Origin of the sequence: Actinosynnema sp. NPDC050801, from assembly GCF_040673975.1 — a bacterium.
Taxonomy (GTDB): domain Bacteria; phylum Actinomycetota; class Actinomycetes; order Mycobacteriales; family Pseudonocardiaceae; genus Actinosynnema.
Genome location: NZ_JBFAQZ010000009.1, coordinates 272,554 through 320,963, shown reverse-complemented (window position 1 = coordinate 320,963; position 48,410 = coordinate 272,554). Strand labels below are relative to the sequence as shown.

40 protein-coding genes, 2 rRNA genes and 1 pseudogene (1 of these 43 running past the window's edge) are annotated in these 48,410 nt (G+C 71.9%); 29 read left to right on the top strand and 14 right to left on the bottom strand.

The features are described 5' to 3' along the window. Window positions 1-99: ribosomal RNA gene (locus AB0K14_RS22395) — 23S ribosomal RNA — on the top strand; the annotation flags it as partial. Window positions 100-219: 120 nt separating this feature from the next. Beyond that, window positions 220-336: ribosomal RNA gene (rrf, locus tag AB0K14_RS22390) — 5S ribosomal RNA — on the top strand. A gap of 54 nt (window positions 337-390) precedes the next feature. Here the strand turns inward: rrf and AB0K14_RS22385 are convergent. After that, complete coding sequence (locus AB0K14_RS22385; RefSeq protein ID WP_360455577.1) at window positions 391-3,507, bottom strand: CHAT domain-containing protein; 3,117 nt, start codon at window positions 3,505-3,507, stop codon at window positions 391-393. 74 nt (window positions 3,508-3,581) lie between these two features. Here AB0K14_RS22385 and dgt point away from each other — a divergent pair, with 74 nt between their 5' ends. Then, window positions 3,582-5,147 carry a dGTP triphosphohydrolase gene (gene dgt / locus AB0K14_RS22380; RefSeq protein ID WP_360455574.1) on the top strand — a complete coding sequence of 522 codons (1,566 nt, stop codon included), beginning with the start codon at window positions 3,582-3,584 and terminating at the stop codon, window positions 5,145-5,147. Window positions 5,148-5,311: 164 nt separating this feature from the next. Then, window positions 5,312-8,080, top strand: coding sequence for a S8 family serine peptidase (locus AB0K14_RS22375; RefSeq protein WP_360455571.1), 2,769 nt, complete (start codon window positions 5,312-5,314; stop codon window positions 8,078-8,080). 65 nt (window positions 8,081-8,145) lie between these two features. Here the strand turns inward: AB0K14_RS22375 and AB0K14_RS22370 are convergent, their stop codons facing one another. Beyond that, complete coding sequence (locus AB0K14_RS22370; protein WP_360455568.1) at window positions 8,146-9,123, bottom strand: hypothetical protein; 978 nt, start codon at window positions 9,121-9,123, stop codon at window positions 8,146-8,148. Between the two features lie 368 nt (window positions 9,124-9,491). Here AB0K14_RS22370 and AB0K14_RS22365 point away from each other — a divergent pair, with 368 nt between their 5' ends. From AB0K14_RS22365 to AB0K14_RS22350, 4 genes are all read left to right on the top strand, one after another. Beyond that, window positions 9,492-10,067: a hypothetical protein gene (locus AB0K14_RS22365; protein ID WP_360455565.1), complete on the top strand. Its 576-nt coding sequence runs from the start codon at window positions 9,492-9,494 to the stop codon at window positions 10,065-10,067. After that, window positions 10,064-10,744: an acVLRF1 family peptidyl-tRNA hydrolase gene (locus tag AB0K14_RS22360; RefSeq protein ID WP_360455562.1), complete on the top strand. Its 681-nt coding sequence runs from the start codon at window positions 10,064-10,066 to the stop codon at window positions 10,742-10,744. Before AB0K14_RS22365 ends, AB0K14_RS22360 begins: the two co-directional genes overlap by 4 nt. An 81-nt stretch (window positions 10,745-10,825) precedes the next feature. Continuing rightward, on the top strand, window positions 10,826-11,236 hold the full coding sequence (locus AB0K14_RS22355; RefSeq protein ID WP_360455559.1) for a hypothetical protein: 411 nt from the start codon (window positions 10,826-10,828) through the stop codon (window positions 11,234-11,236). Between the two features lie 4 nt (window positions 11,237-11,240). Then, window positions 11,241-11,756, top strand: coding sequence for a SigE family RNA polymerase sigma factor (locus tag AB0K14_RS22350; protein WP_360455556.1), 516 nt, complete (start codon window positions 11,241-11,243; stop codon window positions 11,754-11,756). A gap of 111 nt (window positions 11,757-11,867) precedes the next feature. Here AB0K14_RS22350 and AB0K14_RS22345 read toward each other — a convergent pair whose 3' ends face one another. Beyond that, on the bottom strand, window positions 11,868-12,233 hold the full coding sequence (locus AB0K14_RS22345; protein WP_360455553.1) for a hypothetical protein: 366 nt from the start codon (window positions 12,231-12,233) through the stop codon (window positions 11,868-11,870). A 381-nt stretch (window positions 12,234-12,614) separates the two neighbouring features. Here AB0K14_RS22345 and AB0K14_RS22340 point away from each other — a divergent pair. Further along, window positions 12,615-12,752: pseudogene (locus AB0K14_RS22340) on the top strand (IS5/IS1182 family transposase); the annotation flags it as partial. A gap of 79 nt (window positions 12,753-12,831) precedes the next feature. Here AB0K14_RS22340 and AB0K14_RS22335 read toward each other — a convergent pair. Beyond that, a complete protein-coding gene (locus AB0K14_RS22335; protein ID WP_360455550.1) occupies window positions 12,832-13,605 on the bottom strand; it encodes an SDR family oxidoreductase in 774 nt (257 codons plus the stop codon). A 141-nt stretch (window positions 13,606-13,746) separates the two neighbouring features. On the opposite strand from AB0K14_RS22335, the gene AB0K14_RS22330 reads away from it, so the two are divergent. From AB0K14_RS22330 to AB0K14_RS22315, 4 genes are all read left to right on the top strand, one after another. Further along, window positions 13,747-15,375 (top strand): ABC-F family ATP-binding cassette domain-containing protein, encoded by a 1,629-nt coding sequence (locus AB0K14_RS22330; RefSeq protein ID WP_360455547.1) that lies wholly within the window; start codon window positions 13,747-13,749, stop codon window positions 15,373-15,375. A 120-nt stretch (window positions 15,376-15,495) separates the two neighbouring features. After that, entirely contained in the window at window positions 15,496-15,762 is a 267-nt protein-coding gene (locus AB0K14_RS22325) for a helix-turn-helix domain-containing protein (protein ID WP_219910853.1), read from the top strand. A 66-nt stretch (window positions 15,763-15,828) separates the two neighbouring features. After that, a complete protein-coding gene (locus tag AB0K14_RS22320) occupies window positions 15,829-16,644 on the top strand; it encodes an enoyl-CoA hydratase/isomerase family protein (RefSeq protein WP_360455542.1) in 816 nt (271 codons plus the stop codon). 535 nt (window positions 16,645-17,179) lie between these two features. After that, window positions 17,180-19,105, top strand: coding sequence for an ABC transporter ATP-binding protein (locus tag AB0K14_RS22315; RefSeq protein ID WP_360455600.1), 1,926 nt, complete (start codon window positions 17,180-17,182; stop codon window positions 19,103-19,105). A gap of 84 nt (window positions 19,106-19,189) precedes the next feature. On the opposite strand, the gene AB0K14_RS22310 is transcribed toward AB0K14_RS22315, so the two are convergent. Together AB0K14_RS22310 and AB0K14_RS22305 are read right to left on the bottom strand one after the other, a co-directional pair. Further along, window positions 19,190-20,758: a penicillin-binding transpeptidase domain-containing protein gene (locus AB0K14_RS22310; protein WP_360455539.1), complete on the bottom strand. Its 1,569-nt coding sequence runs from the start codon at window positions 20,756-20,758 to the stop codon at window positions 19,190-19,192. Window positions 20,759-20,819: 61 nt separating this feature from the next. Then, window positions 20,820-21,560 (bottom strand): SIS domain-containing protein, encoded by a 741-nt coding sequence (locus AB0K14_RS22305; protein ID WP_360455536.1) that lies wholly within the window; start codon window positions 21,558-21,560, stop codon window positions 20,820-20,822. Between the two features lie 104 nt (window positions 21,561-21,664). Here AB0K14_RS22305 and AB0K14_RS22300 point away from each other — a divergent pair, with 104 nt between their 5' ends. Then, entirely contained in the window at window positions 21,665-22,429 is a 765-nt protein-coding gene (locus AB0K14_RS22300) for a DeoR/GlpR family DNA-binding transcription regulator (RefSeq protein ID WP_360455533.1), read from the top strand. A gap of 1 nt (window position 22,430) precedes the next feature. Next, window positions 22,431-23,573 carry an MFS transporter gene (locus AB0K14_RS22295; RefSeq protein ID WP_360455597.1) on the top strand — a complete coding sequence of 381 codons (1,143 nt, stop codon included), beginning with the start codon at window positions 22,431-22,433 and terminating at the stop codon, window positions 23,571-23,573. 10 nt (window positions 23,574-23,583) lie between these two features. On the opposite strand, the gene AB0K14_RS22290 is transcribed toward AB0K14_RS22295, so the two are convergent. Together AB0K14_RS22290 and AB0K14_RS22285 are read right to left on the bottom strand one after the other, a co-directional pair. Then, window positions 23,584-25,716 (bottom strand): transglycosylase domain-containing protein, encoded by a 2,133-nt coding sequence (locus AB0K14_RS22290; protein ID WP_360455530.1) that lies wholly within the window; start codon window positions 25,714-25,716, stop codon window positions 23,584-23,586. 135 nt (window positions 25,717-25,851) lie between these two features. Then, window positions 25,852-26,238 (bottom strand): hypothetical protein, encoded by a 387-nt coding sequence (locus tag AB0K14_RS22285; protein ID WP_360455527.1) that lies wholly within the window; start codon window positions 26,236-26,238, stop codon window positions 25,852-25,854. 294 nt (window positions 26,239-26,532) lie between these two features. On the opposite strand from AB0K14_RS22285, the gene AB0K14_RS22280 reads away from it, so the two are divergent. Together AB0K14_RS22280 and AB0K14_RS22275 are read left to right on the top strand one after the other, a co-directional pair. Then, complete coding sequence (locus AB0K14_RS22280) at window positions 26,533-27,351, top strand: lysozyme (protein WP_360455524.1); 819 nt, start codon at window positions 26,533-26,535, stop codon at window positions 27,349-27,351. Between the two features lie 23 nt (window positions 27,352-27,374). Then, on the top strand, window positions 27,375-27,998 hold the full coding sequence (locus tag AB0K14_RS22275; protein WP_360455521.1) for a hypothetical protein: 624 nt from the start codon (window positions 27,375-27,377) through the stop codon (window positions 27,996-27,998). A 38-nt stretch (window positions 27,999-28,036) separates the two neighbouring features. Here AB0K14_RS22275 and AB0K14_RS22270 read toward each other — a convergent pair whose 3' ends face one another. The 3 genes from AB0K14_RS22270 to AB0K14_RS22260 are packed head-to-tail and all read right to left on the bottom strand — an operon-like array spanning window position 28,037 to window position 29,658. Further along, on the bottom strand, window positions 28,037-28,603 hold the full coding sequence (locus AB0K14_RS22270; protein WP_360455518.1) for a nucleotidyltransferase family protein: 567 nt from the start codon (window positions 28,601-28,603) through the stop codon (window positions 28,037-28,039). Window positions 28,604-28,607: 4 nt separating this feature from the next. Further along, complete coding sequence (locus AB0K14_RS22265) at window positions 28,608-28,805, bottom strand: helix-turn-helix transcriptional regulator (protein WP_360455515.1); 198 nt, start codon at window positions 28,803-28,805, stop codon at window positions 28,608-28,610. Between the two features lie 25 nt (window positions 28,806-28,830). After that, complete coding sequence (locus AB0K14_RS22260; protein ID WP_360455594.1) at window positions 28,831-29,658, bottom strand: alpha/beta hydrolase; 828 nt, start codon at window positions 29,656-29,658, stop codon at window positions 28,831-28,833. 311 nt (window positions 29,659-29,969) lie between these two features. On the opposite strand from AB0K14_RS22260, the gene shbA reads away from it, so the two are divergent. The 6 genes from shbA to AB0K14_RS22230 all read left to right on the top strand — a co-directional run bounded on the left by shbA (window position 29,970) and on the right by AB0K14_RS22230 (window position 37,379). Next, window positions 29,970-30,668 carry an RNA polymerase sigma factor ShbA gene (gene shbA / locus AB0K14_RS22255; protein ID WP_360455512.1) on the top strand — a complete coding sequence of 233 codons (699 nt, stop codon included), beginning with the start codon at window positions 29,970-29,972 and terminating at the stop codon, window positions 30,666-30,668. 172 nt (window positions 30,669-30,840) lie between these two features. Beyond that, window positions 30,841-31,878 (top strand): PfkB family carbohydrate kinase, encoded by a 1,038-nt coding sequence (locus AB0K14_RS22250; protein ID WP_360455591.1) that lies wholly within the window; start codon window positions 30,841-30,843, stop codon window positions 31,876-31,878. A 446-nt stretch (window positions 31,879-32,324) separates the two neighbouring features. Next, the gene (locus tag AB0K14_RS22245; protein ID WP_360455509.1) at window positions 32,325-34,439 is read left to right on the top strand and encodes a transglycosylase domain-containing protein; all 2,115 of its coding nucleotides are present in this window, start codon (window positions 32,325-32,327) and stop codon (window positions 34,437-34,439) included. Between the two features lie 408 nt (window positions 34,440-34,847). Beyond that, complete coding sequence (locus tag AB0K14_RS22240; protein WP_360455506.1) at window positions 34,848-35,657, top strand: M23 family metallopeptidase; 810 nt, start codon at window positions 34,848-34,850, stop codon at window positions 35,655-35,657. Window positions 35,658-35,844: 187 nt separating this feature from the next. Then, the gene (locus tag AB0K14_RS22235) at window positions 35,845-36,795 is read left to right on the top strand and encodes an LLM class F420-dependent oxidoreductase (RefSeq protein WP_360455503.1); all 951 of its coding nucleotides are present in this window, start codon (window positions 35,845-35,847) and stop codon (window positions 36,793-36,795) included. 2 nt (window positions 36,796-36,797) lie between these two features. Beyond that, entirely contained in the window at window positions 36,798-37,379 is a 582-nt protein-coding gene (locus tag AB0K14_RS22230) for a TetR/AcrR family transcriptional regulator (RefSeq protein ID WP_360455500.1), read from the top strand. A 59-nt stretch (window positions 37,380-37,438) separates the two neighbouring features. Here AB0K14_RS22230 and AB0K14_RS22225 read toward each other — a convergent pair whose 3' ends face one another. After that, window positions 37,439-37,903, bottom strand: coding sequence for a peroxiredoxin (locus tag AB0K14_RS22225; protein ID WP_360455497.1), 465 nt, complete (start codon window positions 37,901-37,903; stop codon window positions 37,439-37,441). 109 nt (window positions 37,904-38,012) lie between these two features. Here AB0K14_RS22225 and AB0K14_RS22220 point away from each other — a divergent pair, with 109 nt between their 5' ends. From AB0K14_RS22220 to treZ, 6 genes are all read left to right on the top strand, one after another. Further along, window positions 38,013-38,930: a LacI family DNA-binding transcriptional regulator gene (locus tag AB0K14_RS22220; protein ID WP_360455589.1), complete on the top strand. Its 918-nt coding sequence runs from the start codon at window positions 38,013-38,015 to the stop codon at window positions 38,928-38,930. A gap of 107 nt (window positions 38,931-39,037) precedes the next feature. Continuing rightward, window positions 39,038-40,927 carry a 4-alpha-glucanotransferase gene (gene malQ, locus AB0K14_RS22215; protein WP_360455494.1) on the top strand — a complete coding sequence of 630 codons (1,890 nt, stop codon included), beginning with the start codon at window positions 39,038-39,040 and terminating at the stop codon, window positions 40,925-40,927. An 88-nt stretch (window positions 40,928-41,015) separates the two neighbouring features. Further along, complete coding sequence (locus tag AB0K14_RS22210) at window positions 41,016-41,354, top strand: hypothetical protein (protein ID WP_360455491.1); 339 nt, start codon at window positions 41,016-41,018, stop codon at window positions 41,352-41,354. Window positions 41,355-41,405: 51 nt separating this feature from the next. After that, window positions 41,406-43,529, top strand: a complete 2,124-nt coding sequence (gene glgX, locus AB0K14_RS22205) for a glycogen debranching protein GlgX (protein WP_360455488.1) — start codon at window positions 41,406-41,408, stop codon at window positions 43,527-43,529. Between the two features lie 56 nt (window positions 43,530-43,585). Then, window positions 43,586-45,790, top strand: coding sequence for a malto-oligosyltrehalose synthase (treY, locus tag AB0K14_RS22200; protein WP_360455586.1), 2,205 nt, complete (start codon window positions 43,586-43,588; stop codon window positions 45,788-45,790). Between the two features lie 8 nt (window positions 45,791-45,798). After that, window positions 45,799-47,517 (top strand): malto-oligosyltrehalose trehalohydrolase, encoded by a 1,719-nt coding sequence (treZ, locus tag AB0K14_RS22195; protein ID WP_360455485.1) that lies wholly within the window; start codon window positions 45,799-45,801, stop codon window positions 47,515-47,517. Here treZ and AB0K14_RS22190 read toward each other — a convergent pair. Together AB0K14_RS22190 and AB0K14_RS22185 are read right to left on the bottom strand one after the other, a co-directional pair. Further along, complete coding sequence (locus AB0K14_RS22190) at window positions 47,505-48,008, bottom strand: ANTAR domain-containing protein (protein WP_360455482.1); 504 nt, start codon at window positions 48,006-48,008, stop codon at window positions 47,505-47,507. The two genes, treZ and AB0K14_RS22190, sit on opposite strands and share 13 nt — an antisense overlap. Window positions 48,009-48,271: 263 nt before the next feature. Further along, window positions 48,272-48,410, bottom strand: the end of a protein-coding gene (locus AB0K14_RS22185) for a VOC family protein (protein ID WP_360455479.1). The gene runs 221 nt beyond the window's last position; the window shows 139 of its 360 coding nt (coding positions 222-360); its start codon lies off the right edge, out of view; the stop codon is at window positions 48,272-48,274.

Here is a 48,410-nt window from a genome sequence, read left to right as displayed (position 1 = left end):
GGTTAAGGCCCCCAAGAGACTATTGGGTTGATAGGCCGGAGATGGAAGGTCGGTAACGGCTGGAGTTGACCGGTACTAATAGGCCGAGGACTTGTCACGAAAATGCTACGCATCCACTGTGCGGTTCTGAGAGAACCGAACCGGACCATCCAGGCCCGGACGATCCCCGGTGAGGGGTTGTCGGGTCGGGGTGCCTACGGGTTGGTAATTTCATAGTGTTTCGGTGGTCATAGCGGTTGGGGAACACCCGGTCCCATTCCGAACCCGGTAGTTAAGCCTTCCAGCGCCGATGGTACTGCACTCGTGAGGGTGTGGGAGAGTAGGACGCCGCCGAACAATTCTTCAGCCTTCAGGGGCATCCGTGGTCACGGGTGCCCCTGAAGGCTTTTTTCATGCCTTGCCCGAGCCGACGCAGATGAACGGCCGTCGCAACGGGTCCACCGCGACCGCTTTCGCGAGTGCCCGAGCCGGTGACAGGCCTGCGGCGAGCGCCTGGTGGAAGTCGTGCATGGCGATCGCCGTGGTTTCATCCCCCACACGGCCGATGGCGACGATGACCGTGCTGACGCCCGCGAGCAGCATGGCGTCAGCGAAGCCGAGGGCGTCACCATCCGGTTCCACGTGTCCGCCGGCGAGCTCGCAGGCCGCGAGCACCACCAGACCCGGCGGATGGTGCATCTCGCTGAACTCGTGCGCCAACAGCGGCCCGTCGATGAACTCCAACCTGGAGAACAGGGCGTTCTCCGGCTCGTTCACCGCAAAGGCCGCGAGGTGCACCACAGCGGCGCCGTCGCACGCCTTCAGCACCGCTGCGACCTTCGCCTGGTCGATGGGGAGCACCGTGGGGTCGACGTGGAGCCGGGCGAGGTCGTCGATCTCACGCGCAGCTGCGGGCACGCCCGGTCCTGCGGCGAGCACCACGCGGTCTGGTCGAGGCGGAGATGGAGCCGCTTCCGAGGTCAGCCATGCCGTGATCGACGGTGCCACGACGACCGACCTGCCCCTCAACGTCGCCAACGCCGACCACGTGACCGAGTAGAGGGGACCGGTGGGCACGACCACCAGGTCACGATCGGCGATGTGCTCTGCCAGCGGTCGCATGAGGAGCACGTCGAGTGTGTGCGCTTGCCGTTCGGCCGACGCCGCGATGACGGCCACCAACGAAGTGGCCAGGTCGTTCGGTGCCACGGCGTTGATGTCGGAGTACATCCGCCGAGCCGGTTCGACGATCACCTCGGCCGGACCGAGTTCGACGATCCGGGTTCCTTCAGCGGTCACGACGAGTGCGAACAGCTCGTCCGACACGGCGACGAAGCTGACCAGCGCGCGGTCGCCGACCACGTGCACCACCTGGTCGAGGGTGACCGCCTCGGCGACCGGTCGTGCCGGCGCGTACTTGAGGCGTTGGACCCGGGCTCGCTCGGTGAAGGTGAGCAGGGTGCCGGCCTCGCGCCGCCGCACGACCACGTCCAACGCGAGGTCGCGCAGCCGTCTGCGGTACAGCGCGCCGACCGGCACGGGACTGAGTTCGGCGGAACGCTCGTGGTTCACGAGTTCGAACGCGGTCTCCGCCTCGAACAGCACGTCGTCGCCCTTCCCGAGTTTGAACGCGATCTCCGCCCAGCACAGCTGGAGCAGGAGCCGGTAGTCGATCCGGGCGGATCGCCTGGCGGACGACTCCGGCATCAACGTGACCGCCAGGTCGACGTCGCCATTGGCGATCACGAGCCGCACGCCGAGCAGCAGCGCGAACGCGGCCTCGTCGGGCAGACCGGCCCTGGTCAGCTCGGCCGCCGTGGTGGACAACCGCTGGTAGGTCGTCGACCGCTCGTCCTCGGTCAGGCGGTCCGGCTCCGCGGTGAGCGCGGCGAGGTGCGTGAGCGCGCAGGTGGTCGCGGCCCGGTCGTCGCCGGCGTCGGTGAACCGGACCCGGGCGACGGCGGCGAGTCCGATGGCCCGGTCCGCGTTGCCCCTGGCCAACTCGGCCACGGCGTGGAGCTGGTCCAGCCTGGCCAGGAGCGGGTCGGTGGACCGCAGCCGCGCGCGCAGGTCGTCCAACAGCGAGCACGCCTCGGAGTAGAGGCCCGCCGCGATCATCGTCTCGGCCTGGTCGAGTTGGATGCGGTCCACGAGGTCGGACGCGGAGGTCCGACAGGTCTTGAGCGCTCGATCGAAGTACCGCAGGGCGCGCGGGATGTCACCGGCCATGCGTGTGAGCAGCGCCAAGTCGCGCTCGTACGCGCCGACCCGGTAGGCCGGCACGCCGCGCAGGGCCGCGTGCTTCGCCACGACGACGAGGTTGAGCCGTTCGGTCTCGAACCAGGCGGGCACGTCGGCGTCGAGCGCGGCGTGGGCCTTGGTCGCGTAGTGCTCGAACAACCGGCTGAACGCGCGGTCCGCCGCTTCCCGGTCGATCAGGGTTTCCGCCTGTTCGCGGGCGTACGCGGTGAGCAGGTCGTGCATGCCGAACCGCCCGTCCGCGCCGGCTTCCACCAGGTGCACGCGGGCGAGCGCGTCGAGCAGGCGGTCCGCCTGTGCCTCGTCCACCGAGGCGAGCACGGCGACCGACGCGGTGTCGTACCGCCTGCCGGGGTGCAGCCCGAGCACGCGGAACAGCTCGCGGCAGTCGTCGTCGAGCTGCCTGAACGACCACGAGAACACCGTGCGGATCGTGCGGTCGTCCTGGGCGAGGCCCAGCAGCCGCCGTTCGCCGGCCAGCTCGGTCACCAGTTCGCCCAGCGAGGCGCGCGGCCGGACCACGGCCACCTCGGCGGCGATCCTCAGCGCCAACGGCAGCCGTGCGCACAACTCCACCAGTGTGACCGCGTCGTCCGGGCTCTCGTCCACTCGGCGTCCGATCGAGGTGCGGAGCAGCCGCACGGCGTCGTCCGGTGGCAGGCGGTCGAGGTCGACACCTCGCGCGCCGTACCGGACCCGCAACTCCGGGAGGGCGTCCCGGCTGGTCACGATGACGAAGCAGCCCGGGCTCCCCGGCAGCAGCGGCAGGACCTGGCTCGCCGTGCGGGCGTTGTCCAGCACCACGAGCACGCGGCGGTCGGCCACCAGGCTGCGGTAGAGGGCGGCGCGTTCCTCGACGTCGTTCGGCACGTCTACGACGCTGAGCGCACGCAGGAACCCGGAGAGGACGTCACCGTGCTCCAGCGGCAGTTCCCGGTCGTAGCCGCGCAGGTCCACGTACAGCTGACCGTCCGGGAACCGGTCGCGCACGCGGTGCGCCCAGTGGATCGCCAACGCGGTCTTGCCGACGCCCGCCGTGCCGGAGACCGCGGAGACCACTACTGCGGTGAAGTGCTCGCCCAGCAGCGCGTCCAGCTCGGCCAGCTCGCTCTCACGGCCGGTGAAGTCGCCGATCGGCAGTGGCAACTGGCGTGGTCGCGGCGCACGCGGCGCGTGGAAGTGGATGCCGCCGGACACGTCCCGCGCCTGCACGAACGACTCGCCGGAACCGGAGAGCTCGTTCGAGTGGCCCGACTCCTCATGCCCCAAGCCGACCTCCCTCCGCCTCCTGCACGGTAGCGCCAACCCGGTGCGCCCGGCTCCGCGCGACTAAGTTCTCCGCCATGCACCACGAGACCGCCGACCCCCGAACGCAGCGCCGCTCCGGCGGGAACGCCGTGCAGGCCGACCTGGCCACGGTCCCGTTCCGCGTCGACCGGGACCGCGTGGCCAGCTCGCCGTTCTTCGCGCGCCTCGGCGGCGTCACGCAGGTCGTCAGCTCGACCGGCTCCGGTCTGCTGGTGCACAACCGCCTCACGCACAGCCTGAAGGTCGCCCAGGCGGCCCGCGCCATCGCCGAGCGCCTCAACACCCGCCCCGACGTGGCGAACCTGCTGGACAAGCTCGGCGGTTGCGACCCGGACGTGGTGGAGGCCGCTTCGCTGGCGCACGACCTGGGGCACCCGCCGTTCGGGCACCTCGGCGAGCAGGTCCTCGACCGGCTGGCCCGGCACCGGTTCGGGCTGTCGGACGGGTTCGAGGGCAACGCCCAGTCGTTCCGCATCGTCACGACCACCGACGTGCGGGGTCCGGCCGCGGTCGGGCTGGACCTCACCGTGGCGGTGCGCGCGGCGATGCTCAAGTACCCGTGGACGCGCCTGTCCTACCCGAAGCCGCACCCCAGGGACCTCCCGGCGCCGCCCCGTGGCGCGGCCGAGCCCGCCGACGCGCCGGGCACCGGTTCCGGCAAGTTCTCCGCCTACGTCACCGAGCTGGACGACGTCGAGCAGTCCCGCGCGTTCTACGCGGGCCGGTTGGAGCCGTGGCAGCAGACGGTGGAGGCGTCGGTCATGGACACCGCCGACGACATCGCCTACGCCATCCACGACCTGGAGGACTTCCACCGGGTCGGTGTGCTCCAGCACGCGGCGGTGTCCACCGAGCTGAACGCCTGGCTCGACCACGCCGTCGAGCTCGCGGGTCTGAGCCTGGCCGACCTCGCCGCCCAGGAACGCCGACCGGGTCGTTCGCTGGAGACCCTGCGCCGCCGGCTGCACGCCAAGGACTCGTGGGCGGTGCACGACGACGCGTTCGCGCACGCCGTGGCCAAGGTGCGCGCGGAGCTGGTCGACGGCCTGCTGGCGGTCCCGTTCGACGGCTCGGTGGAGGCCGAGCAGGCCGTCGCCGGGTTCTCCGCCCGCTGGACGCGCCGCCTGGTGGACTCGGTCGGCGTGGTCGAGGAGCCGACGACCCGCTCGGGGCACGTGGTGCTGGCCGTGCCGCAGTGGCACGAGGTGCAGGTGCTGAAGTTCGTGCACCGCCGGTTCGTGCTGCTCCGACCCGACCTCGCGCTGCACCAGCGCGGCCAGGCGCGGCTGCTCACCGCGCTGGTCGAGGCGTTGGAGCAGTGGGTCACCGACCGGCACGAGGCGAACCGGCTGCCGCGCCGGCTGCACGACCTGGTGGAGCTGGCGGGCGCCGAGTACGCCGCGCTCGCCCGGACGGACCCGTCGGTGCTCGTCGGCGCCACGGGGGAGACGCCGTCGGGCCCGGATGCCGTTCGGGCGCTGGCCCGCGGCCGGGCGGTGGTCGACTTCGTCGCCTCGCTCACCGACAACCAGGCCGCGGCGCTGCTCGACGCACTGTCCGGACGAACCGGTCAGCTGTGGACAGATGCTTTTGTACTGTGAAATGTGATGGATCCACCGTCTGTGAAGTAGGCCGAACGGTGGCAGACGGTACTTGGCCGTGCGCAATACGTTGACCCCTCGGTCGGATACATCCGACCGGAGGCCGCGTGCGTCGGGGGCACGCCAATCTGGGGGAGACGCCTGTGCGCTCACCGAAACGTCGTTTGCGAAGAAACGCCCTGATCGCGGCGGGTGCCGCCGTGCTGTTGACCGCGGGCGTCGCAGCGCCCGCCACCGCCGACCCGACCAAGGCGTCCAAGGGCGTCGAAGCGCGGACCGCGGCGCAGATCTCCGCGCTGCAGGACATCAAGAAGTCCCTCACCGAAGCCGAGTCCAAAGTGGACAGCGCGCTCGTGGTCGAGCAGCGCCGCCGCGGGAACGCCACGACCCTCGACAAGCTCCCCGCCCTCCAGACGGGCGTGAAGGTCCACAGCGGAAACACCGTCGTGGTGGACATCCGCGCTTTCAAGGTCACCGACGACCTGGTCGCCGCGGTGAAGGCCGCGGGCGGCGGCATCCGCTCGGTCTCCACGGAGGGCAAGACCGTTCGCGCCCAGCTGCCGCTGAACGCGCTGACCTCCCTCTCCGCCCGCGGTGACGTCCGCCGCGTCGAGGCCGCGGTCGAGTACAAGACGTTCAACCAGAAGGACCGCAAGGCCGACCCGGCCCCCTCGAAGGAGGACAAGGCCAGGGAGATCGAGGCCCGCACCCGCGAGGCCCTGATCGCACCGCAGGCCGTCCGGACCGGCGAGGGTGACCGGGCGCACGCGGCGGACACCGCGCGTGACGACTTCCGCGTCACCGGCACCGGCGTGAAGCTGTGCGCGCTGTCCGACGGCGTCGCCTCGCTGGCCCTGTCGCAGGCCGCCGGCGAGCTGCCCGCCGGCGTCGAGGTCCTGCCCGGCCAGGAGGGCTCGGGCAACGAGGGCACCGCGATGCTGGAGATCCTCCACGACATCGCGCCGAACGCGAGCCTCGGCTTCGCCACCGCGATCAACGGCGACGCGAGCTTCGCCGACAACATCCGCGCGCTGCGCTCGCAGCTGGGCTGCGACGTCATCGTGGACGACATCCTGTACTTCAACGAGTCGCCGTTCCAGGACGGCGTGATCGCGCAGGCCGTCGACGCGGTCACCGCCGACGGCGCGCTGTTCTTCTCCTCCGCGGGCAACGAGGGCAACATCGCCGACGGCACCTCGGGCCACTGGGAGGGCCAGTTCGTCGACTCCGGCGTCGGCGTCGGCAAGTTCGCCGGCACCGCGCACGACTTCAACCCCTCGCCGGACGCCAAGCAGGTGTTCAACCCGCTGTCGGACAGCTCCGGCAACGTGCCGGTGACGCTGTTCTGGGCCGACCCGCTGGCCTCCTCGTTCAACGACTACGACCTGTACCTGGCGAACTCGCAGGGCAACGTGGTGTCGTTCAGCCAGGGCGTGCAGGACGGCAGCCAGGACCCGTACGAGCGGCTGAACACGCCCGCGAGCGCCTCCGGCCTGCGGTTGGCCGTGGTGAAGTTCCGCGGTGAGGACAAGTACCTGTCGCTGTCCGCCCTGGGCGGTCGCTTCAAGGACTCCTCCGACGGGCTGAAGAAGTTCGCGACGTCCGGCGTGACCCGCGGCCACTCCGCGGCCAAGGGCGCGATCAGCGTGGCGGCCGCCCCGGCGAACAACCCGCTGCCGTTCGACCTGGAGCCGGGCGACCCGGCCAACCCTCGCGGCCCGTTCCCGAACGCGTTCGACGGCACACAGAAGCCTGAGCGGTTCACCTCCGACGGTCCGCGCCGGGTGTTCTTCGCGCCCGACGGCACCCCGCGTGAGGAGGTCAGGCAGAAGCCGGACCTGACCGCGGCGGACGGCGTGCAGACCAGCGTGGCCGGGTTCAACCCGTTCTTCGGCACGTCGGCGTCCGCGCCGAACGCCGCGGCCATCGCGGGCCTGGTGCTGTCCGGCAACCCCGGGCTGTCGCCGGCCGAGGTGCGCGAGGCGCTGACCGCCACCGCGATCGACCTCGTCGAGGCGGGCGTCGACAACCGGACCGGCGCGGGCATCGTGCGCGCCGACCTGGTGCTGGGCTACACCGGCGCCTCGCCGCAGCCGCTGGCGAAGGCGACGAAGCCGTCCGTGGTCAACGACGCCGACGGCAGCCAGTACCTCAAGCCGGGCACCACGGCCACGGTCACCGTGCCGGTGGTCAACTCCGGTGACGGCACGGCCGCGTCGACCAGCCTCGCGCTCACCACGCCCACCGCGGGCGTGACGATCGCGCCGCGGTCGAAGTACTACGGCAACGTCGAGGTCGGCCAGACGGTCACCAACACGTTCAAGGTGACCGTGCCCGCGTCCCTCGGCGTCGGCTCGGCCATCCGGCTGGACGCCCGGGTGACGTTCGCGGGCTCGACCTCACCGACCACGAGCGCGTTCACGCTCAACGTCGGCGAGCCGTCCCGCGACGCCAAGACGTTCGCCTACGCCGGGCCGGTCGCGGCCATCCCGGACAACGACGCCACCGGCGTCACGGTGCAGATCCCGGTCAGCGGCGTCGGCCGCGGCTCCAAGATCGTGTTCTCCATCGACGGCGACACCTGCAACGCGAACACCGGCGCGACGACCGTCGGCATCGACCACACGTTCGTCGGTGACCTGGTCGGCACGCTGACCTCGCCGACCGGCGCGACGGCCACGGTGTTCCAGCGCAACGGCTCGACCGGCAACAACCTGTGCCAGGTCGTGTTCGACGACACCGCCGCGCAGCCGTTCTCCTCGGTGACCAGCAACCTCGCGCCGTACACCGGCACGTGGCGGCCCACCACCCCGCTGGGCGGGCTGCTCGCCGAGCCGGTCGACGGCACGTGGACGTTCAAGGTCGTGGACGGGGCCGCGTCCGACCGCGGCTCGATCCGCGCGGTCTCGCTGAAGATCAACGGTTACATCTGATCCGGTTACACCTGATCGACAAAAGGGCCCCGGGAGCACGCTCCCGGGGCCCTTTTGTTCACGTGTTACTTCGGCCACTCCCAGCGGATGCCGAACACGCCGGGCCCGAAACCGAGCGCCACGGCGTGCACGCCACCGGCCGCGTCCAGCGCCAGGTTGCGGCGCCGGGCCGGGGTGTCGTCACCGGCGGGCACGCTGAACTGCTGGCAGCGGGCGGGCAGGTTGGACTGGTCGAACCGCACCTCGATCACGTACTCGCGCACCGGCAGCCGGAACTTGCGGGTGAACGTGTTGTTGCCCGCCGGGTAGTGGCCCTCGGCGAACAGCAGCTCGTACTCCATGATGATGGTCTCGCCCCTGCTCAGGGGCCGGTCGAACATCATCTCGGCGGCCATGATGTTGGCCTCGGTGTCCTCGACCACCCGGCCGAGGTGGCAGTTGCGCAGGTTCACCACCTGCGGCAGCACGTTCGCCTGCTCGGTCTCGAACACCAGCGCCCAGCGGTCCGGGCCGTCCTGCTCGGCGCGCAGGATCTGGCGCACCCACACCGAGCGCTGACCGCCGTCCGCGGCGATCTCGATCCGGTCGTGCTGGCTGATCCGGCCCAGCTTCACGTCCGAGGACGTGTCCACCTTGGTGAGCAGGGTCGCCACCCGCTCGCGACGCGCCCACAGCGCGTCGATCGGCATCATCGTGGTCGGCCGCGACCGCCTGCCGCGCGGGCGCGGCGGACCCAGCAGCGCCGACAGGCCTGCCTGCGGCACGCCGAGCACGGTCTCCAGGTGGCGCAGCGCCTCCAGCGACTCGGGTCGCTCGGGTCGGCGTCGGCCGGACTGCCAGTAGCTCAGCGTCGCGACGCTGATGGTGACCCCGCGCAGGGCGAGACGGTGCTGGATGCGGTCGAGACTCAGCCTGCTTGCTTTGATCGCGGCTCTCAGCGCCTCGGGGAAAGGTCCCGTGGTGAGAAGCTGCGCAAGACTGCCGTGGCCCGCCGAGTCGAGTTCGTCGACGGACAGGTTGGGTCGACCGGCAGCGTTGGTCATTGTGACTCCCCGCTGTCATGAGATCACGCCCCAGTGACCCTACCCGCCAACGCAGGGCGTTGGTGCCTACCAGGTGGAGTCAATGATTGGGCCATACGGGTTACGAGTTCACTGGGATGGGCATCGTTCTGTCAAGTGGTGAACATCCGTGCTCTTCCCTTTGTAAACCCGTCGGTAACATTGTGCAACGGGGGCTTCGGGGTCGTGGCGGCGGGCCCTTCGGTACCGGTGCGCGGTGGCGGCCGTTCGGCTGCGTGCGGCGCGCCCCGTCGTGTGCCGCGTCACCCGTTGCGTCACCCGCTCCGCCGTGCGCCCCGCCGGCCACGTGCCGTTGGCGGGCGTTGATCCGTTGGGCCTACTGTGTGCCGGTGACCGCCGCCCAGGACCTCGTGCCCCTGCCGGAGGACCCGTTGACGGAGGTCGCCGCCGCCGTGCTCGGCGCCGGCCACCACGTGGTGCTCGACCTGCTCGACGTGGTGCGCCACCACGGCGGGCCGCCGGTCGACGTGGTCCGCGCGGGCGACGACCTGCTGCCCCGGCTCGCCCACGAGAACGCGCTCGACCAGGCGCTGGTGCTGGCCAGGCAGGCGCTGCGGCCGGGCGGCCTGTTCGTCGCCGCCGTGCCCGAGTTGGACAAGCTCGGCCGGTTGCGGCCCACCGCGCCGCCGCCGAAGGTGTCCGGGCGGGGACCGGACCGGCAGGTGACCGTGCAGCTGTGGGACTGGTCGGCCGACGGCGAGTCCTACGCCCTGGAAGTGGTGCGGCTGGTGCGCGGCGCGGAGACGTGGGAGGTCGCGAACACCGTCTCGACCCGGCACCGGGTGCTGTCGCCCGAGCAGATCTCCGCGTCGCTGGCCGACGCCGGGTTCGGCGCGGTGCAGCGGCTCTCGCCGGCCGAGTGCGGGCACCCGCTACCGGTCTGGGTCGCGGTCGCGCCCGCATGAGCAGGGTCCGCCCGGTCTCCGGCGGCGGACGGGCGGTCGAGGTGCCGCCGGAACGCCTGGAAGGGTGGTTCTCGCGGTTCGCCGCCCGGCACGGAGGAGCGCGCTCGACCTCGGTGACCGCCGACCGTTGCCTGGTCACGGCGGTGGACGGGGCTACGGCCTCGGTCGACGTCGCCTTCGGTGAATTCACCCCGTCGGGCGAGTCCGATGGTCTCGTGCTCGACGCGTTGCTGGCGCACGCGTTCACTTCCCGTCGGGTCGGGCTGCTGCTGGTGCGGCTCGGCGGGCACAGCATCGGGGTGGCGCAGGACGGGGTGGTGCTCGTGTCGACCACGGACAGTCGTCAGGTGCACGGGCGCAACAAAGCGGGCGGGTGGTCGCAGCAGCGGTTCGCCCGGCGGCGGGAAGGGCAGGCGCGGGTCGCCCTCCAGGCCGCGGCGGACGACGCGGCGCGGGTGCTGGCGCCCAGGGTGGGCGAGCTGGACGCGGTCGTGCTCGGTGGTGACCGGCAGGCGTTGGACGCGCTGCGGGGCGACCGCCGGCTGGGCGAGGTGTTCGCGTTGGCGTCACCGCGGGTGCTGGACGTGCCGGAGCCTCGGCGGGCGGTGCTGGACGAGGCCGCCGTCCGGGCGCGCGCGGTGGAGGTCGTGGTCCGGGAATCACCCGGAAAGTCGTGACAACCCCCGCCCACCCCGACCGCATTCATAAGGGTGAGGGGGCACCGAACCGCGGTGGCCTCACGAACCCGAGGAGCAGTCTTGCTGCGCAAACGACTCGTGCTGGCGGCGGGAGCGATCGTGCTCGGCGGTATCGCCGTGGCCGTGCCCGCGCTGGCGTCCGGCGGCGGCGACGAGGCGCCCGTGTCGACCACCACCCGGCCGTCCCCCACCTCGGTCAGCACGTCGCCGATCGCCACCTCGCCGGTCGCCACCTCGCCGACCTCCACCGCGACCGAGCCGCAGTCGACGGTCACCCAGCCGCCCGCGACCACGAGCATGCCGGTGGAGGTCACCCCGTGGCCGACGACCACGGTGCACCCCGAGCCGACGTCGTCCCGGCCGCCGGTGACGTCGACGGTGACGACCTCGCCCGGGGCGTCCTTCCCGGTGACGACCACGACGACGAGGCCGCCGCTGCCGACCTCGACGACGGCCACCACGAGGCGCTGACGGCGTGAGCTGGGACGCGGAGTTCACCCACTACTTCGACCGGTGTGCCGACTCGATGCGCTTCACCGCGTTCTTGTTGTGCGGCAACCACCACGAGGCCGAAGACGTGGTGCAGTCCGCGTTCCTCAAGCTCTACCTGGCGGGGCCGAAGCTGGCGCAGCGCGAAGGGCTGGACGCCTACCTCCGGCAGATCGTGGTGCGCACGTTCCTGGCCGAGCGGCGCCGCGTGCGGTGGAAACGGGAGAAGCTCACCGACGCGTTGCCGGAGGTGCCGGTGGCGGGGTCCTTGAGCGAGGACAAGCTGGTGGTGTGGCAGGCGTTGAGCGCCGTGCCCGCCAAGCAGCGGGCGACGCTCGTGCTGCGGTACTGGCACGACCTGGGGGTGGAGGAGACGGCCGCGGCCCTCGGTTGCTCGGTGGGCACGGTGAAGAGCAACACGAACCGCGGCCTCAAGGCGTTGCGGCAGAGGCTGGGACCGGAGTTCGGCGAGTTGTGGCAGGAGGTGAGGCGCGGTGCTTGAGGACGAGCTGAGAAAGACGTTCGAGGAGCTGAACATCCAGCCGCCGCCGCGGTCGTTCGGGGCCGTGGACATCGTCCACCGGGGCGTCCGGATCAAACGTCGCCGCCGCGCCTACGCGGTGGCCGCGACCGGGACGGGCACCGCGATGGTGGCGGTGGTGGTCGCCTTCGCCCTGAACCAGCCCCCGAACGGTGACAGCGGCCCGGCGGGCCCGCCGGGTCCGGCGAGCAGCTCCAGCACCCCCGTCCCGACCAGCCCCACCACCACGCCGGGAGACGCCACGTCCTCGACCGTCGAGGGCCCGGCGTCTTCCTCCCCCAACCCCTCGCTCCCTCTGACGACCAGCCCGGACCCGATGTCCACGACCACGCCCACCACGACGAGGACGACCTCCCCGCAGACCACGGCCAGCTCCACGAGCACCGAACAGCCGCTGCTCACCACCACCCGCAGCTGACGGACCGACCTCGCGGGCAACCTGTCTCGTGCCTCGTGGTCGACCTGGGCAGTGCCCTGCAATCCGATGATCAGGAAGTCGGATAGTCGGCGGGCATGGTGGGGCGTGATGAGCCGACCGATCGTGGGCGGCGATCGAGCCATTGCCGCCGGTGTCGGGACGTCGTCGCAGGTGGCACCTGGCAGCGGATCCTGGACCGGTGATCGTCAAGGGCCACTCGGTCGGAGAGCTGGAGTGGGTCATCAGCGTCGACTCCAGCGTCGTGATGACTCCAGCATTGTCGGGAACCACCACCACACCACACCACACCACCGCCACGCCGTCGCCCGCACCGGACCCGGACATCCCCGCGTTCGACCCGAGGGCGTCATCGCCGACAGGGCCTATTCGCACGAGTCGACGCCTATTCGCACGAGTCGACCCGCCGGGCACTACGCACCCGCCGCACCGCCCTCACCTGCCCCGAACGCGCCGATCGGATCACCCGCCGCGTGAGCCTCGGTTCACGCGGCGGGCGACCACCGGCCTTCGACGCGTCGAACGCGCGCCGCCTGCTACCAGGCCGAACGTGCCATCGCCGCCGTCATCCTCCGGCTCCGGTGACTTGCAGAACCCCGCCTAACCCAGGGTGCCGGTGGCCAGCAGACCGCCGTCCACGCGCACGGTCTCGCCGGTGATCCACTCCGCCCCGTCCGACGCCAGGAACGCGACCAACCGCGCGACGTCCTCCGGCGTCCCGAGCCGCTTCATCGGGTAGCCGGCCGCCGCCTCCTCCTCGCGCCCGGTGTACAGGGCCTCGGCGAAGCGGGTCTTCACCACCGCCGGCGCGACCGCGTTGACCCGGACCTTCGGCCCGAGCTGCCACGCCAGCTCCTCCGTCAACCGGATCAGCGCCGCCTTGCTCGCCCCGTACGCCCCGATCACCCCGGTCGACCGCAGCCCTCCCACCGACGCGATGTTCACCACCGCGCCACCGTGCTCCCGCATCCACGCCTTCCACGCCAGCTGCACGAACCCCAGCGCGGCGACCACGTTGACGTCGAAGATCTTCCGCACCGCATCCAGGTCCGCGTCCACGAGCGCCCCGAACACCGGGTTGATGCCGGTGTTGTTCACCAGCACGTCCAGCCGCCCGAACCGCGTCACGGTCGCCTCGACCGCCCGCGCCCGGTCGTCGGCACTGCCCGCGTTCCCCGGCACCGCCAACACCCGATCGGGTGAGACGCCCGCGGTCGAGGCCAGGGACTCGGCGGCGGCGGCGACCGCTTCCGCCTTGCGCGCCGTGATCGTCACCGACGCGCCGCGCGTCAGCAGCTCCAGCGCGATGCCGTACCCGATGCCCCGGCTGGCGCCCGTGACCAGCGCCGCCCTGCCCGTGAAGTCCGAAGTCATAGCGGGCAATGTATGCCGGTGGACACACCTTGATAATCAAGTGGCGCCCACCCCGTAGACTGGGGACGTGGTCATCCTGATCGAGTAGGTCCCGCGCCAGCCGCGCCGTTGACCTCGCATGACCACACCCCGGAGTAGAACTTGATCACCGCAACCGATCTCGAGTTGCGCGCGGGCTCGCGCATCCTGCTGTCCGACGCCACGCTGCGCGTGCAGCCGGGCGACCGCATCGGCCTCGTCGGCCGCAACGGCGCCGGGAAGACCACCTCACTGCGCGTCCTCGCGGGCGAGGGCCAGCCGTACGCGGGCGAGGTGCGCCGCACCGGCGAGCTCGGCTACCTGCCGCAGGACCCGCGCGAGGGCGACCTGTCGGTCGTCGCCAAGGACCGCGTGCTGTCCGCGCGAGGCCTGGACCAGCTGCTCCGCGACATGGAGAAGATGCAGTCCGCCATGGCCGAGCTGGTGGACGACGCCGAGCTGCAGGAGGCCGTGCGCAAGTACGGCCGTCTCGAAGAGCGGTTCTCCGCCCTCGGCGGGTACGCGGCCGAGAGCGAAGCCGCCCGCATCTGCGCGAACCTGGGCCTGGCCGACCGCGTGCTGGCCCAGCCGCTGCGCACCCTGTCCGGTGGTCAGCGCCGCCGCGTCGAGCTGGCCCGCATCCTGTTCGCCGCCTCCGAGGGCGGTGTCGGCGCCAAGTCCGGCACGATCCTGCTGATCGACGAGCCGACCAACCACCTCGACGCGGACTCGATCGCGTGGCTGCGCGGGTTCCTCAAGTCGCACGAAGGTGGCCTGGTCGTGATCAGCCACGACGTCGAGCTGCTCGACGACGTGGTCAACAAGGTGTGGTTCCTCGACGCGACGCGCGGCGAGGTCGACATCTACAACATGGGCTGGAAGAAGTACCTCGAAGCGCGTGCCGCGGACGAGAAGCGCCGCCGTCGCGAGCGCGCCAACGCGGAGAAGAAGGCCGGCGCGCTCATGGCGCAGGCGGACAAGATGCGCGCGAAGGCCACCAAGGCCGTCGCCGCGCAGAACATGGCCCGCCGCGCCGAGAAGCTGCTGTCCGGCCTGGAGGACACCCGCCAGGCGGACAAGGTCGCCAAGATCCGCTTCCCGTCGCCCGCCACGTGCGGCAAGACCCCGTTGACCGCAGAGGGCCTGAGCAAGTCGTACGGGTCGCTCGAAGTGTTCACCGGCGTCGACCTGGCCATCGACCGCGGATCACGCGTGGTCATCCTCGGGCTCAACGGTGCCGGCAAGACCACGCTGCTGAGGCTCATCGGGTCGATGGAACGCCCCGACAACGGCGAGGTCATCGCCGGTCACGGCCTCAAGCTCGGGTACTTCGCCCAGGAGCACGAGACGCTCGACCACGAGGCAACGGTGTGGCAGAACATCCGCCACGCCGCGCCCGACACGCCGGAACAGCAGCTGCGCTCGCTGCTGGGCACGTTCCTGTTCAGCGGTGAGCAGCTCGACCAGCCCGCGGGCACGTTGTCGGGTGGCGAGAAGACCCGGTTGGCGCTGGCCGGTCTGGTGTCGAGCGCGGCGAACGTGCTGCTGCTGGACGAGCCGACCAACAACCTCGACCCGGCCAGCCGCGAGCAGGTGCTCGACGCGCTGCGCCGCTACGAGGGCGCCGTCGTCCTGGTCACGCACGACCCCGGCGCGGTGGAAGCGCTTGAGCCCGAGCGGGTGATCCTGCTGCCCGACGGGACCGAGGATCACTGGTCCCAGGAGTACCTGGAGCTCGTGCAGTTGGCTTGAGCCAACGGGTTTCGCCCTTCACACCACAACGTGAGCCCTGATCGACTCTGTGTGATCACACGACCGCTCGCCGATCATTTCGCTTGATCACCTGGCGTTCTTGGTCTTCGTGTTCGATCATTGCGACGACAGGGGCTTTCGAAGGCCCGACCTGCTGTCTACGGAAGGCGGGACAAGGTGGCTGACCTGAAGAAGGGCGCCCGGATCACCGGCGCCACGCGGGACAAGCTGGCCGCTGACCTGAAGAAGAAGTACGAAAAGGGCGCGAGCATCCGGGCGTTGGCCGAGTCCACCGGGCGCTCCTACGGCTTCGTGCACCGGGTGCTCAGCGAGTCCGGTGTGCAGCTGCGCGGTCGCGGTGGCGCCACCCGCACGAAGAAGAAGTAAGCTACCCTCCGGTAACCACATGGCGTCGAGGAGAGACGGCGCCTGACGAAACCCGGAGGTTCACGCATGTCGGCACCGACCACCATCGACGCCGGCCTGCTGGAACGCGGAGGCGTGCGGCTCGTCGTGGACGGACCGCGCGCGACGATCACGCTTGACCGTCCCGACGTGCTCAACGCACAGACGCCCTCGACTTGGGTGGCGTTGCGGACGATCGGCGAACAGCTGGGCCCGGACGTCCGCGTCGTGGTCGTCCGGGGTTCCGGTCGTGCCTTTTCCGCTGGGCTCGACCGGCGCATGTTCACGGGCGCCCCGGTGGAGGGCGAGCCGGGTCTGCCGGAGATCACGCGACGGGGACCCGAGGCGGGTGCTGCGCTGATCGCGGAGTTCCAAGAGGGTTTCCGCTGGTTGCGCGACCCGGCGCGGGTGACGGTCGCCGCGGTGCGCGGGCACGCGATCGGCGCGGGTTTCCAACTCGCCCTCGCGTGCGACTTCCGCGTGGCCGCCGACGACGTCAAGTTCAGCATGGCCGAGACCTCGCTCGGCCTGGTGCCCGACCTGGGCGGCACGCTGCCCCTGGTGCGCCTGGTCGGGTACTCGCGCGCGGCCGAGATCTGCCTGACGGGACGGCGCGTCGGCGCCGAGGAGGCGTTGCGGATCGGTCTCGCGAACTCCGTCGTGCCGGCGGACGGGTTGGACGCGGCGGTCGACGACCTGGTCGCGCAGGTCCTGAAGCCGATGCCGGGTGCGGTGCAAGAGACCTTGGCGCTGCTGGCGTCGGCGGCGGAGGGTGCGTCGGAGGAGCAGCAACTGCGGGCCGAGCGCGAGGCGCAACTGCGCCGACTCGCCGAGCTGACCGCCCTGGCCGGCGGCCAGAGCTGACCTCCAGGTTGGACACGATCGGGTGAGATCGGCCCGAAAATGTACGGAAACACTGTTCCCGTACCTCGGTTGATATGACGGAGCGCCGAACCACCCCAGCCATCCCACTCACCCGAACCACTCGCCACACCGCCACCGCCACCGCCACACCACCGCCGCCGTCCCGACCCGCGCGACCCCCGCCGGCCGCCACCCGCCCGGCCCGCCGCGATCCCAGTTCGCCGGACGCGACCGCCGTTCCCGGCCCGGCCCGCCCGCCATCCCTGCCTGACCGCCGCTGGCGAACAGTTGGCCGCTCCCAGCCCGGCTCGCCCGCGATCCGCGCTGGCCGGATTTGACTGCCGCCCGTGATTCGCGTCCGCCCGGCCTGACTGCCACCTGCCCACTCGCGGACGAACCGTGGCCGGTTGGAACCGCAGCACCGTGGGTGCTGGCCCGTGCCGTCCGGTGGCATTCCAGTTCGCGCGGGCTGGGGGAGAGAGGGCTGTAGGCGCGGGCGGGAACGTTGGGGGTGGTGGGGGCGTTGCTGTCTGTCGTGGACGGTTCCTGGGGTTTGATGCGTAGCGCGATGCGGGCGTCCGACGTGCCTAGCGGGGTGCGGCGGGGGACGTTTCGGCGGGTGTTGGGGTTCGCGGGGCCGCATCGGGCGAAGTTGGTGGTGTTCCTGCTGCTCACGGTGGTGTCCGCGGTTCTCGCGGTGAGCACGCCGGTGCTCGCGGGGCGGGTGGTGGATGCCATCGTCGGCGGGCGGGGCGTGTCCGTGGTGGTCTGGTTGGCGGTGGTGATCGCCGGGATCGCGGTGGTGGACGCGGGGCTGGGGTTGGTCGAGCGGTGGCAGTCGGCGCGGATCGGGGAGGGGTTGATCCACGACCTGCGGGTCGCGGTGTACGGGCACGTGCAGCGGATGCCCGTGGCGTTCTTCACCCGGACGCGTACCGGTGCGTTGGTCAGTCGGTTGAACAACGACGTGATCGGCGCGCAGCGGGCGTTCACGTCGACGCTCTCCGGTGTCGTCACCAATGTCATCCAACTGGGTCTCTCGCTGGGCGTGATGTTCACCCTGTCGTGGCAGGTGACCGCACTCGCCCTGGTGTTGTTGCCGGTGTTCGTGATCCCGGCTCGCCGCATGGGCGCCCGGATGGCGGACCTGCAGCGCGAGGCGTCCACGCTGAACGCGGGCATGACCACCCAGATGACCGAACGGTTCTCCGCCCCCGGCGCGACGCTGGTGAAGCTGTTCGGCCGACCCGAGGACGAGGTGGCGGAGTTCGGTGAACGAGCCGAGCGCGTCCGCGACATCGGCGTCCGCACGGCGATGGCCACCCGCTGGTTCATGACCGGCCTGACCCTGGTGTCGGCACTCGCCCAAGCCCTGGTCTACGGCCTCGGCGGCTACCTCGCGCTCACCGGCCACCTGGCCGCGGGCACCGTCGTGTCCCTGGCCCTGCTGCTCACCCGCCTGTATTCGCCGCTCACCGCGCTGGCCAACGCCCGGGTCGACGTGATGACCGCCCTCGTCTCATTCGAACGAGTGTTCGAAGTGCTGGACCTGAAGCCCATGATCACCGAACCGGACCGCCCGCGCCGCGTGCCCGACGGCCCGGTGTCGGTGGAGTTCGACGACGTGCGATTCGCCTACCCGGCGGCGGACAAGGTCTCGTTGGCCTCACTGGAATCAGTGGCCACATTGGACACACGCGGTGGCGAGGAGGTGCTGCACGGCATCAGCTTCCGCGCCGAGCCCGGTCAGCTGGTCGCCCTCGTCGGCTCGTCGGGCGCGGGCAAGTCGACCATCGCCTCGCTGGTACCGCGGCTCTACGACGCCGACTCCGGCACCGTCCGGCTGTCCGACGTGGACGTGCGCGAGCTGTCGTTCGAGTCCCTGCGCCGCGCGGTCGGCGTCGTCACCCAGGACGGGCACCTGTTCCACGACACCATCCGCGCGAACCTGAGCTACCCGCGTCCCGGCGCGACCGAGGACGAACTGTGGGACGCGCTGCGCCGGGCACGCCTGGACACCCTGGTCCGCTCACTGCCCGACGGCCTCGAAACCGTGGTGGGCGAGCGCGGCTACCGGCTGTCCGGCGGTGAACGGCAGCGGCTGACCATCGCCCGCCTGCTGCTGGCCCGGCCGCGCGTGGTGATCCTGGACGAGGCGACCGCGCACCTGGACTCCGAGTCGGAGGCCGCCGTGCAGGTCGCGCTGGCCGAGGCGTTGCGCGGCCGGACCGCGCTGGTGATCGCGCACCGGTTGTCCACGATCCGGGCGGCGGACCAGATCCTGGTCGTGGAGGACGGGCGAGTGGTGGAACGCGGCACGCACGCCGAGCTGCTCGCCGCCGAGGGCCGCTACGCCGACCTGTACCGGACGCAGTTCGCCGAGACGGAGGCACCCGGTGAGGGCGGAGAGCCCGCCGGGACGACAGACGTGCCCGCGCGGACCGCGGAGGCCGCCGTCTAGAGACCGCCGGGACGGCAGGCGCGCCTGCCGAAATGACAGGCGCGCCCACGCGGACCGCGGAGGCCGCCGTCTGAAGACCGCCGTCTAGAGACCGCCGAGGAACGTGCCGGTGGCGGCCACCGCGACCTTGGACGAGCCGCCGTTCACCACCAGCACCGAGAACGCCAGGTCGCCCCGGTAGCCGATGAACCACCCGTGCGCCCGCGAACCGTCACCGAACTGGGCGGTGCCGGTCTTGCCGCGCACCGCGCCGTAACGGGCGAGTTCCCGAGCCGTGCCACCGGTCACCACCTCGCCCATCATCGAACGCAGCGCGTTCACGACCCCGCCGGGCAACGCCGTCGGCTGCGGACCCTCGGTCGGGATCTCCCGGATCAACTGCGGCACGGGCGTGCGGCCGTTGGCGACCGTGGCCGCGACCAGCGCCATGCCGAACGGCGTCGCCTGCATCTGGCCCTGGCCGATGCCGGCCTCCACCCGGGCGGGCACGGAGTCAGCGGGCGGGATCTTGCCGGTGTTCGTGGTGATGCCCGCGACGGTGAAGTCCGACGCCAGCCCGAAGTACGCGGCGGCCTCGGGCAGCGCCGTCGCGGGCAGGGACGCCGCCAGCTGACCGAAGCTGGTGTTGCACGACGCCGCGAACGCCCGGCGCAGCGGCACCGTGCCCAGCTCGAAGGAGTCCTCGTTGGTGATCTGCCGGGTGCCGATGGTCGCCTTGCCGGGGCACGGCACCGGGGTGTCGGCCGTCGCCAACCCGCCGGTCAGCGCCGCCGTGGCGGTGACGACCTTGAACGTCGACCCGGGCTCGTACCGGCCGTACAGCGCGAGCGGGTCGCGTCCGGCGGTCTGGTTCTGCGCCACCGCCAGGATCTCGCCGGTCGACGGCTGGATCGCCACCAGCATCGCCGCCTCGCCGACCTGGTCGACCGCGGCCTGTGCGGCGGCCTGCGTCCTCGGGTCCAACGTGACCGTGGTCGTCCTCGCGCCCTGCGCCTTCTGCTCCTGCACCACGGCGACCGGTGCCCCGTTCGGGTCCACGATGGCGACCTGCCAGCCGGGCGTGCCGCCCAACGCGCCGACGGTCTGCCGCACCGAGTCCATCACCACCGGCGCGAAACCCTGCGGCACGGGCACGCCGTCGCGGCCGAGCAGCGCGCCGTCGGCGGCGGTCGTGGTGTAGGCGAGGCTCTGGCCCTCGGCGAGCTGCGGGTGCAGCAGGGTGGGCGACCAGTGCACCCGCCACCGGTCGTCCGCCAGCCGCAGCTCGACCTTGGTCGGGTACCGCAGCGGCACGCCGCCGGGCAGCGTCCACGTGACGGCCGCGTCGACCGAGGTCGTCGTGACGCCGTCGGGCACCTGCGGCAGCACGCTGAGCTGCGCGTGGAACGACACCCCCGGCATGCCCTGCTGGGTCCGGGCGATCGCCGCGCCCGCCGCGTCCACCGCGTCGGTGGCCGCCGCGGCCTGTCCCGCCTGGCCGGACATCATCGCGGTGAAGAACTGCTGGGCGACGACACCCGGACCCACCCTCGGGGGTCCGTCCCCGGTCGCCGGCCCGTCGTCCGGCCACAGCACCAGCACGCCCGTCACGATCACCGCGACCGTCGCGACGCCCCCACCGGCCAGCACCCACCGCTTGGTTCTCTCGTTCACGAATAACCCCCCTTGCCGGTCGGAGATTAACCCGACCGTGTGGAGAATTCGTGAACTTCACTCAGCCCAGCTGGGGCACCCGCGTCTGGTACTTGCGCAGCAGGTCGGCGTTGGCCGTGTCGCCGCCCTCGACGTTCGCGCTGCGCCACAGCGGCAGCGCCACGCCCGCCTCGGCGGCCTTGTCGAACAGGCGCACCATCAGCAGGTTCCACAGGAACGCGGTCGCGATCGTGGAGACGGCGGCGGTGACGGGGTTCGCGAGCGGGTAGGTCGCGTCGCCGGGCGGCACCAGGTTGTCCAGCACCACGGTGGCGTTCTCGGCGAGCGTGGTGCCCGCACGGCGCGGTGCGAGCGCGCTCGCCGCGACCGACGTCACCGCGACCACGGGGCAGCCGGCGTCCGCCGCGAGCACCGCGAGTTCCACCGGGTAGGGGTTCACGCCCGAGGTGGAGAAGACGAACAGCAGGTCGTGTGCGGCCAGGCCCGCGTCGCGCAGCACCTCGGCGGCCAGGCCGGAGCGGCGTTCGGCGGCCGTGCTGCTCACCGCGCCGTGCATGGGCAGCAGTTCCGGGTGGTAGACGGGGCGCACGCAGGCCAGGCCACCGGCGCGGTAGAACGTCTCGGCGACCGCGGCGAGGGAGTGGCCGGCGCCCGCGGTGAGCACCATGCCGTCCGCGCGAACGCTCGCCAGCACCAGTTCGGCCACGTCGTCCAGGGCCGCCGCGTTCTGCTGCTCCACCCTGGTCAGGTGGTTGCGCACGACGTCGCCGTAGTCGGAATCGGTCGCGAGCTCGGTCGTCATGCGGTCCTCCAGTGGTCTATACCAAACGGGTGCCGGTGCCCAGTCCTACCGGATCGTCCCATCACCCGCCAGGGTGTTGACCTTCAAACATTCCGGATGTTCAGATGAACACCATGGATGTTGCCTGGCGGCACGAGAAGATCCTCCAGCGCCTGCGCGGCGGTGAACGCGTGGCGGTCGGCACCCTGGCCGGGTTGGTGGGAGCCTCGGAGATGACCGTGCGGCGCGACCTCGACGTGCTGGAGCGGGAAGGCCTGCTCCGGCGGGTGCGCGGTGCCGCGGTCGGCATGCTGACGGGCGAGGAGACGCCGTACGCGGCGCGGACCCGGCAGCGGCTGGAGGTCAAGCGGCGCATCGGCGCCGCGGTCGCCGCGCTGCTGGACGACGGCGAGACGGTCGTGCTCGACGGCGGCAGCACCACCGTGGAGGTCGCCCGGCTGCTGGTCGACCGGCGGATGACCGTGCTGCCGCTGTCGCTGCACTCCGCGGACCTGCTGCGCGGCGCGGAGCAGGTGCGGCTCGTGCTGCCGGGCGGCGACCTCCGGCCCGGCGAGCTGGCGTTCGTCGGGCCGCTCACCGAGCACGCGTTCGAGGTGATGCGGTTCGACACGATGGTGCTCGGCAGCTGCGGGCTGAGCGTGCGCGACGGCGTGTCGGCGCACGACCTGGCCGAGGGCGCGGTGAAGAAGGCGGCCGTCGACGCGTCGGCGCGGGTGGTCGCGGCGATCGACAGCTCGAAGTTCGGGCGCACGGCGTTCGGGCGGGTGTGCCCGGTGGAGGCGATCGACGTGCTGGTCACCGACTCGGAGGCGCCGGAGGACGAGGTGGCCCGGATGCGGGACGCCGGTGTGGAGGTGCGGCTTGTCTGACGTGGTGGTGCACCCGCCGCCACGCCGCGCGCGGGTGGCCACGGCGATCGTGTTCGCCGTGCACGCCGCCGTGTTCGGCGCGTGGACGCCCCACATCCCGGCGGTGAAGGACCGGTTGGCGCTCGACGACGGCACGTTGGGGTTGACGCTGCTGGGCGCGCCGGTGGGTTCGGTGGTCGCGATGCTGCTGGTCGGCGGCTGGGTCGCGCGGTGGGGCAGCAGGCGGGTGGTGCTGGTGGCGTTCCTCGCGTACGGGGCGGCGTCGCCGTTGCTGGGGTTGGCCTGGGCGCCGTGGGCGTTGTTCGCCGGGCTCGCCCTGTGGGGCGGGTTCCAGGGCGCGCTGGACGTGGCGATGAACTCGCAGGGCATCGCGGTCGAGGCGGGGTACGGCCGGCCGATCCTGTCCGGCTTCCACGCGTGGTGGAGCTTCGGCGGGTTCGTCGGGGTCGGGTTGGGCGCGCTGGCGATCGCCACCGGGCTGGACCTGGCCACGCAGATGGTCGTGGCCACGGGCGTGGTGCTGCTGCTCGCGCTGCCGCTGACCAGGGCGATGCTGGGCGACGACCACGCCGTGGACGGGCACCGGCTCGGGCTGCCGTGGCGGGACCGCCGGGTGCTGCTGCTGGGCGCGATCATGTTCGCGGGCCTGCTGTGCGAGGGCGCCGTGGGCGACTGGTCGGCGCTGTACCTGCGCGACACCGTCGGGGTGTCGGCGGGCCTGGCGGGCTGGGGTTACGCGGTGTTCGCGGCGCTGATGTTCCTCGGGCGGGCCATGGGCGACCGGTGGGTGGCGCGGTTCGGCGCGGCCCGGGTCGTCGGCGGCTTGGCGGGGTTCGGCGCGGTCGGCATGGCGGTGGCGCTGGTGGTGGGGGAGTTCTGGGTCGCGCTGGTCGGGTTCGGCGCCTTCGGCCTCGGCCTGGCGTGCATCGTCCCGGTGGCGTTCAGCGTGGCGGCGGCCCGGTCCGACGCCCACGCGGCGCAGGCGATCGCGGGTGTGGCCACGGCCGGCTGGGCCGGGTTCCTCCTCGGGCCGCCGCTGATCGGGCTGCTGGCGCAGGCGAGCTCGCAGGGCTGGGCGCTGGCCGTCCTGCCGGTCCTGTGCCTGGGCGTGGTGCTCGGCGCCCGGTCGCTCGACCGGGGGTGACCCGGCCCGATCACCGGCCGCGGTAGCGCGGGTCCACCGGCGGCAAGGGCTTCTCGGGCAGGTTGGCGTGCGCCTTCATCATGAAGTCGAACCACGTCCGCGCGGGCAGGGTGCCGCCGTAGATGTCACCCTCGTCGCACAGGCGGGGCGGGCCTCCCTGCACGCAGATGCCGCGTGGCGACGTGCTGTCGTTGAACACCTGCACCGCACCGGCGTAGTCCGGGGTCGCGCCTAGGAACGCCGCCGACTTGTACTCCTCCGTCGTGCCCGTCTTCCCCAGCGCCGGCCGCGTCCACCCGAACTGCTTCGCGGCCGCCGCCGCCGTGCCGCGGTCCTGGTCGTCCTCGCTCATCGCCACCGCCAGCGCGTTCGCCAGCGGCTCCTCCACCACCTGCTCGCACGGCGGCTCGGCGTACGCGGCGTCCTTGCCGTGCCGGTCGGTGATCTTCACGATCGGCGTCGGCCGGCACCACGTGCCACCCGACATCAGCGTCGCCGCCACGTTCGCCAGCTCCAGCGTGTTCGTCGGCGCCGGCCCCAGCGTGAACGACGCGTTCCCGGACCCCTTGTAGAACTCCGCCTGCGTCACCCGCAGTTCCTTCTGCTTCGCCTTCGGGTCCGGCGGCACGCCCGCGATGTTGGTCGCCAGCGTCTCCCGCATGCCGAGCCGGTGCGCCATGTCGACCACCGCATCCAACCCGACCTTCTCCTCCAGGATCACGAACGCGGTGTTGGGCGAGGTCGACAACGCCTGCGTCAACGTCATCTGGGGCGGGTAGCTGCCGTCGTGGTTGCGCAGGCAGTACCAGTACGTGAACGGCTCACCGGTGCCCGGACATCCCGGCGCGCCGCCGCGGAACACGCGTGAGGCGTACGAACCGGGCGACTGGACGACGCTGTCGACCCCGAGCCCGCCCTTCTCCATCGCCGCCGCGGCCGTGAACACCTTGTACACCGACCCCGCGCCGAACTTGTTCTCCACCGCGCTGGGCAGGTCGAACTGCGTCTGGAACTGGTCCTGCTTGAGCCCGTAGTCGCGGTTGGCGACCAGCGCCACGACCTCGTGCCGGTCCTTGCCCGGCCGCACGATCGCCGCCGCGTTCGCGATGCCCGGGGTGGTCTTGGGCACCTGCGCCTCGGCCGCCTGCTTCGCCTGCTGGGTGAGCGTGCGGTCCAACGTGGTCTGGATGGTGTAGCCGCCGACCTTCAACTCGTTCAACGAGTAGCCGTTGCGGGTCAGGTGGTTCACCACGAACGAGCAGAAGAAGCCCACGTCCGGCCCCGACCCGACGCACCCGGTCGACAGCGGCCGCACGGGCGTCGCCAGCCCCAGCGGCGTCCGCTTGTGCACCTCGGCCTGCTCGCGCGACAGCTTGGCGTTCTCCGCCATCAGGTCGATGACCATGTTCCGCCGCTCGACCGCCTTGTCCGGCCGCGCCTCCGGGTCCAGGAACGTCGGGCTGTTGACCATGCCGGCGAGCATCGCGGCCTGCGGTACGGTCAACTGGTCGGGCGTGGTGTCGAAGTACGCCTGGGACGCCGCGGCGATGCCGTAGATCGTGCCGCCGAACGGCACCACGTCCAGGTACCGCGACAGGATCTCGTCCTTGCTCAGCTGGCTCTCCACGTGCATCGCGATGCGCGCCTCGCGCAGCTTGCGCGCGATCGTCTGCTCCTGAGCCTCCTTCTGACCGCCGACGTCCTCCCGCTCCAGCACGTGCACGAGGTGGTTCTTGACGTACTGCTGCGTGATCGTCGAGGCGCCCTGGGAGACGGTGCCCTCGGACTGGTTCCTCATCGCGGCGCGCAGCGTGGCCAGCCAGTCGACGCCCTGGTGCTCGTAGAACCGGCGGTCCTCGGCGGAGACCAGCGCGTCCTTCATCACCTGCGCGACCTTGTCCGGCGGCGTGAGCAGGCGGTACTGGTCGTAGAGGTAGGCGAACGGGACGCCGTCCTTGTCCGTGATGGTCGTCATCAGCGGCGGCGGCGACTCCAGCATGCTGACCGTGGTGGCGGCGACCTGGTCGCTCATCCGGTTGGACACCAGGCCGGCCGCGCCGACGACCGGGATCGCCATCCCGGCCAGCAGCAACCCGGCCACCATGCAGAGGCCCATGAGTTTGGCGAGGCTGGCGGTTCGCATGATGAGGGAGTTTCGCTCTGACGGGCACCGGAAACGTCGGCGGAACAGGGTTCACCGCAACGTACGGACAATGACACCCCGGCGTTTGACCCGGCTTTGTTCACCCGTTAGTGGACTGTTTCTACGCAGGGTCTTCTACGCGGCGTCGGTGCGGTTGAAGGCGGCGCTGGCGAGATCGGCCGCGTGCCGCATCGCGGCGGCGTGCAGCGCGGTCAGCGACAGCGCGTCGGCCTGCCCCGCCGGATCGCCCACGGTGGGCTCCAACCGCGACTCGGCGGTCACGTAGACCACGCACTCGGCGGCCACGCTCAGCCGCCGCGCGAGGAACGCGACGGCCCTCATCAGCCGCTCGGCCTCGGCCTCGGTGATCGGCACGACCCGCGGCGGGTCGGCGTCGACCTCCTCGTCGACGTCCTGCCGGCTGGCCCGGCAGGCCAGGCCGCGGTCCCACAGACCGGCGGCCTCGTGCAGTGACTCGATGAAAGGTTCCCAGTCCACTCGGGTCGCTTGGGTCGAGGTCATGATTCTCACCTTCCGTACGTCGCGCTCATCGGGTGAGTGCCCCCGGAAGTGTCACTTCATGCCGGCATTTTTCGGCCGTGGCGGAATTGATCGTCACCGACGCGGACCGCCTGGTCACGACGCGTGCCTCGAAAGTCGACTTTTGTCATTCGTTCAGGTGGATAAGACATCTTCAGGTTGTCCCGGCACCAACGGTGGTAGCCGTTCGGCAGAAGTCACGACCGCGAGTCGGCGCGAGCCGCCGCCGGGAGCACGGCCCCACCCACACCGGGCGGAGCAGGGGAGGAATGTCCGATGCCGACGCGATCCCAGAGATGGCTTTCCCGCACGACCGCGTCGGTGGTGGCGCTGGCCTGCCTCGCGGTGCCGCAGGCGCCGACGGCGGCGGCCCAGCCGTCGCGCGAGGGTTCCGCGGACCACTACGCGGGCTCGCAGATCGCCGAGCACGAGGGCGCGACGCCGGTCGACGCGAGCGAGCTCGTGCTCGACGGCCCCACCGTGCCCGGCATGGACGTCAGCAGCCACCAGGGTGACGTCGACTGGCCGCACTGGTGGGGCCAGGGCATGCGGTTCACCTACGTCAAGGCCACCGAGGGCACCGGCTACCGCAACCCGAACTTCGGCCAGCAGTACAACGGCTCGTACGACGTCGGCATGGTCCGCGGCGCGTACCACTTCGCGCTGCCCGACCGGTCCGACGGCGCCGCGCAGGCCGACTACTTCGTGACCAACGGCGGCGGCTGGTCGGCGGACGGCCGCACGCTGCCCGGGGCGCTCGACGTCGAGTACAACCCGTACGGTGAGGACAAGTGCTACGGCCTCGCGCCGGAGGCGATGGTCGCCTGGATCCGCCAGTTCAGCGAGACCTACCAGGCGCGCACCGGCCGCTGGCCGATGATCTACACGTCCACCTCGTGGTGGGACATGTGCACGGGCGCGCTCGGTGACTTCTCCGGGACGAACCCGTTGTGGGTGGCCCGGTACGCCGAGAGCGTCGGCCCGCTGCCGCACCGCTGGTCGGTCCACGCGATCTGGCAGCACACGTCGACCCCGATCGACCAGAACCTGTTCAACGGCACCATGGACGACCTCGTGGCTCTGGCCCGGGGCTGAGTCGTCCGGAACGGCGGCAAGCCATGCACAACGACAAGGCCGAGGGCACCTCATTCCCGGTGCGGTGGCGCGGGTACGACCGGCGGGACGTGGACGCGTCACTGACCCGCCTGCGGCAGGAGGTGGCGGGCCTGCGGGAGGAGCTCGAGGTGCTCCGCCTGGACCGGGACGGGGCGGTGGCCACCGCCGACGACCTGATCCGCGAGCTGGAGGACGCGCGCAGCGAGATCGGCGAGTACCGGGTGCTGCACGCGGGCTACTCGAAGGACAACGCGGTGTCCGGGTGCATCCGCTACCTGATGCACGTGGCCAGGCAGAAGGCGGACGCCTTCGAGACCGACGCGCGGGAGCGCAGCGAGCAGATGCTCAAGCGCGCCGAGGAGGTGGCGCGGCAGCAGGCCGTGCTGCTGGACGAGACCGAGCAGGAGACGCAGCGCAGGCTCGCGGAGGCCGAGCAGCGCGCCCGGGCGATCGTGGCCCAGGCCACCGCGGAGGCGCGTGCCCTGCTGGCCGGTCACCTGGACGGGCCGGACCGGTGGACCGCGGACACCCAGCCGTCGCTGGACGTGCCGCTGCCCCGGCTCATCTCCGGCCCGCTGCCGGTGGTGCAGCCCGACGCGGAGGAGCAACGCCCCACCACGGCGTGACGGTCACGCCTCGGCGCACGACCCGTCGAATCGGGACCTCACTCGGGCAGGTCGCCCGGGTGGTCCACGTCGTGACCGTCCGCCACGTCGTCGCACGGCACGTCGAGCGCGCCGTGCGCGCGCAGGTAGTCGCGCGCCCCGGCGTCACCGACCGCGGCCGCGGACACGCCCGCCCAGTGGTCGGCGCCGATCAGCACGGGGTGGCCCGGCGCGCCGTCGTACGAGGCGCGCGCCAGCGCCGCGGGTGACGCCAGCGGCCGCAGGCGCTCGACCGCCGCCGCGGTGACGCCCGGCGTGTCCACCGGCAGCACGACGACCGCCGCGACGTCCGCGCCGGACAGCGCGTCCAGGCCCGCGCGCAGCGACGAGCCCATGCCGGTGGCCCAGTCGGGGTTGTCCACCACGACGCAGCCGTCCAGCGCCGCGCCCGAGCGCACCGACGACGCCGAGGCGCCGAGCACCACGACGACCGGCGCGCACCCGGCGTCGCGCAGCACCGCCGCGGCCCGGTCGACCCAGAGCACGCCGCGGTGCGACACCAGCGCCTTGGGCCCGCCGAACCGCCGCCCGGCGCCCGCGGCGAGCAGCAACCCCGCGACCCGCATGGGGTCACACTAGGGCTTGGTGGCCCTTCAACTCCGCCCTGTTGGCCACCGCGAGCTTGCGGTAGACCCTGGTCAAGTGCTGTTCCACCGTGCTCACGGTGATGTGCAACCGCATGGCGATCGCGCGGTTGCTGTGGCCACACGCGGCGAGGGTCGCGACCCGGCGCTCCGAGTAGGTCAACTCCGTCATACGCCAGAACACGTGCGGCACCGCGGCAACGGTTCAATCACGGCGAGAGATGTTCCAGCAGCAGTGCCGTCAGCGCCTCCGGCGCCTCCTCCGGCACCCAGTGCGAGACGTCCTCCAGCATCTCGAACCGGTAGGGGCCGGTGACCCAGTCGCCGGTGGCCAGCGCCGCCGTCGACCCGAACGCCACGTCCTCCGTGCTCCACACGTACAGGGTCGGCACCGACACCTTCCCGGCCTTCCCACCCGGCCGCCCGGCGCGGTACCAGTTCAGCGCGGCGGTCAACGCGCCCGGCTCGGACAGCCGCCGCACGTACTCGTCCACCCGGCTCGGCGGCACCCGCCACTCGAACATCTGCCGCAACGCCGCCCCGTCCTCGTCCAGCATCCGCTTCTCGGTGTTGCTGTTGCGCCACTCGGTCATGTACCCGGACCGCAGGTGCTGGTCCTCATCGGTGCGCAGGGCCTCGGCGAACGCGCCGGGGTGCGGCGTGGACACCACCGCCAGCCGACGCAGCCGGTCCGGGTGCTCGGCGGCGGTCCACCAGGCCACCGCGCCGCCCCAGTCGTGGCCGACCAGGTCGAACACCGGCCAGCCGAGGGAGTCCGCCACCGCGAGCACGTCGCCGACCAGCGCCTCGATGCCGTAGTCCGCGGCACGCTCGGGCCGCGCGCCGGGGGAGTAGCCGCGCTGGTCGAACGCCACCGCCCGGAACCCCTCGCGGCCCAGCACCGCCACCTGGTGCTCCCACTCGACGGCGGCTTCGGGGAAGCCGTGCAGCAGCAACACCGGCCTGCCGTCCCGCGGGCCCGCCGCGATCGCGTCGAAGTCGCCCTCGTCGGTCCGCACGCTCAGCTGTTCGATCACGATGATCTTCAGTCCCATCCCTCGACCGGTCCACGCGTTCCGCCCGACATCCTCCCGTGGTGCGCGCCGCTTGCTCCGAAGCGGGCGCGCCGTTGGGCCACCCGGGTGGCTCGCGGTACACCGTGGCGAGGCAATCCGGGCGCGGCACTCGGCCGATCGGCTCATCCGTGGTCACCGGAGTGTGCTGGTCAGGTCACGAAGAGTCTGATCGTGGTCAGCTTTGGTTCGTCCCGTATCAGGAGCCCCGCTGCGCGCTCCTCATCAATGAGCCGGGATGGCCGGAGGAATGACGAGCGTGAGGAGGTCGCCGGATGGTGCAGCACGCATCCGTGCGAGCTGACGTCGAAGTGGGGGTCGGCGCGGTCCGCGACGACGCAGACGTGCCCGGTCGTCCCGAGGTCAGGCTCGTCGTGGGCGAGGGCCCGCACCGGGTGACCACCCAGTGGCTGGCCGAGGCGGAGCTGTCCGAACTGGTCGACCAGGCGCTGGTGGGGGACCCGCGCGCGATCGGCCAACTCCTGGCGCGCATCCAGCCGCTGGTGCTGCGCTACTGCCGGGCGAGGGTCGGATCGAGGGAGCGCACGCTCGTCTCGGCCGAGGACATCGCCCAGGAGGTCTGCCTGGCGGTGGTGTCGGCGCTCGGCCGGTACCAGTACGAGCCCGGCTCGTTCCTGGCCTTCGTGTACGGGATCGCCGCGCACAAGGTCGCCGACGCGCGAAGACGCGCCGTGCGCAGCCGGGCCGAGGTCGTGCCCGAGCTGCCCGACACGCCGACCCTGGAAGACGGCCCGGAGCAGCGGGCGATGACCGGTGAGCTGATCGGTCACGTCACCCAGCTGCTGCGCAAGCTGCCCGAGCGGCAGCGCGAGATCCTCGTGCTGCGGATCGCCGTGGGCCTCTCGGCGGAGGAGACGGCCGCGGCCGTCGGCTCGACCGCCGGGGCGGTGCGCGTCGCGCAGCACCGGGCGTTGGCCCGAATGCGCGAGATGTTCGCGGCTGTCAACGGCTGACCTGGCCTGGCATCGTTGGGTCATGGCCGCCACGCCTCCGCCCGTGCCTCCGCCTGCACCGCCGCCCACACCGCCGCCCACACCGGTGGCCGCTCCGCCGCCCAGGCCGCCTCATGCGCCGTTGCCGCCCGCACCGCCGCCCGTGCGGTCGTCGGACCTGTCGCCCTCGGAGCTGGGCGCGGGTTCGTCGCCCGTCTTCGACGTGCTGCTGTCGGGGACGGTGTTCCTGGACATCATCTTCACCGGCCTGCCCCGGCCGCCCGCGCCGGGCACCGAGGTCTGGGCCGAGGGCCTCGGCTCGTGCCCCGGCGGCATCGCCAACCTCGCCGTGGCGCTGAGCAGGCTGCAACTGCGGACCGCGCTGTCCGCCGCGTTCGGCGAGGACGTCTACGGCGACTTCTGCTGGGAGGTCCTGGCCGAGCAGGAGGGCGTCGACCTCTCCTACTGCCGCCGGTTCTACGGCTGGCACTCCCCGGTGACGGTGTCCATGGCGATGGACCGCGACCGCTCGATGGTGACGCACGGGCACCGGCCGCCGGTGTCGGCCGACGAGATCCTGAACCCGCCGCCCCGCTCCCGCGCGTGCTTCGTGCACGTGGGCGCCGAGGACGAGCGGTGGGTGACGCAGGCGAAGGAGCAGGGGGCGCTGCTGTTCGCCGACATCGGGTGGGACCGCACCGAGGCGTGGGCGCCCGAGTTGCTGGGCCGGCTGGAGCGGTACGACGTGTTCCTGCCCAACGACGCCGAGGCCCAGCGGTACACCCGGGCGGACACGCCTGAGCGCGCCGCGATGGCGTTGGCCGAGCACGTGCCGGTGGTGGTGGTGACGCGCGGCGGCGGTGGCGCGGTGGCGGTCGACTCGACCACCGGCGAGGTGGTGGACGTGCCGGGGCTGAACGTCGCGCCGTTGGACTCGACCGGTGCGGGTGACGTGTTCGGCGCGGGGTTCGTGCTGGGGACGCTGGCCGGGTGGCCGCTGGCGCACCGGGTGCGGTTCGCGAACCTGTGCGCCGCGCTGTCGGTGCAGCACTTCGGCGGGTCGCTGTCGGCGCCCGGCTGGGCGGACATCGCCACGTGGTGGCGGACGGTGTCGCGGCGGCCGGACGACGAGCTCAAGGGGTACGGCTTCCTGGAGGACGTGCTGCCGAACCACGCGGGGGTGGAGGTCCGGCGGGCCAGCGCGACGATCCGGCTGCGCACCCCGCGCTGATCGCAGGCCCGGATCGCGCGCCCTGATCGCAGGGCCCGAATCGCCGGCCGGCACCGACCGCCCGCACCGACCTCACGCGCCGCCTGCGGGCACGGCCGGGGTCGCCGAGACACTCGAGCCGCCGCCGTGATCACCCGGTCGTGATCTTGCCGGCGGTGAACGCGTGTTCGACCATGGACGGGTCGCGGCACCGGTCGAGCCCTCCGGCGGTGGCGCCGGCCCTGCTCCGGGCAGGGGTGAGGCTGATCACCCTCTCGTGCCTGGCGGGCTCCGCCGTCCGGCCCATCGGGGTTTGACCACGGGCTCAGACGGGCAGGAGTAACTTCGACAGCTGTCGTCGAAGATCGCGTCGAAACTTCTGCTCGTCACGGAGCAACCCGCGGTGGTCTTCGTGCGACTTAGTCAGTGGGGGTTCCTGCGGGGCTGTGGAAGGGGTTGCTGGTTCAGTGTTCGCCGCGCGCGCGACAGGTCTGGTCAAGTTGGTGGGGTTGTGCCTGATGGCGGGCGTGCTCGTCGCGGCGGTGCTGTTCCCGGCGGTGGGCGGCCTCGGGCTGGCCTCCAACCGGGCCGCCGACACGGTGGACCAGACCTCGGGTGAGTTGACCAAGGCCGAGCTGCCCCTCGTGACGACGGTGCTGGACATGAACGGCCAGCCGATCGCCTACCTCTACGACCAGTACCGGATCCCGGTGCCGTCCGAGGGCATCGCGGACACCATGAAGGCCGCGATCATCGCGATCGAGGACAAGCGGTTCTTCGAGCACGCGGGCGTCGACTGGCAGGGCATCGCCCGTGCCGCCGCCAAGGCCGGTGTCGAAGGCGAGACCACCCAGGGCGCCTCGACGCTGACCCAGCAGTACGTGAAGAACTACCTCGCCTTCGTGGTCGGCAAGGGCTCCGAGGAGGCGTACGAGAAGGCGACCGAGGTGACGTTGGGCCGCAAGATCAGCGAGGCCCGCATCGCCACCCAGCTCGAGCAGAAGATGAGCAAGGACGAGATCCTCACCGCTTATCTGAACGTCGTCCCCTTCGGCAACGGCGCGTTCGGCGTCGGCGCGGCGGCCCGCACCTACTTCGACACCACCCCCGACAAGCTGACCGTGCCGCAGGCCGCGATGCTCGCGGGCCTGGTCAACGAGCCCAGCCGGCTCAACCCGGGCTCCGACGTGGACGCCGCGATCAAGCGCCGCAACACGGTGATCGACCGGATGCGCGACAACGGCGCGTTCGGCCCGGACGCCGCGATCGCCGAGGAGAAGGCCAACGAGTACAAGGCCGCCGACATCGGCGTGGTCCCGGACCTGAAGCTGCTGCCCAACGGCTGCGTCGGCGCGGGCGACGGCCCGGTCTACGGCTTCTTCTGCCGCTACCTGGTCGACTACCTGGAGAAGGCGGGCCTGCCGACCGAGGAGCTGCTGCGCGGCGGCTACACGATCACCACCACGATGGACCCGGTCGCCACCCGCGCGGCCAAGGACTCCGCCATGGCGCAGGTGCCCAAGACCCAGCCGGGCGTGGCCAACGCGATGGCCGTGGTGCAGCCCGGCCCGGACAAGCACCGGGTGCGCGCGCTGGCCGCCAACCGCGACTTCGGCAACAACGCCGACGCCGGGCAGAGCGCCTACTCCATCCCCGCCGAGGTGACGAGGTTCGGCGCGGGCTCGATCTACAAGGTGTTCACCGCCGCGTCGGCGCTGGAGCGCGGCGTCACGGGCATCGACAAGCAGATCGACGTGCCGAAGACCTACACCTCGAAGGTCTACAAGGACGGCAGCAAGCCCTACACGGTCAAGAACGCGGGCGACTACAAGGACAAGATGACCTTGACCGAGGCGCTGGCCCAGTCGCCGAACACCGCGTTCATCATCCTGGAGGAGAAGGCCGGGCTGAACAACGTGGTCGACATGGCCTACCGGCTGGGGCTGCGCGAGTCGATGCAGGGCGTCAACGGCCAGGGCAACCCGCTCAAGGCCGACGGCTCCAACGGCCCGTCCCAGGGTGACGAGTACAAGCGGGACAACAGCGGCTCGTTCACCCTCGGCGCGGGTCCGACCAGCGTGCTCGAACTGTCCAACGTGGCGGCCACCATCGTGAACGGCGGCAAGTGGTGCCCGCCGACGCCGGTGGAGAAGGTCGTGGACCGCAACGGCCAGCCGGTGCAGCTGAAGGAAGCGCCGTGCGACCAGGCCGTCGCGCCCGACGTGGCGAACGCGCTGGCCGTGGGCATGAGCGCGGACATCAAGCCCGGTGGCACGGCCGCCGGCGCGGCAGGTGGCTGGAACCGGCCGATGATCGGCAAGACCGGCACCACCGAGAACCACTGGTCGGTGGCGTTCATGGGTGCCACTCCGCACTTCGCCGGGGCGGTGATGACGTTCACCGATGGGGTGTCTCCCCAGGTGATTTGCAACGGCACCCCGCCGAGGCTGTGCGGCACGAACGACGCCGGCGGTGTTTTCGGTGGTCAGGTGGCTGCGCCGACCTGGTTCAACGCCATGCGGGTGATCCACGAGGGCAAGCCGCCCGCCGATCTCCCGCCGGTCAACCCGCGCTACCGGTAGTCGACCTTCGTCACGGGTTACGTCACCCCCGAACCGGCCTCTGACCTGGTCTTTTATAACGACCACATACGGAACTCGCAAGTGCTCCAACACGCTGAGTGACAGTGGGTGGGTTATGTCACCAAAAAGCACTAGTGGTTGCGCTTAGGGTTGCACCTTCTTGTTACATCGGGTTACGGTCCCGGCCGCATGTCACGGTTCGGTCACCATAGGGACACGGCGTCGCTCCCCGAAAGCGCCGCCAGCCTGGATCCCCCGCCAGGTGTCCCTGTGACCGGGCCGTGCTCCCCGATGCAGGAAGGCACTACCTTGGCACGGCACACGAAAGCCGACGGTCGACGCGCGTTCACCGCGCCCCCCGCACCGTTCCGCAACCGCTCCCATCGCGCGGAGTGCGACCGCAAACCCGTGAGCGGTCGCGTCGCGGCCGTGGTCGTCGCGGCTGGCGCCCTCGCCACCGGCGTGGGCGCCAGCGGCGGCCTCGACGGCGGCGACACCCGGTTCCTGCCGGTCGGTGCCAGCTCCGACCTGGCGGCCGCGCTCGTCCACAGCTCCGCGCCCCGCGTGACCGAGGTCCGCACGGTGCACGCCGTCGAGCCCGCGTTCGAGGCGGCGAAGCTGATGCGCTCCGAAGGGCTGTTCGCCCGCCAGCACGTGGACCAGGCGATCCGCCACGCCTCCGACGGCTACGTCGCGCGGCAGGCCGAGCTGAAGCGGCAGCAGGAGGCCGCGGCGGCCGAGCAGGCCCGCGTGGACGCGGAGAACGCCCGGATCGCCGCGGAGCAGGCCCGAGCCGCCGAGCAAAAGGCGGCCGAGGAGGCCGCGAAGCGGCCGAAGGTCGCCAAGCCCGCCGAGGGCTCGTTCACCTCCGGCTTCGGTGCCCGGTGGGGCACGACCCACTACGGCGTCGACATCGCGAACTCCATCGGCACCCCGATCCTGTCCGCGATGGACGGCGTCGTGGTCGAGGCGGGCCCCGCGTCCGGCTTCGGCCTGTGGGTGCGCGTGCAGCACCACGACGGCACCATCACGATCTACGGCCACGTCAACGAGACCCTCGTGTCGGCCGGTCAGCAGGTCCACGCGGGCCAGCAGATCGCCACCATGGGCAACCGCGGCCAGTCCACCGGCCCGCACCTGCACTTCGAGGTGTGGATCAACGGCTCGCAGAAGATCGACCCGGTCGGCTGGCTGGGCGAGCGCGGCATCTCCCTCTGACACCCGCCCCACCCCGCGCCCGAGCCAGTGCGACGGCTCGACAGCGCGTACCACGTTCTGCCCCGCCGGGATCGTTCCGGCGGGGCAGAACGGCGTGCGGGGCGCGGTCGGCGAACCCCCGAAGCGGGCATACCGACTGGTCGGTACCTGAGGTACGGTGGCGGTCGGACACCTTCAGGAGGCGATCGTGGGTCGTTGGGGAATCACCCTGCCGCTGACCGGCGTGCCGGTGCTCGACCACCGCGCGCTGGTCGCCGAGCTGGCCGAGCTCGGCTACACCGACGTGTGGTCCGCCGAGACCGCGGGCACCGACGCCTTCACCCCGCTGGCCCTCGCGGCCCAGTGGTCCGACCGCGTCCGCCTGGGCACCGCGATCGCGCCGGTCTACACCCGCGGCCCGGCGACGCTGGCCATGACCGCCGCGACGTTGGCCGAGGTGTCGGGCGGTCGGTTCGTGCTGGGCATCGGGTCCTCCTCGCCCGCGATCGTCGAGCGGTGGAACGGCGTGCCGTTCCGCGAACCGTTCAAGCGCACGCGGGACACGCTGCGGTTCCTCAAGGCGGCGTTGACCGGCGAGAAGGTGTCCGAGGAGTACGAGACGTTCTCCGTGCGCGGCTTCAAGCTGGAGCGCACGCCCGAGCACCGGGTGCCGATCATGCTCGCCGCGCTGCGCCCGAACATGCTGCGGCTGGCCGGTCGCGAGGCCGACGGCGCCATCACCAACTGGCTCGGTGCCGACGACGTGCCCAAGGTGCGCGCGGAGATGAACGGCGGCGAGCTGGCCGCCCGGATCTTCGTGTGCCCGACCGAGGACGCCGACGCGGCCCGCGCGCTGGGTCGCATGTTGATCAGCACGTACCTCACCGTGCCCGCGTACGCGGCGTTCCACGACTGGCTGGGCCGCGGCGAGGCGCTGCGCCCGATGCACGAGGCGTGGGCCTCCGGTGACCGCCGCGGCGCCGGTGCGCTCATCCCGGACGAGGTGGTGGACGCGCTGATCGTGCACGGCAGCGTGGACGAGTGCCGCGCGCACGTGGCGAAGTACGCGGCCAACGGCGTCGACACGCCCGTCATCGCCCTGCTGCCCACCGGTGCGGACCCGCTCGACCTGGTGCGCGCGCTGGCGCCAGGGGCCTGACGGTGGCGCGGCGGACCGGGGCGACGTCCGAGCGGATCGTGGGCGCGGCCGTGCGGTTGTTCGCCGCCAAGGGGTTCGACGCGACGACGGTGCAGGAGGTGGTCGAGGCCGCCTCGGTCACCAAGGGCGCGCTCTACCACTACTTCGGGTCCAAGGACGACCTGCTGTTCGAGATCTACCGGTCGCTGATAGGGCGGCAGATGGCCGACCTGGACCGGATCGTGGCGGCCGGGCTGGACGCGGCGAGCACGGTGCGGCGGATCGTGGTCAGCCTGGTCGAGACGACGGCGCAGAGCGTGGACGAGACCGCGGTGTTCGTGCGCGAGATGCACCGGCTCGACGCGGACCGCATGGCCAGCTTCCGGACCGAACGGCGGCGCTACCACGAGACGTTCCGGTCGGTGGTCGAGCAGGCGCAGCGGGCCGGTGAGTTCAGCGCCGCGGTGCCCGCCGACACGGCGGTCCTGATCGCGCTGGGCGTGGTCAACCAGCTGCCGACCTGGTACCGGCCGGACGGGCCCAAGTCGCCGACGCGGCTCGGCGAGGAGATCGCCGACTTCGTCCTCGCCGGGCTGAGGCCCTGACGACCGGTCAGGCCGTGACGGCGGGTCGGCCCTGATGACCGGTCGGCCGTGACGACCGGTCAGGCCGTGCGGTCGGCGCGCTCGCGCAGCACGGTCAGCGCCTTGTCGGCGTGGGCGTTCATGGCGAACTCGGATTTGATGACTTCGATCACGGTGCGGTCGACGTCGATGACGAACGTGTGCCGCTTCACCGGCAGCGGGCCGAAGCGGCGCTTCACGCCGAACGCCGCGGCCACCTCGCCGTCGCCGTCGGACAGCAGCGGGTAGTCGAAGCCGTTCGCCGCGGCGAACTCGTTCTGCCGGCGCACCGAGTCCGGGCTGATGCCCACCCGCTGCGCCCCGACCTCGGCGAACTCCGCCGCGAGGTCGCGGAAGTGGCAGCTCTGCGCGGTGCAGCCGGCGGTCATCGCGGCGGGGTAGAAGAACAGCACCACGGGACCGCCGGCGAGCAGGTCGGACAGGGTCCGCGGGGTGCCGTCCTGGTCGGGCAGGGTGAAGTCGGGAACCTGGTCGCCGGGCTTCATGGGAGTCCTTCCGCAGGGGGTCGATCACGTCTCGCAGGGTGCTCGCGGCAGGCCAACCGTACGGATCTCGCTAATCTCGTACCAGGCCGGGAGGTGTGAGTTGACGAGCATGTCCGACGTCGCGCGGGCCGCCGGGGTGTCCGCGGCGACGGTGTCGCGGGCGCTGCGCGGCGAGCCCGGCGTGTCCGAGGCGACCCGCCGGTACGTCACCGAGGTCGCCAAGCGGATGCGGTACGCGATCGCCCGGGACGCCTCCAGCCTCGCGGGCGGGCGGCGGTACGCGATCGCGGTCCTCACCGCCGACGTGGGCCGGGGCGACCTGCTCGCCGGCGCCGAGGGCGCGTTGCGGCAGGCCGGGTACGACGTGCTGCTCTACGTGCTGCGCGACCCCGACGCGCGCAAGCGGTTCTTCGAGGAGTTGCCGCTCGGCCGGCGGGTCGACGGCGTGCTGGCGCTGGCGGTCAACCTCACCGACGCCGAGGACGCCGCGCTCAAGAGCCTGGACGTGCCCGTGGTCGCGGTGTGGGACGACGACCTGCGCGAGGCGCTGAGGCTCGCCGTCGTGCACCTGGTGGAGCTGGGGCACCGGGACGTCGCGCTGGTGCTGGCGGGCGACATCGACGAGTCCTACGACGAGGTGCTGGTCGCCGAGGGCCTGTCGGCCCGTCCCGAGTGGACGCTGTGGTCGTCCTCGACGGTGGCGGGCGGCGAGCAGGTGGTGGACGCGCTGCTGGACGGTGAACGCCTGCCGTCCGCCGTGATCAGCACCAGCGGCGAGGTGGCGCTCGGCGTGTTCCTGCGGCTGCGCCGCGACGGGCGCGACGTGCCCGGTGACGTGTCCATCGTCAGCCTGGAGGGCACCGACCTGGCCCGCGCGGTGGGCATGACCGCGGTGGAGGGCGCCTGGCGGGAACGCGGCGAGCACGCCGTCGACGTGCTGCTGGCCGGTCTGCGCGGCGACGAGCACGACACCGAGCCGCCCTCGGTGCTGCTGGTGGTGAGGGATTCCACCGCGCCCAAGGTTTGACGGCCACCCGACCGGGCCATTAACCACGGGGAACTTCCTGCAACCTTTGGGTGACCAGGCGCAACGGCCCTGGCACCGGCCTACCGAGGGGGACGAAGCTGTCCAGCGTGGACGACGAGCTCGCGGCACTGGCCGACGCACACGGCGTGGCCACCCACTACGAGGACGCGAACCAGCAGCGGGCCGACGTCGACGCCGATGTCGTGGTGGCCGTGCTGGCACAGCTGGACGTGGACGCCTCCACACCCGAAGCGGTGCGCCGCGCCCTCGCCCGGCCCAAGCCCCCGCCCCGGACCGTCGTGCTGCGCACGGGCGACGTCCTGGACGAGGACGGCACGGTCGAGCTGGAGGACGGCGGCCGCGTCGAGCTCCCGGCCGCGTTGCCCCCGGGCTACCACCGGCTCGGTGAGCGCACCGTGATCGTCGCGCCGCGCACGCTCCCGCCCGTCCCCCGGTCGTGGGGTTGGATGCTCCAGCTCTACGCCATGCGCTCGGCCGAGTCGTGGGGCATGGGCGACTACGGCGACCTGGCGACCCTGGCCCGGCGCAGCGCCGCCGAGCTCGGCGCGGGCGTGCTGCTGGTCAACCCGGTGCAGGCGGTCAGCCCCACCCTGCCGGTGGAGCGCTCGCCGTACTCACCCTCCAGCCGGCGCTTCGCCAACCCCCTCTACCTGCGGATCTCCGACGTCCCCGGCTACCGGGACGCCGACGCCGCGACCCGCGCGGAGATCGACGCGCTGAGGCCGCCCAACGACACCGCCCTGATCGACTACGACGCGGTGTGGACGGCGAAGGCGAAGGCGCTCGAACTGCTCTGGCGGCGCGAGGAGCACAGGGCGCCCGAGGGCGACCTGCTGGACTTCGCCCGCTTCTGCGCGCTGGCCGAGGTGCACGGCCCGGACTGGCGGACGTGGCCGCCGGAGCAGCGCGATCCGGCCACGGCCACCGCCGACCCCGACCGGGTCGCGTTCCACGCGTGGCTGCAGGAGCTGTGCGAGCGGCAGCTGGCCGACGCACGCCGGGCCGCGCACGACGCGGGCATGCCGGTGGGGGTCGTGCACGACCTGCCGGTGGGCGTGCACCCCGGCGGCGCGGACACCTGGGCGGTGCGCGACGCGTTCGCCGCGGACGTCACGGTCGGCGCTCCGCCCGACGCGTTCAGCCGGCTCGGCCAGGACTGGGGCCTGCCGCCGTGGCGGCCCGACCGGCTCGCCGAGCAGGGCTACGAACCGTTCCGGGCCGTGGTGCGCAGCGTGCTGCGGCACGCCGACGGCATCCGCATCGACCACGTCGCCGGCCTGTGGCGGCTGTGGTGGATCCCGCCGGGCGAGCCGCCCCAGCGCGGCACGTACGTGCACTACGACCCGGAGGCGATGCTGGCGGTGCTGACCCTGGAGGCGCACCGGGCCGGCGCGGTCGTCGTGGGCGAGGACCTGGGCACGGTCGAGCCGAAGGTCACCGAGGCGTTGCACGAGCACGGGGTGCTCAGCTCGGCGGTGCTGTGGTTCCAGCGCGAGTACGACCTGCCCGAGCACCCGCTGATCCCGCCGGAGAAGTGGACCGCGTCGGCGATGGCGAGCATCTCCACCCACGACCTGCCGACGGTGGCGGGGTTCCTGGCCGCCGAACACGTTCGGGTGCGAGCCGAACTGGGGCGGTTTGAAGGGGCGGTGGACGGGGAATACCGGGCAGCCGAGCGTGAGCGCGGGGAGTTGCTCGAACTCCTCAAGCAGGAAGGTGTGCCTGCCGATGACCTGGTTACCGCGTTCCACGCCCTGCTCGCGAAGGCCCGTTCCGTGCTCGTGCTGACATCGCCGCAGGACGCGCTGGGTGAGATCCGCCAGCCCAACCTGCCCGGCACCACCGACCAGTACCCGAACTGGCGCATCCCGCTGCCCGTCGAGCTCGACGACCTGTTCGTCGACCCGGGCGTGCGGCGGGTGGCCGAGGTGCTGGCGGCGGGTCGCGCGCCCAGGGCCGCCGGCGGTTCGCGATGAAGCGAAACGCGCACGTCACAGCACGCGGCCCGGCCGCGGAGTATCGTCAACCAGTCACCCGCGCCATGGTTGGAGGTGGCAGTCACCCGTGAACACCGACTTGGTGTCCCGTACCGGGCTGGTGCCCGAGCAGATGATCCCCCACAGCAGCCCGGTGGACGTCCTGGAGTCGACCGTCGAGAGGGTCCTGGTGGCCGTCCGGCCGTCGAACCTCGCCGACCCGCTCGCCGGGGCCCACCACGCCGAGGAATCCCTCCGCGACGCCCTGCGGCGCACCGAGGCGGGTGCGGACGGCGCGCTGGCCCAGGCGATCGCCTGCGCCGAGGCGGCGTGCGAGCACCTGCGCTACTGCGAGCTGCAGGAGGCGAGGCTCCTCCTGGTCGCCGCCCGCGGCCAGCTGGTCAGGTCGCACGCCGACGGAACGTGATCTAGAACGGTAGGGGTCGACTCGTCCCAAGCTCGTCCGGAGGAAATCCCTGTGCGGCCCTGGCCTGGAACTCCATACCCGCTCGGCGCCACCTACGACGGCGTGGGCACCAACTTCACCCTCTTCTCGGAGGTCGCGGACTACGTCGAGCTGTGCCTGTTCGACGACGACGGGACCGAGACGCGCGTGCGGCTGCCGGAGGTGGACGGCTTCGTCCACCACGGCTACCTGCTCGGCATCGGTCCGGGGCAGAAGTACGGCTACCGCGTGCACGGGCCGTACGACCCGGCGCGCGGCCTGCGGTGCAACCCGAACAAGCTCCTCATCGACCCGTACGCGAAGGCGATCGCGGGTGACGTCGACTGGGACGAGTCGCTGTTCGGCTACCGGTTCGGCGAACCGGACTCGCGCAACGACCTCGACTCGGCCGGTCACGTGCCGCTGTCGATCGTGGTCAACCCGTTCTTCGACTGGTCCAACGACCGGCCGCCGAACATCCCGTACAACGAGACGGTCATCTACGAGACCCACGTGCGCGGCCTGACCATGCACCACCCGGAGGTGCCGCGGAGCCTGCGCGGCACGTACGCGGGCCTGGCGCACCCGGCCGTGATCGAGCACCTCAAGGGCCTCGGCGTCACGGCCATCGAACTGATGCCGGTGCACCACTTCATCACCGATCACGGCCTGCAGGAGATGGGCCTGCGCAACTACTGGGGCTACAACACGATCGGGTTCTTCGCGCCCCACGCCGGTTACACGGCGATGCCGGAGACGGCGAACCAGGTGCAGGAGTTCAAGGGCATGGTCCGCGCCCTGCACGAGGCGGGCATCGAGGTCATCCTCGACGTGGTCTACAACCACACCGCCGAGGGCAACCACCTGGGCCCGACGCTCTCCATGCGGGGCATCGACAACCAGGCCTACTACCGGCTGGTGGACGACGAGCCGAAGTTCTACATGGACTACACCGGCACCGGGAACTCGCTGAACGTGCGCAGCCCGCACACGTTGCAGCTGATCATGGACTCGCTGCGGTACTGGGTGACGGAGATGCGGGTCGACGGGTTCCGGTTCGACCTGGCCGCCACCCTGGCCCGGGAGTTCTACGACGTGGACCGGCTGTCGACGTTCTTCGACCTGGTGCAGCAGGACCCGACGGTGAGCCAGGTGAAGCTGATCGCCGAGCCGTGGGACGTCGGGCCCGGCGGCTACCAGGTGGGCAACTTCCCGCCGTTGTGGACCGAGTGGAACGGCAAGTACCGGGACACGGTGCGCGACTTCTGGCGCGGCGAGCCGGCCACGCTCGGCGAGTTCGCGTCCCGCATCACCGGCTCGTCGGACCTCTACCAGGACGACGGGCGCCGTCCGTACGCGTCGATCAACTTCGTCACCGCGCACGACGGGTTCACGCTCACCGACCTGGTGTCGTACAACGACAAGCACAACGAGGCCAACGGCGAGCAGGGCCGCGACGGCGCGGACGACAACCGGTCGTGGAACTGCGGTGTCGAGGGCCCGACCGACGACCCCGAGGTCAACGAGCTGCGGGCCAGGCAGCGGCGCAACCTGCTGGCCACGATGCTGCTGTCGCAGGGCGTGCCGATGCTGCTGCACGGCGACGAGCTCGGCCGCACGCAGCAGGGCAACAACAACGCCTACTGCCAGGACAACGAGCTGTCCTGGGTGGACTGGACGCTGGTCGAGAAGAACCGCGACCTGGTGGAGTTCACCTCCGCGTTGACCGCGTTCCGCAGGCAGCACCCCGTGCTGCGGCGCCGCCGGTTCTTCCAGGGCAAGCCGATCCGCAAGGGCGACGAGCTGCGCGACATCGCCTGGTTCACACCTTCGGGTGAAGAAATGACCGAGGGGAACTGGGGCGACGACTTCGGCCGCTGCGTCGTGGTGTTCCTCAACGGCGAGGGCATCCCGGACCTCGACCAGCGGGGCATGCGGGTGCTGGACGACTCGTTCCTGCTCGCGTTCAACGCCCACCACGAGGACATCGAGGTCACCCTCCCGGAGGAGGGCTACGGTCCGCAGTGGACGATCGTGGTCGACACCGCGACCGGTGAGGTGACGCCGCCGGAGCTGGGCCAGGTGGTGCCGGCGGGCGGCACGCTCACGCTGGTGGCGCGGTCGTTGGTCGTGCTGCAGCGGTTGGAGCAGGAGTGACGGAATTGTCGGACCCCGCCGGTAACCTGAAAGCAGGGGATCCCCAGGGGGGACGCCTGCGCAGCGATCCGGTCGGTGCGGCGCCGGTCGGTGCGGCGCCGTCCTCGACCTACCGGATCCAGTTCACCCCCGACTTCACCTTCGCCGCCGCCGAGGCCGTGGTCGACTACCTGGACGCGCTGGGCGTCGGCGCGCTGTACGCGTCGCCGGTGCTGGAGGCGGTGCCCGGCTCCACGCACGGCTACGACGTGGTCGACCCGACCAGGGCCCGGGAGGAGCTGGGCGGCGAGGCGGGCCGGGTGGCGCTGCACAAGGCGCTCAAGCGGGCCGGCCTCGGGTTCGTGCTCGACATCGTGCCCAACCACATGGCGGTCGGTCCCGACGACGTCAACCAGTGGTGGTGGGACGTGCTGCGGCACGGGCGGGCGTCGCGGTACGCGGAGTACTTCGACATCGACTGGGACGCCGGGCCGCTGCTGCTGCCGTTCGCGGGCGACGAGGCCTCCGAGGAGGAGCACGAGCACTACCGGCTGGTGTTCTGGCGGCGCGGCAACGGCGAGCTGAACTACCGGCGGTTCTTCGACATCACCACGTTGGCCGCGGTGCGGGTCGAGGACCCCGAGGTGTTCGACGCCACCCACGGCGAGGTCCTGCGCTGGGTGGCGGCGGGCGAGGTGACCGGGCTGCGGGTCGACCACCCGGACGGCCTGGCCGACCCCGGCGGGTACGCGCGTCGGCTCAAGGAACGCGCGGGCGTGTGGCTGGTGGTGGAGAAGATCCTCGGCGCGGACGAGCGGCTGCCCGCGAGCTGGCCCGTCGACGGCACCACGGGCTACGACGCGCTGCGCGAGGTGTGCGGGCTGTTCGTGGACCCGGCGGCCGAAGGGGCGTTCACCGCGCTGGCCGACGAGTTGGGCGTGCCGACGGACTTCGCCGCGGTCGAGCACGAGTGCCGCGACCTGGTGACCCGGACGATCCTGCGCGCCGAGGTGCGCCGGATCGCCGCCCTGGTGCGTGACGCGGACCGCGAGGAGGCCGAGCGGGCGGTCGCCGAGGTGATGGCCCGCTTCCCCGTCTACCGCTCCTACCTGCCCGAAGGGCTCGACGCGTGGACGGCGGCGGTGCACGCGTCGACGTCACCGGCGGCGATGGCGCTCGACCGGCAGGTGCGCGCCGAACCGCACGGCGAGCTGGCCACCCGCATCCAGCAGACGTCCGGCATGGTGGTCGCCAAGGGCACCGAGGACACCGCGTTCTACCGGTTCACCCGGTTCGTGGCGCTCAACGAGGTCGGCGGCGCGCCGGACCGGTTCGGCGTGCCGGTGGACGAGTTCCACGCGCGGGCGGCGATGCGCGAGGCCGGGACGCCCGCGGCCATGACGGCGTTGTCGACCCACGACACCAAGCGGTCGGAGGACGTGCGGGCCCGGCTCGCGGTGCTCGCCGAGCTGCCCGAGGAGTTCGCCGAGTCGGTGCGCCGGTGGACCGCCGCGCACCCGATCGACGAGCCGTCGCTGAACGCGCTGGCGTGGCAGTCGCTGGTCGGCGCGTGGCCGATCACCCCCGACCGGATGCGCGCCTACCTGGACAAGGCGGCCAAGGAGTCGAAGGTCCGCACCACGTGGATCGACCACGACGAGGAGTTCGAGGCGGCCGTGGCGGCGTGGCCGGAGCAGGTGCTGACCGGTCCGGTGGCCGCCGAGGTGGCGTCGTTCGTCGACCTGGTCGTGGCGCCGGGCTGGTCCAACGCGCTGGGGCAGAAGCTGGTGCAGCTCACCGCGCCCGGCGTGCCCGACGTCTACCAGGGCACCGAGCTGTGGGACCTGTCGCTGGTCGACCCGGACAACCGGCGACCGGTGGACTACGAGGTGCGGCGACGGCTGCTGGACCGGATCGAGGACGGCTGGCTGCCGGACGTGGACGACTCGGGCGCGGCCAAGCTGCTCGTGGTGCAGCGCGCGCTGCGGTTGCGTCGGGACCGGCCGGAGCTGTTCCGCGGCTACCGGCCGCTGGTGGCGTCCGGTGAGGCCGCGGCGCACGTGGTCGCGTTCGAGCGGACAGGACTGGTCGCGGTCGCGACCCGGCTCCCGGTGGGCCTGGCGAAGGCGGGCGGCTGGGGCGACACGGTGCTGCCGCTGCCCGCGGGGGAGTGGACCGACGTGCTCACGTCCCGCCCGGCCACCCCGCGACTGGCCGACCTGCTTGACCGCTATCCCGTGGCACTTCTGGTGGACGGTCGGCGAAGCCGACAATCGGACTGAGGAGATCAGTGACTTTCTCGGTGTGGGCGCCGGCGCACGAACGCGTCCGCGTCCGGGTCGACGGCCGTGACCACGAGATGACCGCCGGGGACGGCGGGTGGTGGCACGCGGACGTCTCCGGGCTCGACTACGCGTTCCTGCTGGGCGACTCGGACGAGGCGCTGCCCGACCCGCGGTCGCGGTGGCAGCCCAACGGGGTGCACGCGGCGTCACGGGTCTACGACCACGCCACGTTCGAGTGGACCGACCGGGCGTGGACCGGCCGTGCGCTGCCGGGTGCCGTCGTCTACGAGCTGCACATCGGCACGTTCACGTCCGCGGGCACGTTCGACGGCGCGGTCGAGCGGCTGGACCACCTGGTCGACCTGGGCGTCACGCACGTCGAGGTGATGCCGGTCAACTCGTTCGACGGCACCGCGGGCTGGGGTTACGACGGCGTGCTGTGGGGTGCGGTGCACGAGCCGTACGGCGGGCCGGACGGGTTCAAGCGGTTCGTGGACGCCTGCCACGCGCGCGGGCTGGCCGTGCTGCTGGACGTCGTCTACAACCACCTCGGGCCCTCCGGCGCCTACCTCGACCGGTTCGGGCCGTACTTCGCGGGCAGCAACGACTGGGGACCCGGCCTCAACCTCGACGGCGAGGGCGCCGACGAGGTGCGCCGGTACGTGATCGACAACGCGGTGGGCTGGCTGCGGGACTTCCACGTCGACGGGCTGCGGCTGGACGCCGTGCACGCGCTCGTGGACCGCGGCGCGCTGCACGTGCTGGAGCAGCTGGCCGTCGAGGTGGACGCCCTGTCGGCCGCCGTGGGCCGACCGCTGACGCTGATCGCCGAGTCGGACCTCAACGACGCCCGGCTGGTCACCGCGCGGGAGGGCGGCGGCTACGGCCTGCACGCCCAGTGGGCCGACGACCTGCACCACGCGCTGCACGTCGCGCTGAGCGGTGAGACGTTCGGCTACTACCCCGACTTCGAGGGCGCGTTGGCCACGACGCTGCGCGAGGTGTTCCTCCACGCGGGCACGTGGTCGTCGTTCCGCGGCAGGACCCACGGCCGGCCGGTGGACCGCGCCCGGCTGCCCGGCTACCGGTTCCTCGCCTACCTGCAGAACCACGACCAGGTCGGCAACCGCGCCACCGGCGACCGGTTGTCGGCGACGGTGCCGTGGCGGCGGCAGGCGGTGGGCGCGGCGATCGTGCTGAGCTCCCCGTACACGCCGATGATCTTCATGGGCGAGGAGTGGGCGGCGAGCACGCCCTGGCAGTTCTTCGCGTCGTTCCCGGACCCGGAGCTGGCCGAGGCGGTGCGGACCGGGCGGCGGCGCGAGTTCGGCCGGCACGGGTGGGGCGAGGCGGAGGTGCCCGACCCGATCGACCCGGAGACCGTGCGCCGGTCCACGCTGCGCTGGGACGAGGTGTCCGAGCCGGGGCACCGCGAGCTGTTCGACCTCTACCGGGCGCTGATCGCGCTGCGCCGGTCGCGCCCCGAGCTCGCGGATCCGCGGCTGGACCGGTTCGCGGTGCGCACGGAGGGATCGGTGCTCGTGCTGCACCGCGGCGGGTTGCGGGTGGTGTGCAACCTCGGGGACGACGCCGAGGTGCGGCTCGACGTCGAGGTCGGCGACGTGCTGATCGCGTCGGCGGAGGTGGAGGTGGACGGGCAGGCGGTGCGCCTGCCCGCCGACTCCTTCGCGATCGTCGACCGGGCGGTGGGTCACACCCCGTGATCGGGGACGAGCCACCCGACCTCGGTGAGCTTCTCGGCCAGCAGCCGACCGGCCAGCTCGACCTGGTCGGCGAGCTGTCTTCGCACCTCGGGCCGGTCGTCGCCGGAGCCTTCGGCGGCGTCGTAGGCCGCGACGAGCCGGCGGGCCGCGTTGACCACCTCGACCCCAGGCCACCCCGAGACGACGACCTGGCCGTCGTCGGGTTCGGTGGAGGCGTGGACGGCCCGCACGGCCCGCCGCGGTCCCAGCTCGGCGGAGAGGTCGAGCAGCTTCAGCGCGATCGTGTGCAGCTTCACGTTGTGGTGCTGTGACATCCGCACGAGCAGCTGGAAGCCCTCCTGGGGCGTGCAGCCCTGCACGGCGGATATCAGGCCGGTGGCCTGCCCGATCACGGTGCGCGTCTGCACGGCTTTGCGCAGCCCCACGATCTCGGCCTCTAGGCCGGCGATCCGCGCGGTCAGCGAATCGTCACGCCCGTTGTCCCCGACCACGGTCGGGCTCCTCTCTCGCACTTCGGTACCGGTCAGCCAGGCCAGCAATGCGAGAGCGTCCGGACACGCGGGTGCCAGCACCGGCAAGCCCACAGCTCTCGCTGACCCTGGTGCCCTTGCGGGTGCCGGGTGGCTTGCGGCTGGCTTTTCAACCGCGTAGACGATCACCGTAGTAGAGGACGGGTCGTCCGGTGCAACTAGGAGGGGTCGTGTCGGGTCGCGTCGCTCCGCGTCGCGGCCCGGTCACCCCGGAAGACGCGACCTCAGCGCGGCGGGAGCACGCAGAACTCGTTGCCCGCCGGGTCCGCGCACACCACCCACGGCAGGGCGGGGTCGGCGTCCACCACGCGGGCGCCGAGACCGGTCAACCGGGCGACCTCCTCGTCGCGATCACCGTCGGCC

What these genes read in the sequence shown, in the direction of transcription:
- AB0K14_RS22225 (WP_360455497.1), bottom strand. Translation starts at nt 37,903, where the DNA reads ATGAAGCCCGGCGACCAGGTTCCCGACTTCACCCTGCCCGACCAGGAC.
- AB0K14_RS22370 (WP_360455568.1), bottom strand. Translation starts at nt 9,123, where the DNA reads ATGACCAACGCTGCCGGTCGACCCAACCTGTCCGTCGACGAACTCGAC.
- AB0K14_RS22270 (WP_360455518.1), bottom strand. Translation starts at nt 28,603, where the DNA reads ATGCGGGTCGCGGGGTTGCTGCTCGCCGCGGGCGCCGGGCGGCGGTTC.
- AB0K14_RS22360 (WP_360455562.1), top strand. Translation starts at nt 10,064, where the DNA reads ATGAGCAGGGTCCGCCCGGTCTCCGGCGGCGGACGGGCGGTCGAGGTG.
- AB0K14_RS22280 (WP_360455524.1), top strand. Translation starts at nt 26,533, where the DNA reads ATGCCGACGCGATCCCAGAGATGGCTTTCCCGCACGACCGCGTCGGTG.
- AB0K14_RS22290 (WP_360455530.1), bottom strand. Translation starts at nt 25,716, where the DNA reads ATGCGAACCGCCAGCCTCGCCAAACTCATGGGCCTCTGCATGGTGGCC.
- AB0K14_RS22300 (WP_360455533.1), top strand. Translation starts at nt 21,665, where the DNA reads ATGAACACCATGGATGTTGCCTGGCGGCACGAGAAGATCCTCCAGCGC.
- AB0K14_RS22305 (WP_360455536.1), bottom strand. Translation starts at nt 21,560, where the DNA reads ATGACGACCGAGCTCGCGACCGATTCCGACTACGGCGACGTCGTGCGC.
- AB0K14_RS22275 (WP_360455521.1), top strand. Translation starts at nt 27,375, where the DNA reads ATGCACAACGACAAGGCCGAGGGCACCTCATTCCCGGTGCGGTGGCGC.
- AB0K14_RS22320 (WP_360455542.1), top strand. Translation starts at nt 15,829, where the DNA reads ATGTCGGCACCGACCACCATCGACGCCGGCCTGCTGGAACGCGGAGGC.
- AB0K14_RS22285 (WP_360455527.1), bottom strand. Translation starts at nt 26,238, where the DNA reads ATGACCTCGACCCAAGCGACCCGAGTGGACTGGGAACCTTTCATCGAG.
- shbA (WP_360455512.1), top strand. Translation starts at nt 29,970, where the DNA reads ATGGTGCAGCACGCATCCGTGCGAGCTGACGTCGAAGTGGGGGTCGGC.
- AB0K14_RS22335 (WP_360455550.1), bottom strand. Translation starts at nt 13,605, where the DNA reads ATGACTTCGGACTTCACGGGCAGGGCGGCGCTGGTCACGGGCGCCAGC.
- dgt (WP_360455574.1), top strand. Translation starts at nt 3,582, where the DNA reads ATGCACCACGAGACCGCCGACCCCCGAACGCAGCGCCGCTCCGGCGGG.
- AB0K14_RS22220 (WP_360455589.1), top strand. Translation starts at nt 38,013, where the DNA reads ATGTCCGACGTCGCGCGGGCCGCCGGGGTGTCCGCGGCGACGGTGTCG.